At 42.1% G+C, this 57,671-nt stretch carries 44 protein-coding genes, 4 tRNA genes and 1 pseudogene (2 of these 49 only partly in view); 13 read left to right on the top strand and 36 right to left on the bottom strand.

Translation table 11 applies throughout. The annotated features are described in order from the left end of the window. The 4 genes from FCN25_RS07595 to FCN25_RS07580 all read right to left on the bottom strand — a co-directional run. On the bottom strand, positions 1 to 1,371 hold the beginning of the coding sequence (locus FCN25_RS07595) for an EAL domain-containing protein (protein ID WP_254693736.1). The gene continues 3,117 nt to the left of window position 1, outside the view; 1,371 of the gene's 4,488 nt are visible here — the first part of the coding sequence; its start codon is at positions 1,369 to 1,371; its stop codon lies off the left edge, out of view. 242 nt (positions 1,372 to 1,613) lie between these two features. After that, complete coding sequence (locus FCN25_RS07590) at positions 1,614 to 2,525, bottom strand: acyltransferase (RefSeq protein ID WP_137223462.1); 912 nt, start codon at positions 2,523 to 2,525, stop codon at positions 1,614 to 1,616. A 6-nt stretch (positions 2,526 to 2,531) separates the two neighbouring features. Further along, complete coding sequence (locus FCN25_RS07585; protein ID WP_137223460.1) at positions 2,532 to 3,428, bottom strand: acyltransferase; 897 nt, start codon at positions 3,426 to 3,428, stop codon at positions 2,532 to 2,534. Between the two features lie 78 nt (positions 3,429 to 3,506). Next, complete coding sequence (locus tag FCN25_RS07580; RefSeq protein WP_137223458.1) at positions 3,507 to 5,030, bottom strand: YifB family Mg chelatase-like AAA ATPase; 1,524 nt, start codon at positions 5,028 to 5,030, stop codon at positions 3,507 to 3,509. A gap of 367 nt (positions 5,031 to 5,397) precedes the next feature. On the opposite strand from FCN25_RS07580, the gene FCN25_RS07575 reads away from it, so the two are divergent. Further along, positions 5,398 to 6,705 carry a hemolysin family protein gene (locus FCN25_RS07575; protein ID WP_137223456.1) on the top strand — a complete coding sequence of 436 codons (1,308 nt, stop codon included), beginning with the start codon at positions 5,398 to 5,400 and terminating at the stop codon, positions 6,703 to 6,705. Positions 6,706 to 6,737: 32 nt separating this feature from the next. Here the strand turns inward: FCN25_RS07575 and ilvY are convergent, their stop codons facing one another. After that, complete coding sequence (gene ilvY / locus FCN25_RS07570) at positions 6,738 to 7,610, bottom strand: HTH-type transcriptional activator IlvY (protein ID WP_137223454.1); 873 nt, start codon at positions 7,608 to 7,610, stop codon at positions 6,738 to 6,740. A 197-nt stretch (positions 7,611 to 7,807) separates the two neighbouring features. Between ilvY and ilvC the strand changes: the two genes are divergently transcribed. The 6 genes from ilvC (at position 7,808) to FCN25_RS07535 (ending at position 16,742) form a co-directional block, all read left to right on the top strand. After that, positions 7,808 to 9,289 (top strand): ketol-acid reductoisomerase, encoded by a 1,482-nt coding sequence (gene ilvC / locus FCN25_RS07565; protein ID WP_137223452.1) that lies wholly within the window; start codon positions 7,808 to 7,810, stop codon positions 9,287 to 9,289. Between the two features lie 596 nt (positions 9,290 to 9,885). Continuing rightward, positions 9,886 to 11,571: an acetolactate synthase 2 catalytic subunit gene (gene ilvG / locus FCN25_RS07555; protein WP_137223450.1), complete on the top strand. Its 1,686-nt coding sequence runs from the start codon at positions 9,886 to 9,888 to the stop codon at positions 11,569 to 11,571. Further along, on the top strand, positions 11,568 to 11,825 hold the full coding sequence (gene ilvM / locus FCN25_RS07550; protein ID WP_137223448.1) for an acetolactate synthase 2 small subunit: 258 nt from the start codon (positions 11,568 to 11,570) through the stop codon (positions 11,823 to 11,825). The genes ilvG and ilvM overlap by 4 nt, the downstream gene beginning before the upstream one ends. 127 nt (positions 11,826 to 11,952) lie before the next feature. Continuing rightward, positions 11,953 to 13,812, top strand: a complete 1,860-nt coding sequence (gene ilvD, locus FCN25_RS07545; protein WP_137223446.1) for a dihydroxy-acid dehydratase — start codon at positions 11,953 to 11,955, stop codon at positions 13,810 to 13,812. A 1-nt stretch (position 13,813) separates the two neighbouring features. Next, positions 13,814 to 15,385, top strand: coding sequence for a threonine ammonia-lyase, biosynthetic (gene ilvA, locus FCN25_RS07540; protein ID WP_137223444.1), 1,572 nt, complete (start codon positions 13,814 to 13,816; stop codon positions 15,383 to 15,385). A gap of 214 nt (positions 15,386 to 15,599) precedes the next feature. Next, positions 15,600 to 16,742 (top strand): alanine--glyoxylate aminotransferase family protein, encoded by a 1,143-nt coding sequence (locus tag FCN25_RS07535; protein WP_137223442.1) that lies wholly within the window; start codon positions 15,600 to 15,602, stop codon positions 16,740 to 16,742. A gap of 122 nt (positions 16,743 to 16,864) precedes the next feature. Here FCN25_RS07535 and FCN25_RS07530 read toward each other — a convergent pair whose 3' ends face one another. After that, a complete protein-coding gene (locus FCN25_RS07530; protein ID WP_137223440.1) occupies positions 16,865 to 17,113 on the bottom strand; it encodes an accessory factor UbiK family protein in 249 nt (82 codons plus the stop codon). A 143-nt stretch (positions 17,114 to 17,256) separates the two neighbouring features. On the opposite strand from FCN25_RS07530, the pseudogene rep reads away from it, so the two are divergent. Next, a pseudogene (gene rep, locus FCN25_RS07525) lies at positions 17,257 to 19,268 on the top strand (DNA helicase Rep). Positions 19,269 to 19,270: 2 nt separating this feature from the next. On the opposite strand, the gene FCN25_RS07520 reads toward rep, so the two are convergent. Then, on the bottom strand, positions 19,271 to 21,916 hold the full coding sequence (locus FCN25_RS07520; RefSeq protein ID WP_137223438.1) for a diguanylate cyclase: 2,646 nt from the start codon (positions 21,914 to 21,916) through the stop codon (positions 19,271 to 19,273). 242 nt (positions 21,917 to 22,158) lie between these two features. On the opposite strand from FCN25_RS07520, the gene FCN25_RS07515 reads away from it, so the two are divergent. The 4 genes from FCN25_RS07515 (at position 22,159) to FCN25_RS07500 (ending at position 22,606) form a co-directional block, all read left to right on the top strand. Continuing rightward, positions 22,159 to 22,235 (top strand) — tRNA-Arg (locus tag FCN25_RS07515). A 51-nt stretch (positions 22,236 to 22,286) separates the two neighbouring features. Then, positions 22,287 to 22,362, top strand: a tRNA-His gene (locus tag FCN25_RS07510). A 31-nt stretch (positions 22,363 to 22,393) separates the two neighbouring features. Beyond that, positions 22,394 to 22,470 (top strand) — tRNA-Pro (locus tag FCN25_RS07505). 59 nt (positions 22,471 to 22,529) lie between these two features. Then, positions 22,530 to 22,606, top strand: a tRNA-Pro gene (locus FCN25_RS07500). Positions 22,607 to 23,179: 573 nt separating this feature from the next. Here FCN25_RS07500 and FCN25_RS07495 read toward each other — a convergent pair. The 28 genes from FCN25_RS07495 to hemC all read right to left on the bottom strand — a co-directional run bounded on the left by FCN25_RS07495 (position 23,180) and on the right by hemC (position 54,771). Then, on the bottom strand, positions 23,180 to 25,102 hold the full coding sequence (locus FCN25_RS07495) for an EAL domain-containing protein (RefSeq protein WP_137223436.1): 1,923 nt from the start codon (positions 25,100 to 25,102) through the stop codon (positions 23,180 to 23,182). A 7-nt stretch (positions 25,103 to 25,109) separates the two neighbouring features. Further along, positions 25,110 to 25,760 carry a transglutaminase-like cysteine peptidase gene (locus FCN25_RS07490; protein ID WP_137227355.1) on the bottom strand — a complete coding sequence of 217 codons (651 nt, stop codon included), beginning with the start codon at positions 25,758 to 25,760 and terminating at the stop codon, positions 25,110 to 25,112. A gap of 87 nt (positions 25,761 to 25,847) precedes the next feature. Further along, complete coding sequence (locus tag FCN25_RS07485; protein WP_137223434.1) at positions 25,848 to 26,453, bottom strand: OmpA family protein; 606 nt, start codon at positions 26,451 to 26,453, stop codon at positions 25,848 to 25,850. After that, positions 26,453 to 27,862, bottom strand: a complete 1,410-nt coding sequence (locus FCN25_RS07480; RefSeq protein WP_137223432.1) for a TolC family outer membrane protein — start codon at positions 27,860 to 27,862, stop codon at positions 26,453 to 26,455. The genes FCN25_RS07485 and FCN25_RS07480 overlap by 1 nt, the downstream gene beginning before the upstream one ends. 22 nt (positions 27,863 to 27,884) lie before the next feature. Next, positions 27,885 to 29,267 (bottom strand): HlyD family type I secretion periplasmic adaptor subunit, encoded by a 1,383-nt coding sequence (locus FCN25_RS07475; RefSeq protein WP_137223430.1) that lies wholly within the window; start codon positions 29,265 to 29,267, stop codon positions 27,885 to 27,887. Beyond that, complete coding sequence (locus tag FCN25_RS07470) at positions 29,264 to 31,441, bottom strand: type I secretion system permease/ATPase (protein WP_137223428.1); 2,178 nt, start codon at positions 31,439 to 31,441, stop codon at positions 29,264 to 29,266. The genes FCN25_RS07475 and FCN25_RS07470 overlap by 4 nt, the downstream gene beginning before the upstream one ends. An 89-nt stretch (positions 31,442 to 31,530) precedes the next feature. After that, on the bottom strand, positions 31,531 to 37,941 hold the full coding sequence (locus tag FCN25_RS07465; RefSeq protein WP_137223426.1) for a VCBS domain-containing protein: 6,411 nt from the start codon (positions 37,939 to 37,941) through the stop codon (positions 31,531 to 31,533). A 41-nt stretch (positions 37,942 to 37,982) separates the two neighbouring features. Next, entirely contained in the window at positions 37,983 to 38,810 is an 828-nt protein-coding gene (locus FCN25_RS07460; protein ID WP_137223424.1) for a hypothetical protein, read from the bottom strand. Positions 38,811 to 38,851: 41 nt separating this feature from the next. Then, positions 38,852 to 39,382, bottom strand: coding sequence for a hypothetical protein (locus FCN25_RS07455; protein ID WP_137223422.1), 531 nt, complete (start codon positions 39,380 to 39,382; stop codon positions 38,852 to 38,854). After that, a complete protein-coding gene (locus FCN25_RS07450; protein WP_137223420.1) occupies positions 39,379 to 39,666 on the bottom strand; it encodes a hypothetical protein in 288 nt (95 codons plus the stop codon). Before FCN25_RS07450 ends, FCN25_RS07455 begins: the two co-directional genes overlap by 4 nt. After that, positions 39,663 to 39,896 carry a hypothetical protein gene (locus FCN25_RS07445; RefSeq protein ID WP_175405840.1) on the bottom strand — a complete coding sequence of 78 codons (234 nt, stop codon included), beginning with the start codon at positions 39,894 to 39,896 and terminating at the stop codon, positions 39,663 to 39,665. Before FCN25_RS07445 ends, FCN25_RS07450 begins: the two co-directional genes overlap by 4 nt. A 51-nt stretch (positions 39,897 to 39,947) precedes the next feature. Then, positions 39,948 to 40,079: a hypothetical protein gene (locus tag FCN25_RS21245; protein WP_302629494.1), complete on the bottom strand. Its 132-nt coding sequence runs from the start codon at positions 40,077 to 40,079 to the stop codon at positions 39,948 to 39,950. Between the two features lie 46 nt (positions 40,080 to 40,125). Then, entirely contained in the window at positions 40,126 to 40,458 is a 333-nt protein-coding gene (locus tag FCN25_RS07440) for a hypothetical protein (RefSeq protein WP_137223416.1), read from the bottom strand. Further along, positions 40,439 to 40,657, bottom strand: coding sequence for a hypothetical protein (locus FCN25_RS07435; RefSeq protein WP_137223414.1), 219 nt, complete (start codon positions 40,655 to 40,657; stop codon positions 40,439 to 40,441). The genes FCN25_RS07440 and FCN25_RS07435 overlap by 20 nt, the downstream gene beginning before the upstream one ends. Before the next feature lie 53 nt (positions 40,658 to 40,710). Continuing rightward, positions 40,711 to 40,944, bottom strand: coding sequence for a hypothetical protein (locus FCN25_RS07430; RefSeq protein WP_137223412.1), 234 nt, complete (start codon positions 40,942 to 40,944; stop codon positions 40,711 to 40,713). A 53-nt stretch (positions 40,945 to 40,997) separates the two neighbouring features. Beyond that, entirely contained in the window at positions 40,998 to 41,234 is a 237-nt protein-coding gene (locus tag FCN25_RS07425) for a hypothetical protein (RefSeq protein ID WP_137223410.1), read from the bottom strand. Positions 41,235 to 41,442: 208 nt separating this feature from the next. After that, a complete protein-coding gene (locus FCN25_RS07420; RefSeq protein WP_137223408.1) occupies positions 41,443 to 41,691 on the bottom strand; it encodes a hypothetical protein in 249 nt (82 codons plus the stop codon). 330 nt (positions 41,692 to 42,021) lie between these two features. Beyond that, complete coding sequence (locus FCN25_RS07415) at positions 42,022 to 42,483, bottom strand: hypothetical protein (RefSeq protein WP_137223406.1); 462 nt, start codon at positions 42,481 to 42,483, stop codon at positions 42,022 to 42,024. Next, positions 42,440 to 42,772: a hypothetical protein gene (locus FCN25_RS07410; RefSeq protein WP_137223404.1), complete on the bottom strand. Its 333-nt coding sequence runs from the start codon at positions 42,770 to 42,772 to the stop codon at positions 42,440 to 42,442. Before FCN25_RS07410 ends, FCN25_RS07415 begins: the two co-directional genes overlap by 44 nt. Beyond that, the gene (locus tag FCN25_RS07405) at positions 42,747 to 42,971 is read right to left on the bottom strand and encodes a hypothetical protein (RefSeq protein ID WP_137223402.1); all 225 of its coding nucleotides are present in this window, start codon (positions 42,969 to 42,971) and stop codon (positions 42,747 to 42,749) included. The genes FCN25_RS07410 and FCN25_RS07405 overlap by 26 nt, the downstream gene beginning before the upstream one ends. Before the next feature lie 53 nt (positions 42,972 to 43,024). Continuing rightward, positions 43,025 to 43,261: a hypothetical protein gene (locus tag FCN25_RS07400; RefSeq protein WP_137223400.1), complete on the bottom strand. Its 237-nt coding sequence runs from the start codon at positions 43,259 to 43,261 to the stop codon at positions 43,025 to 43,027. A gap of 53 nt (positions 43,262 to 43,314) precedes the next feature. Further along, on the bottom strand, positions 43,315 to 44,004 hold the full coding sequence (locus FCN25_RS07395; RefSeq protein ID WP_137223398.1) for a hypothetical protein: 690 nt from the start codon (positions 44,002 to 44,004) through the stop codon (positions 43,315 to 43,317). Then, a complete protein-coding gene (locus FCN25_RS07390) occupies positions 44,001 to 45,755 on the bottom strand; it encodes a hypothetical protein (protein ID WP_137223396.1) in 1,755 nt (584 codons plus the stop codon). The genes FCN25_RS07395 and FCN25_RS07390 overlap by 4 nt, the downstream gene beginning before the upstream one ends. A 41-nt stretch (positions 45,756 to 45,796) precedes the next feature. Continuing rightward, positions 45,797 to 50,233 carry an S-layer family protein gene (locus tag FCN25_RS07385; protein WP_137223394.1) on the bottom strand — a complete coding sequence of 1,479 codons (4,437 nt, stop codon included), beginning with the start codon at positions 50,231 to 50,233 and terminating at the stop codon, positions 45,797 to 45,799. A gap of 367 nt (positions 50,234 to 50,600) precedes the next feature. Next, the gene (locus FCN25_RS07380) at positions 50,601 to 51,770 is read right to left on the bottom strand and encodes a heme biosynthesis HemY N-terminal domain-containing protein (RefSeq protein ID WP_137223392.1); all 1,170 of its coding nucleotides are present in this window, start codon (positions 51,768 to 51,770) and stop codon (positions 50,601 to 50,603) included. Further along, positions 51,767 to 53,011, bottom strand: a complete 1,245-nt coding sequence (locus FCN25_RS07375) for a uroporphyrinogen-III C-methyltransferase (RefSeq protein WP_137223389.1) — start codon at positions 53,009 to 53,011, stop codon at positions 51,767 to 51,769. Before FCN25_RS07375 ends, FCN25_RS07380 begins: the two co-directional genes overlap by 4 nt. An 85-nt stretch (positions 53,012 to 53,096) precedes the next feature. Next, entirely contained in the window at positions 53,097 to 53,816 is a 720-nt protein-coding gene (locus tag FCN25_RS07370; RefSeq protein WP_137223387.1) for a uroporphyrinogen-III synthase, read from the bottom strand. A 25-nt stretch (positions 53,817 to 53,841) separates the two neighbouring features. Continuing rightward, complete coding sequence (gene hemC / locus FCN25_RS07365) at positions 53,842 to 54,771, bottom strand: hydroxymethylbilane synthase (RefSeq protein ID WP_137223385.1); 930 nt, start codon at positions 54,769 to 54,771, stop codon at positions 53,842 to 53,844. Positions 54,772 to 55,056: 285 nt separating this feature from the next. Here hemC and FCN25_RS07360 point away from each other — a divergent pair, with 285 nt between their 5' ends. Further along, complete coding sequence (locus FCN25_RS07360; protein ID WP_137223383.1) at positions 55,057 to 57,516, top strand: class I adenylate cyclase; 2,460 nt, start codon at positions 55,057 to 55,059, stop codon at positions 57,514 to 57,516. Positions 57,517 to 57,595: 79 nt separating this feature from the next. Here FCN25_RS07360 and cyaY read toward each other — a convergent pair whose 3' ends face one another. Then, on the bottom strand, positions 57,596 to 57,671 hold the final stretch of the coding sequence (gene cyaY, locus FCN25_RS07355) for an iron donor protein CyaY (protein WP_137223381.1). It continues 260 nt past the right edge of the window; the window shows 76 of its 336 coding nt (coding positions 261–336); its start codon lies off the right edge, out of view; the stop codon is at positions 57,596 to 57,598.

Genomic DNA, 57,671 nt, shown 5'->3' with positions numbered 1-57,671 from the left:
TTTATCATCAAAGGCTAAACTGCGAAACATGCTATCCGTATGGAGTTGTTCATTGACTGGTTTTATTTGTTGTAGAGTGTTGTTGCTATCCAAGGTAAATATGCCGACATTGGTCGCGAACCATAGTGAATCACGTGTGTCTTGCACAATGTCTTGTACAGTGAGAGAAAGCTGCTCTTCTGGGATAGCTAATAGCTGGCTAAATAAATTGTTGATGTAATGGTATTTATTATCGCCTGGAATGAGATATTTAGCGCCAATGCCTTGAGTGCCAATCCATAGGCGCTGTTGTTTGTCCCTGAAAATGGCTCGGACCATATTTGCCATTCGAGGTGTATTAGTTTGGTTATCATAAAAGTGACTAAAATATTGATGATTAATATTGAGCTTATCGATACCGGAAAAAAATGTCCCTACCCATAAAATACCATTAGGATCGAGCATTAATGTTTGTATATTGTTTGCGCTAATACTATTTAGTGCATGTGAATTATGTTTATAAACGGTGCTGTACCACTTTGTACCATCATAATCGAGTTGAGTTAACCCTGAGTTATCACCTATGACCCATAATTGATTGGCATTGTTAACCACAAATTGATCAATTTTTTTATTATCGCCATGATAATTTTCCCGCGACCAAATGAGTTCTTTTTGATGGCTCTCTAAATTGTAGCGCCAAATTTGGTTATCAATCGCAAGCCATACGGAATAAATAGAGCTAAATTTTATGTCGTTAACCGTCTTGTCTACAGGAATGTCGAGGCGAATAATAGTATTACTATCAATGGCAAATGTTCCATGGGACTCGGTACCCACCACAATATATTTATCATCAATATTGGCTATACTGGTCACATTAGGAGTGATGTTATTACCCAAACTAACGGGAATAATTTTTTCTGTTTTTAGTGACAGAATGAAAAGACCAGATCGAGTACCTACCCAGAGAGTATCGCCAATAACGGCAAGTTGGGTTACTTGTAATTCGCTTAAGCCTTGAGCGTGTTTAAATTGAGTAAACTTTCCGTCAGTGAGATTGAGTCTATTGAGGCCATTATTATAGGTGCCGACCCATAAATCCCCATCGGGCGACTGCAATATGTCGGTAATAAAGTTTCCCGAAATCGAATTGCTGCTTTGTTGCTGTTTTAAATATAAATTAAATTCAACCCCATTGTAGCTGTGGAGTCCATCTTGAGTTCCTATCCATAACATTCCCGAACTGTCCATAAACAAGCGGGTAATTGAGTTTTGATTGAGGCCATTACTTGTATCAAAGTGTTCAAATTTTACTTCGGTTAGACCATCATTAGGACGGTCTTTTTGTGCTGCGACAGACACCGAAAAACTCAATGTTATGACTAACATGAGATAGTGTACTAAAAGCGTAAATGTACGAAAATTCAAATTTCACCTATAAAAGTTACATTGGAAAGGCTGCTACTCATAGTCTAGTTATAGTAACAATAAAATTTTATCTTAAGTACTACAAACTCAGATGTTAAATTTTTTATTAATTGAGTGACAGACTAACTCTTTTTTAGTGTAAAACTGACCATTTTACGCGCACAAAGCAATATAAAACCATAATTGGTCGTTTTTGGAGCAATCTATGCGTTTTGATCTTGATGTATTTTTATAATGTCATCGATTTGCTGATCTTTTTCGAACCAAAGTTGGTTTAACCATCGCTGAAACTCGACACGAGTTTCTGGGCTTTTAAAGTAGACTTCTGGGTCGACTCGCGGCACGGGAAGTACCTCAATGCGGATCACCACTTTTTTAGTGCGTCCATGCATGACATTAGCCAACACTTTTTCTGAAGTTTCTGGATAAACTATGGTGATATTTAGCAGACTTGTAAACTGTTCGCCCATTGCTGATAGTGTAAAAGCAATCCCGCTGGCTTTAGGGCGTAATAAATGACGATAAGGTGAATTCTGACGTAATCGTTTTTCTTCAGTAAAACGGCTACCTTCAACATAATTAATAATGGATGTTGGTGAATGCTTAAAGCGTTCACATGCCTTGCGAGTCGTTTCGAGATCTTTACCTTTTAATTTAGGGTTCTTTTTTAACTTAGCTGCGCTAGTCCGGTCCATAAATGGCATATCTAGCGCCCAGCAACCTAGCCCCATGATAGGTACATAGAGGAGTTCTTTTTTTAAAAAGAATTTCAACATTGGGATATTGTTACGCAATAAGTAAGTTTGGGCGGCAATATCAAAGCCACTGACATGATTACTTATCAATAAATACCAGCCGTCAGGGTCGAGTTTTTCTAATCCTTTTACATCCCATTCAATATTAGAAATAAGATATAAAATACCGCCATTGCATGTTGCCCATGACCACATAAGACGGTTCATTATTCGTGTCAATAGTCGACGTATCGGTAAAAAAGGCAATAATAATTTAATCACACCGCCAATCGTTAGCAATGTACTCCATAAAATAGTATTGATAATCAATAATGATAGGCTGATAAAATACAGTACCGGACCAGGTAAAAAAGACAGCATATTGTGTTATACCTCGTGCTTTGCTTGTGAGGCTAATGCCTGTAACTGCGAATCTTTTTCGAGCCAGATTTGATTAAGTTGCTCTTGGAACTTAATTTTAAATTCGCGATCCTTCATATAATCACCACGCATATCCTGAGGTATATCAGTAATTTTTATATCCACTCTAACCTCGGATAATCCGCCACAAATATATTGCCAATACGTTGGTACTATATCTGGATAATATATGGTGACATTAACCAATTTATTAATGTGTTCACCCATGGCGGAGAGTGCAAACGCCATCCCACCCGCTTTCGGTTTTAAAAGGTGCTTAAATGGTGAACCCTGTTTATCATGTTTAGCCGCTGTAAAACGTGTGCCTTCAACAAAATTCATAATACTGACAGGTTTTGTCTTAAATTTTTCACATGCTTTGCGGGTTATTTCAATATCTTTACCTTTTAATTTAGGATTTTTTCGTAATTGTGATGTGCTGTAACGGCGCATAAATGGAAAGTCTAATGCCCACCAAGCTAGGCCGAGAACGGGTACGAAAATAAGTTCTTGTTTTAGGAAAAATTTTAAAAAAGGAATTTTACGGTTAAAAACCCGTTGTAAAATAAGGATGTCGACCCATGACTGATGGTTGGCTATTACCATGTACCATTCTTTTTCAGAAAAGGATTGGTCGCCTGTGATATGAATACGCATAGGATGAAAAATAGCTTCTACCACGGTATTGACACTGATCCATGCTGTCGCGCAATTATCGAGAATATAACTACAGATTTTTTGGATAATGCCAATGGGGATTAACTTTACAAAACTGAAAGCTAAAATGGGAATGGTCCAAAAAATGGTATTAAATAAGTAGCATAAGAATGCAATTGAACCTTTGATTTTCGACAGCAGCGACATTGTTCTCTCCTATAAACGGAGGGCTATGTTACTAGTAGTCGCGGTTTTGCTCAATCAATACGATCGGTTAAATTAGGTTTATTGCTGATTCAGTTTTGCCAGTAATCGATCCATTGCCCGATAACCAAGGGCTTGAGCAATGTGACCTCGTTCGATGGTAGGCGATTGCTGCAAGTCGGCAATGGTGCGTGATACCCGTTGAATACGGTGAAAACTGCGTACAGACAAGCCTAAACTCACAACGCTTTGCTCTAAAAATTCAAGATCGGGTAGAGTAATAGCACCATCTTGTTTGAGTTGTTTTGGGGATAATTCACTATTTAACACCCCAGATCGGCTGAGTTGTTGATCGCGTGCTTGTTTGACCCGCTTGGCTATTTCAATACTGGTCTCACCGGGTTGATGCTGTTGGGTTAAGGTGCCAGCAGGAAGTTTGGGTACATCCACGGTTAAATCAAAGCGGTCTAAAAATGGCCCTGATAAACGGGATAAATAACGTTGAATTTGATCAGGAGTTGAACGCGCGCGCTCTGTATCGCCACAAGGGCTTGGGTTCATTGCGGCAATAAGTTGAAATCGACTCAAAAAAGTCAATTTTGCTGCAGCACGTGAAATCTCAACTTGGCCGGTTTCTAAAGGTTCACGCAGACAATCCAATACTTTACGCGGAAACTCGGCTATTTCATCAAGAAATAATATCCCACGGTGCGCTAATGATATCTCACCTGGCTTTGGATGACTTCCACCACCAATCAGTGCAATAGATGATGATGTATGATGTGGCGAGCGAAAAGGGCGATTAAGAAAATTTTGCGGTTTTACATGTAATCCAGCGACAGAATGAATAGCTGCTACTTCAATGGCTTCATCGTAAGTGAGTTTTGGTAATAGTGGAATGATTCTATTGGCTAGCATGCTTTTCCCCGTTCCTGGAGGTCCTACGAACAACATGTTGTGTCCTCCTGCCGCCGCAATTTCAAGTCCTTGCTTGGCTTGATACTGGCCGATGACATCGCTCATACAAAGCGATGAATGGCTTTGGGGCTCTTCTTCTATCCATTCAGGTAAGGTATCAAGCAGAGGTAATTGTGCTTGGCCGTGTAGAAAAGCCGCTAAGTTCTGCAAGTGGGCGACAAAATAACTGTGATGATAGCCAACCAGCTCAGCTTCATGGCGGTTTTCGATGGGCATAAAAAAATGGTGTTGATCATTACGTGCCGCAATAATGGCTGGTAATAATCCACTGCAAGGGCGTATTTGGCCGGAGAGTGCCAGTTCACCGACAAACTCACATTGATGTAATGCTTTAGCTGGAACTTGATTTGATGCTGCGAGAATACCTACTGCGATAGGTAAATCATATCGTCCGCCTTGCTTGGGCAAATCTGCTGGGGCTAAATTGACGGTAATGCGTTTTTGTGGGAATTCAAAGCCAGCATTAATTAACGCACTTCTAACGCGTTCTTTAGCTTCTTTGACAGAGGTTTCTGGCAATCCCACTAGATTAAATGCGGGTAAACCGTTGCTTAAATGCACTTCAACAGTAACTCTTGGCGCTTCTACACCGCAGCTTGCTCGAGTAAATACACAGGCTATCGCCATTAACAATTCCTTTTGTTTGAATAATATACAAGTGAAGATATGTTTATAGTCTAGCAGCGATGTATATTTTTGCGTGATATAGGCTAAATAAGTCAGATAAAGTTATGTTTATAAGCTAGTTTAAATCAGTGATGTTGAGTAGAATGCCGTCGCTTTATAGTACACAAGGAAGGATCATAAATAGGTCTGTTGTCGTGAAACACTATAATGATATTTCAACACTCGTTATTTCTATGTGTATTGAATCATTAGTCTTGTTAATTTTGAATATTAATAAATGGCTAAGGTCTTGCATTTGCCCATTTTGCAACAATGATATGTACATACAATCCTGATGTTTTGGCTAGTATTCAGGTAAAGGTAAACTATGAGCCTCTCTGATAATTTATTGATCATCTTGTGCCTGATAGGCATCAGTTGTTTTTTCTCTATGTCCGAAATTGCCCTTGCGGCATCACGAAAAATGCGTTTGCAATTAATGGCTGATGAGGGTGACTTGCGTGCCGCAAAAGTGTTGAAGCTACAAGCTCTTCCAGGTAGTTTTTTTACCGTGGTACAAATCGGACTGAATGCGGTTGCGATCATGGGCGGTATCGTGGGTGAGTCGGCATTTAGACCTCATTTTGAAGCATTACTGTTGCCTTTATTAGGCAATGAATGGGGTTTGCAACTGAGTTTTGTCTGTTCATTTGTGACTGTCACCTCGTTGTTTATTCTATTTGCTGATTTGATGCCTAAACGTATTGCGATGGTGATCCCAGAGCAAGTCGCGGTTACTTTTGTGATGCCAATAATTTTGTGCATTAAAATATTAAAGCCATTTGTGTGGATTTTTAATGGCTTGGCCAATGCAATTTTTAAATTGTTACAAGTACCTACTGCGCGTAATGACCAAGTGACCCATGATGATATTTACGCCATGATGACCGCAGGTACAGAAGCGGGGGTGATGGATAAAGGCGAACAGCAAATGATGGAAAACGTGTTTGAAATGCAGTCGGTTTCGGTGACCTCTGCAATGACTGCGCGTGAAAGTTTAGTGTATTTTTTACTGCAAGACAGCGAAGAAGACATTAAACAGAAAATTGCTAAAAATCCGCATAACAAGTTTTTAGTTTGTGATGGTCAACTGGATATGATCAAAGGTTTTGTTGATGCAAAAGAATTGCTAATTAGAGTAATTAACGGCGAGAACATAACTTTAAAAGGCAGTACGTTAGTACATAACTGTTTGATTATCCCTGATACGTTAACCTTGTCTGAATCGATGGAATATTTTAAGAATAATCGTTCCGACTTTGCTGTGGTGATGAACGAGTATGCGTTGGTTGTCGGCATTGTCACTACCAATGATTTACAAAGTGCTGTTATGGGCGCGTGGTCATTACATGAAAGCGAAGAGCAAATTGTTGCCCGTGATGGTAATTCTTGGTTAGTGGATGGGGTGACGCCTATTACTGATGTAATGCGTGCGTTTAATATTGAAGTGTTTCCGCATAATCAAAATTACGAAACTATTGCTGGTTTTATGATGTATATGTTGCGCAAAATTCCTAAACGAACCGATTTTGTCAATTACGCTGGGTATAAATTTGAAGTGGTCGATATTGATTCATACAAAGTTGACCAACTGCTGGTGACTCGTATAGACATTGAAATACCACCACTGCCTTAAGTCAATTTCCCTAGATAAGCTAAACAGCGTCATTAAATGATCGCTAAGAATGCACTAATGATAGGATCATTGGTGCGTTTTTCTTTACAGCAACAGCCTAATTCAAATGGCGGGATCGCGACTGGTGACGATAAAGTTTGAATGCGATCACGTACTGGGCTATTGAGGAGCACGGCTTCTGGACTGATACCAACACCACAGCCGAGCGCGACCATAGAGACTATCGCCTCCTGACCTGATACCTGGGCATAAATATTGGGTTTTATGCCCATTTGCTTAAACCACAAATCAATCCTTTTTCTGCCGGGACCATGATCCGGTACGATATAGGGCAACTTAGCCCAGTCAATTTGGGATTGGTTTACCCATTGCTGTACTTGGCATTGTATTGTTGGGGCAATGACGGAAATGGGTACTTTATCAATCGGCGTAAAATGCAAACTGCTAGGAAAGACTTCCGGCAAAGCAATAATGGCAATATCGGCACGATTTTTTTGGATTTGGTTTACTGCATTAGCTGGGTCTCCGGTATGGAGATTAATATCGACATGAGGATGCTCACGTCTAAATCGATCTAACAATGCTGGTAAATGGCTATAAGTCGCAGTCACCGAGCAATACAAATTAAGATTGCCGCGTAAAATTTGCTGACTTGGGTCAATACGACTGCGTAATTGAGTCCATTCCGATAATGTGTGCTCGGCAAAACGTTTAAATTCAATACCTGCATGGGTCATCGTGACACTGCGATTGTCACGTTCAAATAATTTACTACCCACTTCCTCTTCTAAACGTTGTAAGGCACGGCTTAATGTCGATGGACTGACATGCGATTGCTCTGCTGTTTTGGCAAAATGCAGGCTATCACATAAGTGTAAATACATTTTAAGTGAACGAATATCCATCACAGCACCTTAGAGCTCAAATGTAAGTTAATATTAGGTTAAGCATTTAATGTTGCATTAATTGCAACGTGACATCCCGAATATATCATTTTAAGCAATCATATGCATGCGCTATAGTGACTTCAATCACAACGCTTAAGGTCGCTGACTAATAAGATGTTGAGTCCCGAATTATTAAATTTTATAGGTGGTATCAGATGGCTAACTATTTTAACTCTCTGAATTTACGTCAACAATTAGCTCAATTAGCACAATGCCGCTTTATGGACCGTACTGAATTCAGTGATGGTTGCCAATATATTAAAGATTGGAATATCGTGATTTTAGGTTGTGGCGCCCAAGGCCTTAACCAAGGTTTAAACATGCGTGACTCAGGCCTAAATATTTCTTTTGCCTTACGTCCGCAAGCCATTGCTGAAAAGCGTGCATCGTGGCAAAAAGCCACTGATAACGGCTTTAAAGTAGGTACCTTTGAAGAGCTTATTCCTGCAGCTGATTTAGTGTTAAACCTAACACCAGATAAGCAACATACTAACGTTGTTAATGCGGTTATGCCATTAATGAAGCAAGGTGCTACGTTATCTTATTCACATGGTTTCAATATCGTTGAAGAAGGCATGCAAGTTCGTCCAGATATTACTGTTGTTATGGTTGCACCAAAGTGCCCTGCGACAGAAGTCCGTGAAGAATATAAGCGTGGTTTTGGTGTACCAACATTGATTGCTGTACACCCAGAAAACGACCCTAACAGTGACGGTTTGGCCATTGCGAAGGCTTATGCTAGCGCTACAGGTGGCGACCGTGCTGGCGTATTAATGTCATCTTTTGTGGCAGAAGTTAAGTCAGACTTGATGGGCGAACAGACTATTTTATGTGGAATGTTGCAAACGGGTGCTATTTTAGGTTACGAAAAAATGGTTGCCGACGGTGTTGACCCAGCTTATGCCGGCAAGTTAATTCAACAAGGTTGGGAAACCGTTACCGAAGCGCTTAAGCACGGCGGTATTACCAATATGATGGATCGCTTGTCTAACCCAGCTAAAATCAAAGCATTTGATATGGCTGAAGAGTTAAAAGAAATCCTTAAGCCACTATTTGAAAAGCACATGGACGATATTATCAGTGGTGAGTTTTCTCGCACTATGATGGAAGACTGGGCTAATGATGATGCTAACTTATTGCGTTGGAGAGCTGAAACCAACGAAACTGCATTTGAAAATGCGCCTGTTTCATCTGATCATATTGATGAGCAAACGTATTTCGATAAAGGCATTTTCTTAGTTGCTATGATCAAGGCAGGTGTAGAACTTGCGTTTGATACCATGGTTGCCGCAGGCATTGTTGAAGAGTCGGCTTACTATGAGTCGCTACATGAAACACCTTTGATTGCTAACACCATTGCGCGTAAGCGTTTATATGAAATGAACATCGTTATTTCAGATACAGCTGAATACGGTTGTTACTTGTTTAACCATGCGGCAGTGCCAATGCTACGTGAATACGTAAACTCAATGTCATCTGAGTATTTAGGTGGCGGTCTTAAGGATCAATCCACTGGTGTTGATAACCTGCGCTTAATCGATGTAAATGATCAAATTCGTAATACAGAAGTTGAGTTTATCGGCGCTGAATTACGTGGTTACATGACTGATATGAAAAGTATTGTGGAAGCTAGCTAAGCACAAATTATTAGTGGTTAATACTAAACGTTAAATTGAACTGATGTTGTACCTGTTCAGAGTTTTGGCTGAAATTAAGCCCCGTTGTCGGACAGGCATCAATCGAAACGTCCTCATCTTATTGATTGGGACGCTGAAAAAACAAATGGTTAAATTGAATTCACAATAAATATTTGTTGAATTCATGGGTTAAGTTTTTGTTGTTGTTTGCATTGTCTCGGCAGGGAAGCTGAATTTTTTTTTACAAAGTAGATTTTTTAGTTGTATTGGGTAATTCTTTTATGGTACTTCTTTAAGTACACCATGAAGGTTGTGGTTAGATACCACGATATGAATAAGCGAAGATACTTAGGATACAGTCGATAATATGTTTAACCACTCAGCCATACTCATTCTCGAAATTATTACCGTAGTGATTATTAAATCACAGCGGGGGTGGCGTTTTGGCAACTAGACTGACTTAAGTCAAACAGATTGCAAAAACCCCCGCTCCGAAAGGACCGGGGGTTTTTTAGTTTTAAGTTCAAGTAAATAACAATACCCAGATAGCATATCAGTAGAGCAAGCAGATACATTGACGAAGTAGAGACGAGAATATGGAAGCAGGACAAAAAATGCGTGGCGCAGATGCCGTAATCAAAGTACTAGCAGCACATGGTGTGACGACCGTGTTTGGTTATCCTGGCGGGGCCATTATGCCAATCTACGACGCCCTCTATGGTGGACCTGTTGAGCACTTACTTAGCCGCCATGAACAAGGTGCCGCATTTGCTGCCGTAGGGTATGCCCGTGCTAGTGGTAAAACCGGGGTGTGCTTTGCAACATCAGGACCTGGTGCCACTAACTTAATTACCTCACTTGCCGATGCTTTACTTGATTCTGTACCATTAGTTGCCATAACCGGCCAAGTGTCTACCAGTGTTATTGGTACTGACGCATTCCAAGAAATTGATGTATTAGGTATGTCGTTGTCATGCACAAAACATAGTTTTATGGTCACCGACATCAATGAGCTTATTCCCACCTTATATCGTGCTTTCGAAGTTGCTGCAGAAGGGCGTCCTGGTCCAGTTTTAGTTGATATTCCAAAAGACATTCAACTTGCAGCATTAGAATACAAAACACCCCTTCAAAGCGTTACTGATGAATTACTTCCACAAGTCGATGACTTAGATGTCGCTATAGCGCTAATTAAACATGCTAAAAAGCCTATGTTGTATGTCGGTGGTGGTGTTGGAATGGCTGGTGCCGTTGCACATTTACGTCAGTTCATCGACACCACAGGCATTCCATCGGTAGCCACCTTAAAAGGTTTAGGCAGCATTGCGCATGGCACCAAAGGTTATTTAGGCATGTTGGGTATGCATGGTGGTAAAGGTGCTAATTTGGCCGTGCAAGAATGCGATTTGCTAATGGTTGTCGGAGCTCGTTTTGATGACCGAGTTACTGGTCGTCTTGCCAGTTTTGCCAGCAACGCCAAAGTATTACATTTAGACATAGACGCCGCAGAAATTGGAAAGTTACGCCAAGCTGACGTAGCGATAGCTGCAGAGCTTAGCATAGTGTTACCGGCACTAACCGCTGCGGTAGCTGGACAGCTTGATATTAGTCCGTGGCAAGCAAATGTTGAAGAGCTATCTCGTACACACCAATGGGATTATCATCATCCTGGTGATTTAATTTATGCCCCTGCGATGTTACGTCGTTTAGCCAATAAACTTCCCGAGGACAGTGTTGTTGCCTGTGATGTAGGTCAGCATCAGATGTGGGTCGCACAACATATGTGGTTCCGTCGTCCAGAAGATCATTTATCAAGTGCAGGTTTAGGTACTATGGGTTTTGGTTTGCCTGCTGCGATTGGCGCTCAAGTTGCGCGACCTGATGCTACCGTGGTCACAGTCTCTGGTGATGGCTCGTTTATGATGAATGTTCAAGAGTTAACCACCATTAAACGTCGTAAATTACCAGTAAAAATCTTACTGATTGATAATCAAAAATTGGGTATGGTTAAACAGTGGCAGCAGTTATTTTTTGAAGAGCGTTACAGTGAAACAGATTTATCTGATAATCCTAACTTTGTCCTTATGGCATCAGCATTTGATATCCCTGGTCGAACGATAACGCGTGCCGATCAAGTCGAACAAGCATTAGACGAAATGTTAAACAGTGACGGTCCTTATATGTTGCATGTGTCGATTGATGATGCTTTTAACGTATGGCCTCTAGTACCACCTGGCGCGAGTAATAGTGAGATGATGGATCAAATGGAGAAGCAAACATGATGCATGCATTAGAAATAACCGTTCAACAACGTCCAGAAGTACTCGAACGCGTACTGCGTGTTACTCGCCATCGTGGATTTAAAGTCACTCAAATGCAGGTACACATCAATGATGATGCCAGCATGGCTATTGCCTTATGGGTTGAGGCTGAACGTGCAATTGAATTACTCAGTAACCAGTTAGATAAATTAATCGATGTGACGCATTGTAAAGTACTGCCCGCGATAGCGCTAAATCAAGTCGCCAACGGCTAGCACTAACGATTGAGTAAGTTACAATTCAGTTAAATACGATTCAATTAGGTACTATTCAATTAGATATTATTTAGTTGTTATTGGGGAAAACCGATAACACGCACCACATTAAACAAGGATATTAGCAATGCCAAAATTACGTTCAGCAACCAGTACCGAAGGCCGCAACATGGCAGGCGCCCGTGCACTATGGCGTGCCACTGGCGTGAAAGAAAATGATTTTGGCAAGCCCATTATCGCAATCGCTAATTCGTTCACTCAGTTTGTACCCGGCCATGTACATTTAAAGAATATGGGATCATTGGTTGCAGGTGCCATTGAAGAAGCTGGCGGAATTGCCAAAGAATTTAATACCATTGCCGTAGATGACGGTATTGCCATGGGTCATGGTGGCATGTTGTATAGTTTACCGTCGCGCGAGTTAATTGCAGACAGTGTTGAGTATATGGTCAATGCTCATTGTGCCGATGCATTGGTGTGTATTTCTAACTGCGACAAGATTACTCCTGGCATGTTAATGGCGGCGCTACGGTTAAATATCCCAGTAGTATTTGTATCTGGTGGGCCAATGGAAGCAGGTAAAACTAAGTTATCTGATCAAATTATTAAACTTGATTTGGTTGATGCGATGGTTGCTGGTGCTGATACCAATGTCAGTGATGAAGATAGTAAGCAAATTGAACGGAGTGCTTGTCCTACTTGTGGGTCGTGCTCGGGTATGTTTACTGCTAACTCAATGAACTGTTTAACTGAAGCCCTAGGATTGTCGTTACCGGGTAACGGTTCTATGTTGGCAACCCATGAAGATCGCCGTGAATTATTTTTAGAAGCCGGTCGCCGCGTAATGAAGTTGGCTGAGCGTTATTATAAGTATGATGATGAAACAGCGTTGCCACGCAATATTGCTTCATTTAAATCGTTTGAAAATGCCATGGTATTAGACGTTGCCATGGGAGGCTCATCAAATACGGTATTGCATTTAATAGCCGCTGCCCAAGAGGCTGAAATTGACTTTACCATGGCGGATATTGATCGCATATCGCGCTTAGTGCCTCATTTATGTAAGGTTGCGCCATCAACACCGAAATATCATATGGAAGACGTTCATCGTGCCGGTGGTGTAATGGGTCTTTTAGGTGAGTTAGATCGGGCGGGTTTATTACATAACGATGTGCCACATGTGGCAGCTGACAATGGTGGCGATTTAAAATCAGTATTAGCCAAATACGACATTAAACAAACTAACGATCCGGATGTAATCCGCTTTTTTAGTGCCGGCCCTGCTGGTATTCCAACCACTAAAGCATTTAGTCAAAATTGTCGTTGGGACAGTGTTGATGACGACCGTGAAAATGGCTGTATTCGTTCGCGTGAGTTTGCCTTTAGTCAAGAAGGTGGTTTAGCGGTATTGTCAGGTAACGTTGCCGTTGATGGCTGTATTGTGAAAACGGCAGGGGTTGATGAGTCTAATTTAACTTTTGTTGGTAGTGCCCGTGTGTATGAAAGCCAAGATGATGCGGTAGCCGGTATTTTAGGCGGCGAAGTGGTTGAAGGTGATGTAGTGGTTATTCGCTACGAAGGCCCAAAAGGCGGCCCTGGAATGCAAGAAATGCTGTATCCAACAACCTATTTGAAATCCCGTGGTTTAGGCGCTAAATGTGCGTTAATTACCGATGGTCGTTTTTCCGGTGGAACGTCTGGTTTATCGATTGGCCATGTATCACCAGAGGCTGCTTCTGGTGGCACTATTGCGTTAATTGAAAATGGCGACCAAATTGCCATTGATATCCCTCAGCGTAGCATTCAACTTAATGTCAGTGATGAAGAGCTTGCTCGTCGTCGCAATGCGATGGATGCCAAAGGCCCATTAGGTTGGAAGCCTGTTTCCCGTGAGCGTTATGTGTCATTAGCACTGAAAGCTTATGCATTACTTGCTACCAGTGCTGATAAAGGTGCTGTACGCGATCGTTCTAAGCTGGAGGGGTAATATGTTGGCTTTGGCGTCTAAAGCTCAATTAGATCTCGCTCATTATTATTTACAGAAAATTTTGCTGTCGTCGGTTTACGATGTGGCTAAAGTGACGCCATTGTCGAGCATGAATAAATTGTCTGCTCGATTTGGTTGTCAGGTGTATTTAAAGCGTGAAGATATGCAACCCGTGCATTCATTTAAGTTACGTGGTGCCTACAACCGTATCGCTGCGTTAACTCAAGATGAATGTGATAGAGGTGTGGTGTGTGCATCGGCGGGTAACCATGCTCAAGGTGTGGCAATGTCAGCCGCCAGCCGCGGTATTGATGCGGTTATTGTGATGCCGAGTACGACACCTGATATTAAAATTGATGCAGTAAAGCGCTTGGGTGGCACAGTAGTGCTACACGGACAAGCGTTTGATCAAGCGAATGATTATGCTAAAAACCTTTCAGCAACAGAAGGGCGTGTTTATATCGCCCCGTTTGATGACGAAGCGGTGATTGCCGGTCAAGGCACCATTGCCCAAGAAATGGTGCAGCAACAACGTGATATTGAAATCGTGTTTGTACCGGTTGGCGGTGGTGGACTAATAGCAGGCATTGCAGCTTATTACAAAGCGGTGATGCCACAAGTTAAAATCATTGGGGTCGAGCCAGAAGACGCAGCCTGCTTAAAAGCCGCGTTAGAAGCCGATGAACCAGTCACTCTGGCTCAAGTTGGTTTGTTTGCTGATGGGGTTGCCGTTAAACGTATTGGTGATGAGCCATTTCGATTAGCGCGTGAATACGTTGATGGAGTGGTTACTGTCACTTCTGATGAAATTTGTGCGGCAGTCAAAGATATTTTTGAAGATACCCGAGCGATTGCCGAACCCGCAGGGGCTTTATCGATTGCTGGGCTTAAAAAGTACATGGCTCAACAGGGTGACGCCATCGATGCACCTAAAAAAGTGGCTGCTATTTTAAGTGGTGCTAACGTTAATTTTCATAGCTTACGTTATGTGTCTGAGCGTTGTGAATTAGGTGAACAAAAAGAAGCGGTGTTAGCGGTCAAAATACCTGAAAAACCAGGCAGTTTTTTACGCTTTTGTCAGTTACTGAATAACCGTGTTATGACCGAGTTTAACTATCGCTTTAGCAGTCGTGATATTGCGGTGGTATTTGCCGGAATTCGACTAACGGGTGGACAAACCGAGTTAGCGGATATTATCGCGTTACTTGAGTCGGAAGGCTTTGAGGTTCAAGATTTATCTCAAGATGAAACCGCAAAATTACATGTGCGTTATATGGTGGGTGGTCATCCACTAGAACCACTAGAAGAGCGCTTATTTAGTTTTGAGTTTCCTGAACATCCTGGGGCGTTGTTGAAGTTTTTAACTACTTTACAGAGTAAATGGAATATCAGTTTATTTCATTATCGCAACCATGGTGCAGCCTTTGGCAGAGTATTAACAGGCTTTGAAGTACCTGCGAATGATGATGTCGCATTTGCCCAGTTTTTAACAGACTTAGGTTTTGTGTATCAAGAAGAGACTCATAGTCCGGCTTATCAGTTATTTTTGAATAGCACTAAAGCTAAGGCATGATTGATATTAAAAATACCATACTGAGGTAATTTAATGCCTCAATGTGGTATTGTCAGTGCGCCTAAAACGAAAATATATTCGTGGGTGAGTACCAACACTGCCAATGCTCGATGCGGTTATTGCATTATGCGATTGGGGTTGCTTTATATGTAGGGTGAATTTTTCCATATGCTGGTAATACGAGCATATAAGACCTCATTTTAAGGAGACATTGATGTTACCCGTACCAACAATTCAAGCTTTTATGCCACCACGCCGAATCCTAATGGGCCCAGGCCCATCTGATGTGTATCCTGAAGTACTTGCTGCGCAAGCTCGACCGACTATTGGTCATCTTGATCCACTTTTTGTAGGTATGATGGATGAACTAAAAAGCCTCATTCAATACGCCTTTCAAACCAAAAATGAAATGACTTTAGCCGTATCAGCACCAGGCAGTGCCGGTATGGAAACCTGTTTTGTTAATTTAGTCGAGCCAGGCGAGAAAGTCATTGTGTGCCGTAATGGTGTATTTGGTGAGCGAATGCGCCAAAACGTTGAACGTGTTGGCGGTGTTGCGGTAGTGGTCGACAATGAATGGGGCGAACCAGTATGCCCTGATAAAGTTGAAGCTGCGCTTGTTGCGCATCCTGATGCAAAATTCTTAGCCTTTGTGCATGCTGAAACCTCAACAGGTGCGCTGTCTGATGCCAAAACCTTGTGTACCTTAGCGCAATTACACGACTGTATCAGCATTGTTGATGCGGTAACATCATTAGGTGGCGTGGAGTTGCTGGTGGACGAATGGGGAATTGATGCCATTTATTCGGGTAGTCAAAAATGTTTGTCTTGTGTGCCTGGCTTATCTCCTGTGTCATTTTCGCCTAAGGCAGTTGCTAAGTTAAAAGCCCGTACTACTCAAGTACAAAGTTGGTTCTTAGATCAAACCTTAGTGATGGGTTATTGGGGGAATGGTGCAGGCGCTAAACGCAGTTATCATCATACCGCCCCTGTTAATGCTTTGTACGCACTGCACGAGTCTTTGCGTTTGTTAGCCAACGAAGGGCTCGAAAATGCCTGGGCAAGACATCGTAAAATGCACCTATTTTTGCGTGATGGATTAACCAAACTTGGGTTTGAATTTGTGGTTGAAGAAGCATCACGTTTACCACAACTTAATACTGTGTATATTCCCGATGGTGTTGATGACTCTGCCGTGCGTAAGTATTTATTGGAAGAATATAATTTAGAAATTGGTGCTGGCTTAGGTGCTTTAGCGGGTAAGGCATGGCGTATTGGTTTAATGGGCTTTAGTGCTCGTCGTGAAAACGTCGCCATTTGTGTATATGCATTAGAAGAGTCTCTTAACCAGAACTGAGGTTTACTCAGCTAATGTAAGTAAAAAAATGACGCTAAATAGCGTCATTTTTTATATCTGAAAAGTTAATCGAAACGATTTCAGAGCCAGTAACATCAAGTATTATCTCTAATTCTGGTGAGCTACTCAGTAAGCTTTTTTTCTAACTCATTCACTTGTGCTTGAAGTGTTTCAAGCTTCTCGCGGGTTTTAAGCAATACGTGTTGTTGCACTTCAAATTCTTCGCGCGATACTACATCCAGCTTCATCAGTTGGTTTTGCAGTACTTGTTTACTGCGCTCTTCAAATTCCCCGGCAAACTGCTTTACACCGTTAGGCAGATTGTCGCTAAGTTGTTTAGCGAGCTCTTCAATTTTCTTTGGATTAATCATAATGATTCCCTACTGAGATATTGAGTTAATTGTAACCGAGGTAAGCGTTTTTCCAAACCTTAACTGTGATTTTTCGTTAACCGTCACCAGTTGATTCTGCTATGATCCGTCCTCGTTTAAGGTTAAGTAAGGTGTAATGATTAATGAAACTCAATCCAGGGCAAAATGAAGCGGTACACTATGTATCGGGTCCATGCTTAGTACTCGCAGGCGCTGGAAGTGGTAAAACACGAGTAATCATTAATAAAATTGCTTACTTAGTCGAAAAATGTGGCTATAAAGCCCGCAATATTGCCGCTGTCACCTTTACCAATAAAGCCGCGCGTGAAATGAAAGAACGTGTGGCACAGTCTATGGGGCGCAAAGAAGCTCGTGGATTATGGATTTCTACCTTTCATACTTTAGGACTCGAAATTATTAAACGCGAGCATAAAGTGCTTGGGCTTAAAGCGGGTTTTTCTTTATTCGATGATCAAGACACTTTCGCATTATTAAAAGAGTTGACTGAAGATGAACTCGATGAAGATAAAGATCTGATCAAATCCTTGGCATCTGCAATTTCAAATTGGAAGGGGGGTTAATCATTCCTCAACAAGCAATCAGTATGGCAAAAGATGAACAAAGCCAATTGTTTGCTATGTTGTATCAACGCTATGCTCAACATATGAAGTCCTATAATGCTCTCGATTTTGATGACCTCATATTACTTCCCACCTTATTGTTACGCATGAATGAAGATGTTCGAACTCGTTGGCAAACCAAAATTCAATATTTGTTGGTGGATGAATACCAAGACACCAACACCAGCCAATATGAATTAGTTAAACTTTTGGTGGGTGAACGTTCACGCTTTACCGTGGTTGGAGATGATGATCAATCTATTTATTCTTGGCGTGGTGCGAAACCGCAAAATTTAGTGTTACTTGGGACTGACTTCCCCCGACTTAAATTGATTAAATTAGAGCAAAACTATCGTTCGAGCCAACGTATTCTTCGTGCGGCCAATATTTTGATTGCTAATAACCCTCACGTGTACGATAAAGCGTTATTTAGTGAGCTAGCTTATGGTGAGCCGCTTAGGGTATTAATTGCCGCAAATGAAGAACAGGAAGCTGAACGAGTAGTCGCCGAAATCATTCGTCACAAGTTTGTTGGGCGAACTAAGTTTGGTGATTACGCCATTTTGTATCGTGGTAATCATCAGTCTCGCTTGCTAGAACGATCTCTGATGACTAACCGGATCCCTTATAAACTGAGTGGTGGCACCTCATTTTTCTCTCGAGCAGAAATTAAAGATATTATGGGGTATTTGCGTTTAGTGGTGAATCCTGATGATGACAATGCCTTTTTGCGAGTGGTTAACTTACCTAAGCGTGGTATTGGGCCTGCGACACTGGAGCGCTTGGGTAATTTTGCTAATCAAAAGCATATCTCGTTATTTGAAGCGATTTTTGATGTTGAGCTCAACCATCATTTAGCGCCTGCTGCAGTTAACTCCTTGTATCAGTTTGGCAAATTTATTGTTGATACCGGTGAGGTCGCCACCCGTGGAGAGCCTGTTGACGCGATTAAGCAACTTATTCGCAAAATAAATTACGAAGATTACCTATACGAAACCAGTACCAGCGCCAAAGCGGCAGAAATGCGGATGAAGAATATTTCAGAATTATACCGCTGGGTTACCGAAATGCTTGAAGGTGATGAATTAGATGAACCGATGACCTTGCCTGAAGTGGTTACTCGATTAACCCTGCGCGACATGATGGAACGTAATAGCGAGGATGAAGGTGGCGACCAAGTGCAATTAATGACTTTACATGCTTCCAAAGGATTGGAATATCCTTTTGTGTTTATGGTGGGTGTTGAAGAACGGATATTACCGCATCAGTCGAGTATTGATGAAGACAATGTAGATGAAGAACGACGTCTGGCTTATGTGGGTATTACTCGGGCACAGCGCGAGTTGTGGTTTGTGATATGCCGCGAGCGACGTCAGTTTGGCGAAACGATGCGTTGTGAGCCAAGCCGTTTTTTACTTGAGTTACCGCAAGATGATTTAATTTGGGAAAACCGTAAACCAGTACAAACGGAAGAGCAACGCGTGGAAACCAGTAAAAGTCATATCGCCAATATACGTGATATGTTTAAAAAATAAGCCTAACCATTCAGATTTAATTGATTAAGTTCAGGGTTTATGTTGATTTTATTTTCGGTAAATAATTTGCTAATTGCTCGTCCTTGACCTCGAGCATAACCGAGCTCTAAAAACTGCCTGACTTGTTGCTGGGTGTCGACGGTTGTGGCGTACATATCAAAATTAAGTGTATTAGCCGTCAATTGATAAGCTTTCACTAATTGTAATTGTTTCTCATTCAGTAAGTGCTTACTGATATCATTATCTAATTTTAATGCCTTAATGGGTAAGAAACTGAGACAACTTAATGAGCTATAACCTGTTCCATAACCATCAATACCGATGTTGACTCCTAATTGTGAGATAAGCTCGAAACCATTGATGTGGTTTTCGATATCTTGCACTAGGGCTTTTTCGTTGAAGAATAGCATTAGTTTGTTGACGTTGATGCTGCTACTTTTTATGGTATTTTTTAAATTGCGTAATACATATTTATTTTTTATATGCTGACTGCTAATCGACAGATGCAAGCTTACATCCTTATTATATTGTTGTTTTAGTGATTGATATTGGTTCTGCAAATAACTAAAAATATAGCCATCTAAATCGAGCGTGAGCTGGTATCGTGCAGCAAGATGCTTCATTTTGGTATGTTCAATTTTGCCTTGTTCTGGGTGGTGCCATTCTATTTGTGGCTCAATAGCAATAATTTCACCGCTACTAAAATCCACGATTTCAACGAGATAAATATCAAATTCTTGTCGGTCTAAAGCTTTTTTGAAGTCAATCTCTAAGTCATATTGTTGTTTTGTTTGTAGACTGAGTTTGTCATCAAAAATGACATAACAACCTTTGCCATTGGCTTTAGCTTGATACATCGCGGCATCAGCATCTCGTAAGATGGATTCACTGGTGATCATTCTATTATGGCTGCTAAAGGCGATACCAATACTGGCTCCTGAAATAAAATCTTGTTTGGCTAATTGATATGGCATTGATAAGGAATGTAAAATTCGTTCGCTGACGTCTTTTGCATCTTCTGTCGCATTAATTGAATCAAGTAATATTACAAACTCATCTCCCCCCATCCGTGCGAGGGTATCATTATCGCGAATACACGACTTTAATCGTTTTGCGGTTTCAATGAGGAAGCGATCACCTTCTAAATGACCAAAAGTATCATTTATTACTTTAAATCTATCTAAATCAATGAATAATAGCGAAAACTGATCTAATCCATGGCGTCGGAAATGTTTTAATGCTTGTGACAATCGGTCCATCAAAAAACATCTGTTGGGTAAACCTGTTAATCCATCGTGTTGTGCATCATGAACCAGTTGAGCCTCTATCTTTCGACGTTGGTTTATTTCTTGTTGGAGATTACTATTTAATTCGGCCAGCGCTTGGGTACGGGCTATTACTTTATCTTCTAGCAGTTCATAACTATTTTTGAGTGATTCAACTGCTTGCTTTCGTTCAATTGCATTGGCGATGTGTTGTGACACGAAAGTCAGTAATTCTAAGTCTTTTAATTGATATATATGTTCATCATCCAGACTGTAAATTGTCAATGCACCGCCAATGTCGCCATTAATCATTAACGGAATGCCAATCCATTGGTGCATCTCTTGAGTTTTATTCAAACTTGGGGATTTTGCATACACTTCACCCACAGTGACCATTTGAGCAATCTCTTTTGCTGACCATAACTGTGGTAACTTATGTTGCAAAATATATTCAGTTAAGCCATCTTGCATTGGGCGTGAGGCTGGATACTCAGTAGTCCTTTGTGACACATAAAAAGGAAATGACAGCATATTATCGTCGTCAATCAGAGAAATGAAACAGTTGTTGGCAGGAATTAATTGACTGATAATCGTATGGAGCCGTAAATAAAAATCTTGTTGAAATACCTTAGATGCAGACAGATCTGCAATTTCAAAAAGCGCTTTTTGTAATTTTTCTGCTTTTACGCGTTCTTTTACTTCAATTTTGACTTTGTCATATGCTTCACTGAGCTCTTTTGTGCGCTCAATAATGGCTTGTTCAAGTTGTTCATGGTGCTCTAATCGTTCCATTACCCCAGAAATATGGTGGCAAATAAAGCCCATCAGTTCCAATTCTAATTCACCGTAGGTATTAGCTGGATTATAACTTTGTACTACCAGTACACCACTAACAACATCTTGATTTTTAATTGGGACACCGAGCCATTGATGGCTAGGAGAGCCAAGACTTTTAATATCACCACTGGCTATCAATTCCTCAAATTTATTATCGTCACATAATAAAGGTGCGCCATTACGAAGCACATAACCGGTTAAACCACTATTGAGTAATGCTGATATTTCTTGATCTGGGTAGAGTTCCGTTGGGTGTGAATCTTGTTGGTCGGCAAAAAAAGGTAAACTTGTCAGTCCGGTTTTTGGGTTTTGAGATGCAATAAAAAAGTTTTCTGCAGGAATGAGTTGCTGTAAATGTAAATGAACCCGTTGATAAAAGTCATCCAGAGATGTGACCTGAGTTGCAATATTGGAAATGCCGAGTAATGCATTCTGAATAATCTCAGAACGTTTATACTTTTTGGCTAGACCTTTCAAGCGCGCAACCCTTTTTTGTAGGTGCTCGACTCGTTGAGATGCTTTTAAGAGGCTTAAATCCGTTTCCATATTACCTGTTCTTCTTATCTTATTAATTATGTGAAGAATTATTGTTGAACAACCATTATATTTACCATAAATACTAATGTGATCCAAGCTAAATCAATGTAAGTATAAAGTTAATAATTATAATGAATTCGTAAATAGTTATTGTAAATGAGTCAAAAGTTAACCAGTCAGTTAAAAAAAGCAAATCAGGGCTAGACGTGAGGTAGGTTTATCCTTATTATATGCGTCGCTAACCAAGGCGAGCGCCCATAGCTCAGCTGGATAGAGCGTACCCCTCCGGAGGGTAAGGCCGAAGGTTCGAATCCTTCTGGGCGCACCATTCGGCATGTACTGTTTCTGTCGTATTGGTTAGTAGAATTGAAAGTCAGTGGTGATTGTAGCTCAGTTGGTAGAGTCCCGGATTGTGATTCCGGTTGTCGTGGGTTCGAGCCCCATCAGTCACCCCATTCAATTTGTCGTTTTATATAGTTTTATTTTCGGTGATTAGCGCAGCCCGGTAGCGCATCTCGTTTGGGACGAGAGGGTCAGAGGTTCGAATCCTCTATCACCGACCACATTTATGTATTCTGATTAGTTATTTTAATGAGCTTACAGTTAGAAATAAAGAAAATTTCGGTGATTAGCGCAGCCCGGTAGCGCATCTCGTTTGGGACGAGAGGGTCAGAGGTTCGAATCCTCTATCACCGACCAATTTACAAAAAAGCCACTCATTAGAGTGGCTTTTTTGTTTTTGTCATTTCAATTAATCATTTCGATGGTCCATTTTGTTGCTAATATTCCAGCGTTAACAATGGATAATATCAATTACATTGTTTATATCCACTTTAACGGCGCTTGTACTGTCTATGTGCTAGGTTTAATGCTTTTTATTAATCTGTATGCTGTTATAACGAAGCGCCTCTGTAACATCGATACGTTTGTTGTGGTTAACTAATTTCAATCTGGATCAAATGAGATAAAAAACAAACAGATGAAATATGTCACCTCATGACATTTCAAATTAATAGTATCCACAATTTATTACCCGACTCTATCCCGTAAATGTATCGCTCAATCATATGAACAAACTTGGTAGTTGTTTAATAAGTATTATCCTGACATTTCAATCGAGCTAGGTGTTGAAGCATGAATCACTTGGTTAACATTTTGATAGAAATCAACACAGCTATTGGGCTTGTCATCATGTTCGGTGAGTCAATAACGATGGCATAAAAAAACCACTCCGAAGAGTGGTTTTTTTATTAAGTGTTCAGTCAATATTATTTATAACGTCACATTAATAGGCGGAACTATAAATCCCTGATATGCATCAACCCTCAATTCAGTAAAGCGAGTAAGTTGTTCCTTCTCTTGAATACCCGTCGCAATTACTTGAATATCTAAGCCTTTGGCTACGTTGACTAACGCTCTGCATAACTCACTGTTATGTTGGTTGTGTTCAATATAAGCAAATGATTGATCTAATTTAACATAGTGTGGGCGCAAGCTTTGTAAATAGGCCATTGAACCAAATTGACGGCCAAAATGGTCAATCCCAAAGAGAGCTCCTGAATCTCGGATGATTTTACAGAGATTTTCACAAGATTCTAAATCGCTATAAACACTCGCTTCAGGAATTTCAAAACAAATGCGATTAGTATATTTATTGGTTCTAAGAAATTGCTTTAACCAAATATGGAAATCAGCATCACTAATACTTTGATAGGTGAGGTTAATAGCGACTCGTTCATAATTACGTTCCAATAAACGGTGCTCACTTACCGTTTCTATTAAACAGCGATCGAGCATTGTGCCTAATGAGAGTAATTCCACATAGGGCATAAACTGACCAGCATGCAGAATTGTATCGTCTATTTGCAGTTGGCAATATAGTTCTCGTTGACAAATTTCATCTTTGGCACAAAGTTGAATCGGTTGCCAACGGAATTGGAACTTTTTATGTTTTATTGCATGATTCAAATTACTGCGCCACTCTTCTCGAGTGAATAATTGCTTTTGAGTGTTCTCAAACCAATGAAATACTTTGCCTTCTTTAATAGATTGTTGGAGAGCATTATCTGCCTGGGCCAACATATCTGATACGGTCATTTGTCCCAGACGCTCTGCCACACCAATATAAAACTGTTCGTTTGGTTTACAGCCGGATTTAGATATTTCTTTATTAACCGTCCGTATTAAACTTTGTAAATACTTAGTTAATTGATCATGTTCACAGTCTTCAACAAGGAAGGCAAATTCATAAGCTGCAATGCGTGCGATAACAGAGGGAGATATTTGATCTTGATGATGTTGTAGTTTCTCCGCCAGAATGCGGATGGTTTCATCCCTAACTTGGAAGCCGTATTTGCTATGAACTTCTTCTAACCAATCCATTTTGACTAAATAAAATGCGCCAGTGCTAGGCTCACTCAACCAACCATTAACGCGACTGACCATATACTGTCTATTAGGTAATCCGGATACTTGATCAACAAGATTTTTCTTTCTTAACGCGGAGACTTCTTCGTCAAGTGAGTTAAACACTTGCTTTAATTGAGCAGACATACTGTTAAATGCATTGACCAGTTCTTTTAACTCTTTTGTTTTTGGCGTTGGCATATCGGGGCCAAATTGACGGTCGGCAATTTTTTTTGCGTGTATCGAAAGTGTATTTAAGGGTTTTAAAATCCAACTCAATCCCACTCTTGCAAATAGGATAGCGATGAGAAATAAAATCGAAAATAGAATGATAATATCTGAAATGGTTCGCCATAATTCATGGTAGCCAAAACCAGGGTGAGCAGTAATTTCTAATGTTGCTAATTGTAACCAACCAGAGGTAATAGTGGTTTCTTTTCTTATGGTTTTAAATAGATTTAAGTCGATAAACCATTGCGGTACATCTTCGACTCGAATCGCATTATTCCATACTTGTTGTTTACCATCTACTAACCAAGTTAACTTAACTTGTTGGTAATAACCGCCCTCAAAAATAACATTGACCAAGGTTTCTGCACCGGCATCATCGCCAGCTTCTAACACGGGTGTCAGCATTAATCCTAATGAATTACTGGTATTATTGAGATCAGATTCCATTTGTGTTGTTAAAAAACGTTGAGTTTCTGAAAATTGCACATAGGCAACACTTGCAATCGTTAACAAGAAAAGCCCGAAAAGTAACGCATAGATCTGCCTGAACAGGGTCATGTTGTGACTACTCCATGTTGAGTTTGGGTTGGCGTAAACGGTCTACACTCAATCTATATTTAAGGTCAGTCCATTTTTCAAGACGTGATGATGAACCCGCTAAAACACCACGACCTTTCTCTTTGTTTAACCATAATTGTTTACCATTAAAGCTGTAAACAGGCAGAAGATCTTTACGTTTAGTTGCTAACTTTATGGTTTTATCTAAATTATCGAGCACTAATGGAATCGAATTTGGTTTTTCATAATATGAAAGCACCATGTGATATTGATTCAATGATGTTGCTTTTACCATGGTTATCCTGAGTTTATCTTCATCAATGCCAAGTTGAAGAAGGGTGAAGTATTTTGCGATTGAAAAATCTTCGCAATCTCCGCCATTGGCACCAATAAACTCCATCGGTGATGCCCAGTAATTAGACTCACCCCACAAAGTTTGATCATCAATAAATCGAAATAAGTTAAAAAACTGATTAACTTTTTCTAACTTGTCTATATCTGCAAGTTGTTGTGAGTCATTGAGAATGTTAAACCAAGCTTTTGCTCGTAACCCTGCTCGATCGCCATAGTGTTTTGATAACACTGAAATAGTTTCTTGTTGATTTAATTCTTGAGTCGGTGCCGCATATAAACATGAAACTAAAAGAGCCGATGCCATAATGGAAAAATGACAGACCCTTTTATATTGCGATGTTTTTATTTGGCGGTCTTTACGACTCAAAAAAATAAATGCCTTGTGTGTCTGTTAGTTATTTTGTATATCTACTGTGTAGATATTCCATTTCATTACTGGCATTGTGTCGTCTGCTGTAACTTGTGCCATCACTCGACGGTTATGTTCTTCAGCCATTGTCGTACCGGTATCATCAACAGGGCGATCGAAACTATATCCAATGGCGTTTAAACGATTTGGATCAATATCAAAAGAATTTTCGAGAACTTCAATAACAGCTTTGGCTCGCTTTTGAGATAATGCTAAATTAAGTTCATAGCTACCTCGTTTGCTTGTATGGCCTTCAATCGTTACCTTAGTGCTTGGATAAGCCTTTAGTATATTTGCAATTTTTTCAATTTGGTCATAATACTGAGGATCAATAATGTCAGAGTTGTTGCCAAATAATATATTCAATTCTTGACGTTCATTGATACTTTTAACGCTCCCGCAACCATAATTATCAACTTCTGCACCTTTAATTGTATCCGTGCAACGTTCTCTAGCGGTTATGACGCCGTCGCGATCCATATCTGTTAAGTTAAAGTTTTGCTCTGTGTGTTTAGTTAACTCGACAACATCATTCATTGCACAGCCTGTGGCGGTCAACATTGTGAGTAGAATCATTAAGTATTTCATTATTGGACTCCTCCCTCATAATCACGCTCTCCACGCCATTCTCCAGGGCGCGTGACTCTAAGTGAGTCTAGTAGATCACCAGTTGCATTGAGCACTCGATAGCTCGCAGCAATTTCATCATATTCAGTCTGTAAGTAATCTTTTCGGGCTTCAAAGAGTTCATTTTCGGTATCGAGTAAATCGAGAAGACTTCGTTGACCTAGATTAAATTGTTGGACATAAGCCACTTGAGTTTGTTTTGCAGCCACAACGTGTTCACGAATGAATTGTTTTTGTGGTGCTAACATTTCGTAGGCATTCCAAGCATAAGATAAGCCTTCAACAACTTGACGATAAGCACGTTGTTGAATCTCTTTTGCTTCATTGATTTTATAAGCTGTCTCTCTGTCTCTAGCGATGTCTTTGCCACCAGAGAAAAGGTTATATTTTACCTGAACCATCCCGACTAACTCATTATTATAACCATTAACATTTTGGCTGCTAATTGCACTGTAGCCATCTTCACCATCAATATCATTGTTCCAATTACCCTTAAGCTCTAGGCTTAATTGTGGGAAATAGGTGGCTTTGGCTGAGCTTCGTTCTTTTTTAGCTGCATTAATGTCATTTGCTGCTGTTTTTAACACTGGATGTTTTGCTTTTGCTGCACTGATCCCTTGCGCTAAGCTTGCTGGCAGCATGTCGGCATCAGGCACCGGTAAGATTAAGTTATCTGGTTGTGATTCTACAATTTTTATAAAGGCTGCTCGTGCGTCTTCTAAATTATTTTTAGCCGAAATAACATTGGCATTTGCTCGGGCAAGACGACCGGTTATTTGCGATAAATCTGCTATCGATCCTAATCCAGAGTCTGTTCGCTGTTTTATTTGATCGTAAATTTCTTTATGACTTGCGAGGTTCTTTTCAGATAGCTGTAATACTTGTTCTGTACGGATGACGTCAAGGTAAACATTGGTGACATCCAATGCCATATCTTCAGCGGCAGAAAATAATGCCCACTGATCGGCGCTGGCTTCAAATGAATAACGATCGACTTCGCTACTGGTATAAAAACCATCGAAGATCATTTGCTTGATGCTAAAACCAGCTTCGCCACGCTCTAACTCAATAATACCGTCATCATTGACATCACCTTGACCAGCTTTACGGCGAGTCGATGGGCTATCTGTTTGTTCCCAGCCATAGCCCGCAGTTATGTCGACAGTTGGCATATAACCAGCCACAGCCTGGTTAACTTGTTCTTCACGTGCTTTAAATTGGTTAAAAGCTATACGTAAATCTGGATTTGTGTCCAGTGTGTGCGCAACAGCCTGTTCAAGTGATTGGCTTGAAGCTATTGGTGTAATCAGCATTCCTACAGCGAGTGCAATAGCACTCAGCTTTTTTGGCCGATTCATTATTGTTGTCATTTAAAAACCCTCCCGGTTCCTTTTAGCGCTCTCTAAGTGCTGTCTCTTTTGCTCTTAAAATTGGATTTAAAATGTACTCAAGTATCGATTTTTTCCCTGTTATGACATCTACAGATGTAAGCATTCCAGGGATTATAGGCATCTCCGTGCCATCGTCTTTCATTAAACTAGATTCTTGTGTTCGTACTTTTATGATGTAAAAGCTGTTACCTTCTTCATCTTGAGATGTATCAGCACTAATATGTTCAACAGTGCCTTTGAGTCCACCATAGCGAGTAAAGTCATAGGCAGTGACTTTCACTATGGCTGGCAAACCTGGATGTATAAAGGCAATATCTTTTGGTGAAATTTTAGTTTCTATTAGTAGTCTATCTTCTGAAGGCACTATTTCCATAATATCTACACCAGGTTGTACAACACCACCTAACGTATTGAAGTTTATTTTTTTAATTGTACCGATAACAGGAGAGGTGATGACAGCTTTACTGACTTTGTCAAATGCCCCTTTTTGTGCCTGATTCATACGAGATAGTTTAGTTTGCATCTCATTGAGTTGTGCCCGTAAATCGGTAACGTAAACAAATACAGCATCACGGCGCTTTAAAATGGCTTCGTCCATAGAAGCTTTAACTTTTGGACGTAAGATCCTTACAGATTGCAATTCGCCTTGAATATCATTGACTGTTCTTTCCAATTTGAGCAATTCTACTTCTGGAACAATACCTTTACGAGCAAGTGGACGGGTTAGGTCAAGCTCGCGAGAAACGAGTTGAAAGCTTTTAGTTAGGGTGCTGATTTTAGACGCCAATTCTTCTATTTCTTGTTGGCGTTGCTGAATTTGACGTACCAAAATTTCTAATTGATTACTTAAATTATCGAGTCGAATTGAATACTCATCTTGTTGGCGTTTAACCAACTCAGGCTCTTGATCAATAATATTTTGGGAAAAAATTAATTTTTGTTTGGTTATTTTTACTTGTTGGCGCCAGTCGGCAGACATATCAGAAATAATTATGCTGTCTAATTCAGTCCGCATACGGATTATATTGGTTTGTAGGCCGTAGACTTCTTGTTCTTGTTGATCATAATCAGAACGAAAGCGTGTATCATCGATCCGGACTAATGCTTGTCCTTTGGTGACCATAGCTCCTTCTTGAACGTAAACCTCTTGTAAAATACCGCCATCTAAGCTTTGAATAACCTGTAATTGCGAAGAGGGGATAACTTTACCCATTCCGGTAGTCACTTGATCGAGTTCAGAGAAATATGCCCAAATAAAAAAACACACCATCATCGCAGCTAACGACCATATGATGAGCCGATGACCTGTTGGCGCATCGGTCATCATAGCACCGTACACATCGTCGACCATTTCCAAATCTTCAGTTGTCAGATGCTTACTCATGAATTCTGACCTCCAGTCATTGCACCAGAGTTGAGCTTGGCAAGAACTTCATCTTTAGGGCCATCGGCCATTACGTGGCCTTTATCAAGCACAATTATGCGATCAACTAAGTTAAGAAGATGCATTTTATGGGTAATTAATAATAAGGTTCTGTCTCGACTGACTAACTGCATCGAGCGAATAAATTGTTTTTCCGCTCTAGCATCAAGGCTTGCTGTAGGTTCGTCCATTAAGAGTATCGACGGATCATTTAGGGTTGCTCGTGCTAGCGCAACAGTTTGTCTTTGCCCTCGACTTAACGCTAATCCGCCTTCACCAACTTGTTGATCCAAACCTTCAGATTCTAAATTGGTAAATAAGCTTACTCCTGAAAGCTGGATTGCTCTCATTAACTGATGTTCTGTTACTTGGCGAGATCCAAATAAAATATTGTCGCGAATGGAACCATGAAATAAGGTGACATCTTGAGGTAAGTAACCAAAGTTACGTCTAAGATCACTAGGGTGAATTTGTCCTATATCGAGGCCATCATAACGGAGGCTACCTTGAGAAGGTTTATATAATCCCAGTAATAGTTTGGCTAAGGTACTTTTACCTGAGCCATTTCTGCCAATAATAGCAATACGCTCACCAGGATTGATCCGTAATGATAGAGGGTACAAACTTGGTTTTTCACAATCTGGGAAGCTGAAACTGATATTGTCAGCTTCTATTTTTCCCATAAAGACTTCTTTACTGGCTAAATGTCCTTTATCTTCAAATTCATCTTCTTGTCCCATTATGGCGTCAAGTTGACGTAATGAGCTAACCGTATGGTTACCGCGAGTTATTAAGCCTGCTAGCTGAGCCATAGGAGCAATGGCTCTGCTAGAGAGCATGACGGCTGCAATAATACCGCCCATTGATATTTCGTTATCGGCTAAACGATATACACCCAAAATAACCACTGATACTACCGTCAGCTGTACGACAAAATTTGCGATATGACCGACATAATTAGACAGTTTTTTTGTTTTGAGCTGCCAATTTGCAGTGTGGCCAATCATTTGTTGCCAGCTTTTTTGCACTAAGCCTTCGGCGCCGTTAGCTTTAATTGATTCTAGTGCCGATAAACTTTCAATTAAATGGCCATGTTTTAAACTGGCAAAACGGTTACTTTCTTCAATGGCTTGCTTTAGTTTTGGTTGTAAATAGAGAGTTGCTGCAATAATAATTAAGCTACCAATAACGGGTACAACTGCTAAATCGCCAGCGAAAATATAGATAATAATGACAAATAACAAAGCAAAGGGGAGATCGACTAATGCTGTGATAGTTGCAGACGTTAAAAACTCGCGGATATTTTCAAATTCACCTAACTGCCTCGCCATACCACCGATGCTAGGAGATCGTTTTGATAATGGGATACCAATGGCTTTGGCAAACAATTTTGACGATACAATAATATCAACTTTTTTACCTGCAACATCGATCAAATAACTTCTCATTTGACGCATAACAAAATCAAAAACATACGCAATTGCTGCTCCAATCGCTAATACCCAAAGTGACTCAAATGCAAGGTTAGGCACCACTTTGTCATACACATTCATGATAAATAATGGTGATACAAGGGCAAATAAATTAACCAATACTGAGGCAATTAGTGCATCACGGTAAATGGGGGCTGCGTCTTTAATGCTTTGCAGTAACCAATGCGTGCTGTTGTCATGAAGGTGAACATCAAAACTTTTATCACCACGATAATCTTGTTTAACGAGAAATAAATAACCGACGTACAGGGTTTCTAGTGCTTCAATGGTGAGTTTATTTTCACCGCCAGTTTCTGGTAGTTGAATAATGGCCGTATCGTTATCTAAATCAATTTTTCTTAAAATACAGGCTTTTTTATCTTTTAATAATAAAATGCACGGTAAGAGTATGTCTGAGACTTGGTTTAAGTCTTTGCGTGATAATTTGGCAGATAAACCACCTCTAGCCGCTGCTTGTGGCAGTAACTCAGGGGTTATAACTGCGCCAGACAGCGGAAGACCTGCAGCTAATGAATCTATTGAACAAGGGCTGCCAAAGTGTTCTGTTAATAACACAAGACTATCAAGTAGCGGATCGACCGTTACCTTTTGGGAGGCCGAAATCGTCCATTGATCATTTATTTTAGACGCAGTTGTAGGCACTGATTACTTATCCTTAATAATTATCATTATATTTTAAACAGTTTGCAGACGCTCGTATGTTACTACGAAGCGTCAACAAAGTGTTGTATTTAAGGAATAATACTACCATCTTGGTTATTGTTTAATGGCTCTACCGATGCGAAACTTTCTGCAGAGGTATCAGTATCGTCGATGATTAATGCACCATCGTCCAACAATCCGTTGATAATCACGCCATCATCACTACTGCCGTAGACATCAGATAAATCTACGCCGTCTAATATGATGTGCTGTTCGAATACACCGTCGTTATCAGCATCAATATCAATAGTGGTTGTGCCGTTATTCTCACTGAAATTCAGCATATTATCTAAGTTAGTTAGGTTTTCATTTACCAATAAGTCACTTAAATCAATGCTGTCTTTACTGATGTCAAAATCAGTAATGGTATCAGTACCACTTTCATTTGCATGCCAAACGAAGGTATTGTTGCCTTCACCACCATTTAATATGTCATTACCTAAACCACCACTGAGTAAGTCATCACCTAAGCCACCAATCAAGAAATCATTACCATCTCCACCAATCAGTACGTCATCACCAGCCCCACCATCAAGAACCGCATCGGCAAAATAAATGCTACCGGTTGAACCACTCGCTCCGTCTGAAATATAGACGCCTGTTTGAGTGCTACCGTCGCTTAAAGTAATAGTGAAAGTGGCACCTGCCGAGGCTAAATCACTACCAGTATCGGAACCTAAACTATCTGTATCGATTGAGAACCAGAATTGATCGCCACTAGTAAAATCTCCCTCAGAAAATACTGCCGTAAACGTGCCGCCGTCTGCCGTCATATTGGCAAAAATATCGGCATTGTCATCGTCAATACCTTGTGAATTACTGCCTTTCGTAAGAGTTGAATCACTTATATCAAAGAAGCCATCCGAATCACTACCAGCATTAAGGTTAATTTGTATCTGAGTAATTGATAAGCCAGTGGTTAATAATGCGGCTTCAAAACCGAATTGGTTTTGGGTTTTATTATAAGTATTCCCTGAAGCGACAGTGGCATTTATGGTTAACCCTACTGGAATTGTTGCAGTTGAATTGGCGATGATAATGTCGTTTTCATGAGTACCAATCAAGGTTGTAGAGTCTTGATAATCAATCGTGACATCAGCACTATCTTCAGTCCCATTACCGCTCAAAGTATAATTGAAACTATCGCCATCATTTGCAGCGGTAACTGTAACATTACCATTGTTTAGAGATGCATTACTGCCGGTGACACTCGTGATTTCAGCATCATTAGTCGTAGCATCACCATGAGTAAGGTATTCAGTTGAAATAGTGAGATTATTTCCTGCTGCTTGATTGGTAATAACATTATTTACATTGGCATCTAATGACGCGTGGTAATCAACATTAATCACCAGATCAAATGTACCAGTGTCGCCGTCGTTATCAATAATGGTCACTTCAAATGTCTCTTGTTTATTGAGTACATTTTCACCTGAATCAATAAAGTAAATATATTCACCTGTTTCGAAGTCAAGGGTGAATGTTGCGCCTAATGCTGTGGTGATAATTTGAATAGGATTATTTGTATCATAGTTATAGGTGACCCCATCTATCATTAGCTGATCTACACTACCACCATCAGCACCCACTAATACACCAGTTGAACTGGTTCCTAGAATGCCTAATCCACCAGTGACTGCATTAGATTCAAAATAATCGAGAATGGTATTCGTTAAATCATCGGCATCATTAACTTTAATAGCATATTCTTCATTACCATTCACTTCAGGATATGAGATTGGTAAAATTGCATTTAAGCTGGCGTTACCAATACCAATACCAAAGGCAATATCGTAATAAGTATCTAGGTACTCTTGCCACTGTGTTTGAAGAGTAGTGCCAACCGTATGGCCACTTGATGGCACACCATCAGAAATAAAATACACAAAGCTTTGGTCTGCAACAGGTAAGTCTATATTCGCCATGACATTCTTTAAAGCACTGTCATAGTGAGTACCACCATTTGCTTGGAGTGCATTAAGATAGTTTATCGCAGTGTCAATATCGTCAATCAGCCAAGTAGAATTTGTAACACTAGAAGAGTAGGTCACAATTTGAACATTAACATTGCCAGCTGCATCCACTTCATTAATGAGTGCAGTGAGTGATTCAATTGCAGTTTCAAGGTAGGTTTTTCCGTTACCAGCACTATTATCCATACTGCCTGATATATCTAAAATCAGGGTTAGGTTTGTGGTGATAGGGTCCGCACTAGATTGAAGGTTTTGTTCAATATTTTGAACAACAGGTACATCGTCATGAATGGATATCGTTAATGTCGCATCACTACTATACCCAGAGTCATTCTCAATGGTGTAGCTATATTCTTCTAACACATCAGCGCTAGTAGTATTAGAATTTGTGAGTTCATATTGATAATCGCCCGCTCTGAAGTCAGCTGTATCCTCGGTATATACGGTTAGAATACCGTTAGCGGTTGTAATGGTAATAATACCATCAACAGGTGATTGACCATCTAAGCTGCTTATGACTGTAGTACTGCTAATGCCAGAGTCGTTGTCTAATAGATTGCCCGTAGTAATATTAGAACCTGTACCTTCTAGGGTACCGGCAACTAAACCGGACTCTGATACTTCTGCAGTATTATCTGCAGCGATAGGTGTGGAGTCTTGAGACATACTTAGAACAGCCGTCGATTGATCACCATCAGAGTCTTCAAGCAGATAAGTGAATTCTTCAGTTATTGGTGTTCCGTTTCCTATAGATGTTGCTGTTAACGAATTAAGAGAATAATTAGTACTCAGACCAGCAGATAACACGATATATTGAAAAGGACTGCTAGAATCAATAACTAATGAATTACTGTTTGATGTTCCAGTAGATACAACATTTCCACTAGCATCATAAGTAGTCCAAAGAACTTGTTCGGAAGTACTCACGTCACTTAAATTCAAAGTAACACTATTAATTGCAGCTGGTGAGCCTAAATCGATAACAAGAGCCTCTCCAGTAGTGATTTTATTCTTATCATCCCCAGTACCAACTCCAATACGGTTTTCATTCCAACCAACATTACTATTAGATGTCCCCAAACTGTTTAAGTTGAAGGCTGTAGTGGAGCTGAATCCATATAAATCAATGTCAGTATTATTACTCTTTAAGTCAACATATGTATAACTATTGATAGTGGTATCAGTTTGTGTTGATTGATAACTATAACTACCATCTTGATTAATTATTAATTGGCCATTATCAGTATTTATAGTGAGGTTGCCACTACTATTAAAGCTGTCATAAACAACATTGTCATAGGTAACACTAATCAGCGTTGTTGCGTCGGCCCCTAAGGTGTCAACTCCAGAACCATCGGTACCCTCTGCCGTTATCACATTGCCATATGCTAAACCACCAAAGCCGATACTATCAGTGTCATCAACAGCAACTGAGGCGGTATCATTGACATCAATTGACACTAGCGTCCACTCAGAATTTCCTGTTCCATCAGTTGCTTGATAATAGAAACTATCAACTAGTGTATCGCTACTACTGTGATCAAGGTTTGCAGGAGCTTGGTAACTGTACGTTCCGTCTGCGTTGATAGTTATAGTGCCGCCCAGAGTTGTTGTGAAACTTTCTCCTGCTTGAGTGGCATCAATACTATTGTTATTTGAATTCCCTGGTGCGAATTTGAATACGGATAAGCTATTGCCTTCAGCATCACTATCGTTATTAACTAAGTCATTGGTAGTGAATACGAGCGTCTCGCCTTCAACTGTGATTAACGCATCAGGAGCTGCTCCTGGAGTAGAGTTTGTACCGACAATGGTAATAGTGACCGTATGGGTCGCAGTGCCATCGGCTGAAGTTACCGTGATATCTCGGGTAAGGGTTTCCCCTTCAGCAAGCGACTGCACATCAATGTGGTTATTATTTAAAGTGTAAGTCCAGTTACCATCGGCATCAATACTGAAGCTACCGTAGTTGGCATCAGCGACATCTGTTTGTGTTTGGAACACTGCTTGACCGGCATCAACGTCGGTCACGGTTAAGCTGCCCGTGACCATCTCAACGGTGGTGTTGTCGGTATCGGTAGCACCATTTTCAGTGACTGTACCTGCATCGGTATCGCCACTACCGACAGTGATAATAGCAGTATCGTTAGCGCCTACAATATTAATGGTTACTGTGGCAGTATCAGTTGCACCGTATTGATCGGTTACTGTGTAAGTAAAGGTATCCGTAGTAAGTTGCCCAGCTGTTAGGGAATCAAATGAGTTATTAGTGTCATATGAATAGGTACCATCACTGTAAATGGTTAATAACGCACCGCTTGGTAGTGTAATTACTTGTCCGTCGGTCACTACCATGTCATTAACTTCTGTTAGCGCAAAGGTGTTGCCTTGTGAATCTGAATCATTGTTGAGCAAACCTTCAGATGCATTTGCAATCGTTAATATGCCGTCTTCCGCAACGAGATAAGTCCCTATAATTGCAGGTCCCGCAGCAGTGATACTCGTTAAGAAGTAGTCTGACGAGTCTGCCAATGTGGTTCCATTGGTTTGCTCATTAATCGTTTGCGTAGCTTCAAATACTAATTGATCAAATACTATGTCACCAGTATCGATAGTAAAGGTACCGGTATTACTTGATGTTGTACTAAATGTTTCAGTCGCAACAAGTTCACCGTTGTAATAAGCCTTCCAAACGCCTTGTTCTCCATCATTTTCGTCTGAGAATAAATTTGAAACACTGAATGTTGCTTGATTTACTAATCCATTAAAGTCAATAACAATTGCTTCAGAGGTTCCAGTCGCTGAATCATATTCAATTTGGCCGGTAATTTGGTCAGAAGTTCTTGGCGAGCCTGTCACTCCAAGCTTATTCGTACCTGATTCATAGCTTACTGTGCCCATTGAACCATCAGCATTACGAGCTGAAATAGTCATTAGGTTCTCACCATCAGACTGTGGAATCACCCAAGATGTACTAGAGCCTGTTGTTACAGTATATGCTGAACCAGGGACATCATCATTAGCATCAACGTTGTTTATCGTTGCTGTATCTGTAGCGGTTGTTGATTCGTTACCTGCTGCATCAGTTTGTGTTATTTCAACTGTGATTTGATCACCTGCTCCTGGAACATCTTCAGTCCATGTGATCTCACCATTGTTATAATCAAAAGCAATGCTAGGCGTTGAGCCGTCAAGATTAACCAATTGACCATTTTCGAGTTTTAAATCAAATGAAACTTCATTTCCATCGACAGTGATAGATATAGAAACAAAACCACCTGCAACTAAATCAGCATTTTCAACATCTGCTTTAATTTGTATCCCACTTCCGTTGGCAGCTATTTCATTATTATTTAACCAACCATCTCCGGGTGTTCCGTCATCAACAATAATAATTGATAGAGCGGAAGGTGCCGTAAGATCAATGGGTTTAGTATCATTAGCAATAGTTGATGGGTTACCAGCTTGATCAATCACTTGCGCGGTGACATCAACATCGGTGGCTCCAGTCGTCACAGGGACTTCCACAGGGAAACCACTGTCGAGCATTGCTTGCGTGACAGGGCCATTAAACAATTCATTACCGTTACCGTCAGTGACAATCAAGGTGTCGCCAACTTGGGTGCCTATTTCCAATGTAATAATAGCGGTTACTGAATTATCAGAACCAATTTCATCCGCACTGTATATACCTTCATCACCCATACCAATAAATTCAATATTAGGCATTGGTGCTGGTGTTGTATCTAGAGTTTCAGCATCATCAGCAGTTAACGGATTATTATTGGAATCGGTTGCCGTGGCGTCAACGGTGATTTCACCATCGACCAGGGCTGAGATATCGACGTTATCGACCGAGTAGCTGCCGTCAGCGTTCACGGCCACATCGTTAATTTCAATGGTGTTGCCATCGACATCGGTGAGGACTAAATCAACCGTGCCGCCTGTCGGAATATCTTGGCTGGTTCCGGTAATGTCAGCTTGATCATTGGCGTTATCGAGGACCAAATCAACGGTTAAGTTACCGGCGGTGGCATCGAGCTCTTCAGCATCATCAGCGGTTAACGGATTGCCGTTACTGTCAGATGCACTGGCGTCAACGGTGATTTCACCATCGACCAGGGCTGAGATATCGACGTTATCGACCGAGTAGCTGCCGTCAGCGTTCACGGCCACATCGTTAATTTCAATGGTGTTGCCATCGACATCGGTAAGGACTAAATCAACCGTGCCGCCTGTCGGAATATCTTGGCTGGTTCCGGTAATGTCAGCTTGATCATTAGCGTTATCGAGGACCAAATCAACGGTTAAGTTACCGGCGGTGGCATCGAGCTCTTCAGCATCATCAGCAGTTAACGGATTATTATTGGAATCGGTTGCCGTGGCGTCAACGGTGATTTCACCATCGACCAGGGCTGAGATATCGACGTTATCGACCGAGTAGCTGCCGTCAGCGTTCACGGCCACATCATTAATTTCAATGGTGTTGCCATCGACATCGGTGAGGACTAAATCAACCGTGCCGCCTGTCGGAATATCTTGGCTGGTTCCGGTAATGTCAGCTTGATCATTGCGTTATCGAGGACCAAATCAACGGTTAAGTTACCGGCGGTGGCATCGAGCTCTTCAGCATCATCAGCAGTTAACGGATTGCCGTTACTGTCAGATGCACTGGCGTCAACGGTGATTTCACCATCGACCAGGGCTGAGATATCGACGTTATCGACCGAGTAGCTGCCGTCAGCGTTCACGGCCACATCGTTAATTTCAATGGTGTTGCCATCGACATCGGTGAGGACTAAATCAACCGTGCCGCCTGTCGGAATATCTTGGCTGGTTCCGGTAATGTCAGCTTGATCATTAGCGTTATCGAGGACCAAATCAACGGTTAAGTTACCGGCGGTGGCATCGAGCTCTTCAGCATCATCAGCAGTTAACGGATTATTATTGGAATCGGTTGCCGTGGCGTCAACGGTGATTTCACCATCGACCAGGGCTGAGATATCGACGTTATCGACCGAGTAGCTGCCGTCAGCGTTCACGGCCACATCATTAATTTCAATGGTGTTGCCATCGACATCGGTGAGGACTAAATCAACCGTGCCGCCTGTCGGAATATCTTGGCTGGTTCCGGTAATGTCAGCTTGATCATTAGCGTTATCGAGGACCAAATCAACGGTTAAGTTACCGGCGGTGGCATCGAGCTCTTCAGCATCATCAGCAGTTAACGGATTCTTACTGGTCAGATGCCTGGCGTCAACGGTGATTTCACCATCGACCAGGGCTGAGATATCGACGTTATCGACCGAGTAGCTGCCGTCAGCGTTCACGGCCACATCGTTAATTTCAATGGTGTTGCCATCGACATCGGTGAGGACTAAATCAACCGTGCCGCCGTCGGAATATCTTGGCTGGTTCCGGTAATGTCAGCTTGATCATTGGCGTTATCGAGGACCAAATCAACGGTTAAGTTACCGGCGGTGGCATCGAGCTCTTCAGCATCATCAGCAGTTAACGGATTATTATTGGATCGGTTGCCTGGCGTCAACGGTGATTTCACCATCGACCAGGGCTGAGATATCGACGTTATCGACCGAGTAGCTGCCGTCAGCGTTACAGCCACATCGTTAATTTCAATGGTGTTGCCATCGACATCGGTGAGGACTAAATCAACCGTGCCGCCTGTCGGAATATCTTGGCTGGTTCCGGTAATGTCAGCTTGATCATTGGCGTTATCGAGGACCAAATCAACGGTTAAGTTACCGGCGGTGGCATCGAGCTCTTCAGCATCATCAGCAGTTAACGGATTGCCGTTACTGTCAGATGCACTGGCGTCAACGGTGATTTCACCATCGACCAGGGCTGAGATATCGACGTTATCGACCGAGTAGCTGCCGTCAGCGTTCACGCCACATCGTTAATTTCAATGGTGTTGCCATCGACATCGGTGAGGACTAAATCAACCGTGCCGCCTGTCGGAATATCTTGGCTGGTTCCGGTAATGTCAGCTTGATCATTAGCGTTATCGAGGACCAAATCAACGGTTAAGTTACCGGCGGTGGCATCGAGCTCTTCAGCATCATCAGCAGTTAACGGATTGTTATGTCGATGCCTGGCGTCAACGGTGATTTCACCATCGACCAGGGCTGAGATATCGACGTTATCGACCGAGTAGCTGCCGTCAGCGTTCACGCCACATCATTAATTTCAATGGTGTTGCCATCGACATCGGTGAGGACTAAATCAACCGTGCCGCCTGTCGGAATATCTTGGCTGGTTCCGGTAATGTCAGCTTGATCATTAGCGTTATCGAGGACCAAATCAACGGTTAAGTTACCGGCGGTGGCATCGAGCTCTTCAGCATCATCAGCAGTTAACGGATTATTACTGTCGATGCCTGGCGTCAACGGTGATTTCACCATCGACCAGGGCTGAGATATCGACGTTATCGACCGAGTAGCTGCCGTCAGCGTTCACGGCCACATCGTTAATTTCAATGGTGTTGCCATCGACATCGGTAGGACTAAATCAACCGTGCCGCCTGTCGGAATATCTTGGCTGGTTCCGGTAATGTCAGCTTGATCATTAGCGTTATCGAGGACCAAATCAACGGTTAAGTTACCGGCGGTGGCATCGAGCTCTTCAGCATCATCAGCAGTTAACGGATTGCATTACTGATCGTTGCCTGGCGTCAACGGTGATTTCACCATCGACCAGGGCTGAGATATCGACGTTATCGACCGAGTAGCTGCCGTCAGCGTTCACGGCCACATCATTAATTTCAATGGTGTTGCCATCGACATCGGTGAGGACTAAATCAACCGTGCCGCCTGTCGGAATATCTTGGCTGGTTCCGGTAATGTCAGCTTGATCATTAGCGTTATCGAGGACCAAATCAACGGTTAAGTTACCGGCGGTGGCATCGAGCTCTTCAGCATCATCAGCAGTTAACGGATTGTTATTGTCAGATTGCACTGGCGTCAACGGTGATTTCACCATCGACCAGGGCTGAGATATCGACGTTATCGACCGAGTAGCTGCCGTCAGCGTTCACGGCCACATCGTTAATTTCAATGGTGTTGCCATCGACATCGGTAAGGACTAAATCAACCGTGCCGCCTGTCGGAATATCTTGGCTGGTTCCGGTAATGTCAGCTTGATCATTAGCGTTATCGAGGACCAAATCAACGGTTAAGTTACCGGCGGTGGCATCGAGCTCTTCAGCATCATCAGCAGTTAACGGATTATTATGGAATCGTGCCTGGCGTCAACGGTGATTTCACCATCGACCAGGGCTGAGATATCGACGTTATCGACCGAGTAGCTGCCGTCAGCGTTCACGGCCACATCATTAATTTCAATGGTGTTGCCATCGACATCGGTGAGGACTAAATCAACCGTGCCGCCTGTCGGAATATCTTGGCTGGTTCCGGTAATGTCAGCTTGATCATTAGCGTTATCGAGGACCAAATCAACGGTTAAGTTACCGGCGGTGGCATCGAGCTCTTCAGCATCATCAGCAGTTAACGGATTATTATTGGATCGGTTGCCGTGGCGTCAACGGTGATTTCACCATCGACCAGGGCTGAGATATCGACGTTATCGACCGAGTAGCTGCCGTCAGCGTTCACGGCCACATCATTAATTTCAATGGTGTTGCCATCGACATCGGTGAGGACTAAATCAACCGTGCCGCCTGTCGGAATATCTTGGCTGGTTCCGGTAATGTCAGCTTGATCATTAGCGTTATCGAGGACCAAATCAACGGTTAAGTTACCGGCGGTGGCATCGAGCTCTTCAGCATCATCAGCAGTTAACGGATTATTATTGGATCGGTTGCCGTGGCGTCAACGGTGATTTCACCATCGACCAGGGCTGAGATATCGACGTTATCGACCGAGTAGCTGCCGTCAGCGTTAACAGCCACATCGTTAATTTCAATGGTGTTGCCATCGACATCGGTGAGGACTAAATCAACCGTGCCGCCTGTCGGAATATCTTGGCTGGTTCCGGTAATGTCAGCTTGATCATTGCGTTATCGAGGACCAAATCAACGGTTAAGTTACCGGCGGTGGCATCGAGCTCTTCAGCATCATCAGCAGTTAACGGATTGCCGTTACTGTCAGATGCACTGGCGTCAACGGTGATTTCACCATCGACCAGGGCTGAGATATCGACGTTATCGACCGAGTAGCTGCCGTCAGCGTTCACGGCCACATCGTTAATTTCAATGGTGTTGCCATCGACATCGGTGAGGACTAAATCAACCGTGCCGCCTGTCGGAATATCTTGGCTGGTTCCGGTAATGTCAGCTTGATCATTGCGTTATCGAGGACCAAATCAACGGTTAAGTTACCGGCGGTGGCATCGAGCTCTTCAGCATCATCAGCAGTTAACGGATTGCGTTACTGTCAGATGCACTGGCGTCAACGGTGATTTCACCATCGACCAGGGCTGAGATATCGACGTTATCGACCGAGTAGCTGCCGTCAGCGTTCACGGCCACATCGTTAATTTCAATGGTGTTGCCATCGACATCGGTAAGGACTAAATCAACCGTGCCGCCTGTCGGAATATCTTGGCTGGTTCCGGTAATGTCAGCTTGATCATTGCGTTATCGAGGACCAAATCAACGGTTAAGTTACCGGCGGTGGCATCGAGCTCTTCAGCATCATCAGCAGTTAACGGATTATTATTGGAATCGGTTGCCGTGGCGTCAACGGTGATTTCACCATCGACCAGGGCTGAGATATCGACGTTATCGACCGAGTAGCTGCCGTCAGCGTTCACGGCCACATCGTTAATTTCAATGGTGTTGCCATCGACATCGGTGAGGACTAAATCAACCGTGCCGCCTGTCGGAATATCTTGGCTGGTTCCGGTAATGTCAGCTTGATCATTAGCGTTATCGAGGACCAAATCAACGGTTAAGTTACCGGCGGTGGCATCGAGCTCTTCAGCATCATCAGCAGTTAACGGATTCGTTACTGTCAGTTGCACTGGCGTCAACGGTGATTTCACCATCGACCAGGGCTGAGATATCGACGTTATCGACCGAGTAGCTGCCGTCAGCGTTCACGGCCACATCATTAATTTCAATGGTGTTGCCATCGACATCGGTAAGGACTAAATCAACCGTGCCGCCTGTCGGAATATCTTGGCTGGTTCCGGTAATGTCAGCTTGATCATTAGCGTTATCGAGGACCAAATCAACGGTTAAGTTACCGGCGGTGGCATCGAGCTCTTCAGCATCATCAGCAGTTAACGGATTATTATTGGAATCGTGCCGTGGCGTCAACGGTGATTTCACCATCGACCAGGGCTGAGATATCGACGTTATCGACCGAGTAGCTGCCGTCAGCGTTCACGGCCACATCGTTAATTTCAATGGTGTTGCCATCGACATCGGTGAGGACTAAATCAACCGTGCCGCCTGTCGGAATATCTTGGCTGGTTCCGGTAATGTCAGCTTGATCATTGGCGTTATCGAGGACCAAATCAACGGTTAAGTTACCGGCGGTGGCATCGAGCTCTTCAGCATCATCAGCAGTTAACGGATTGCCGTTACTGTCAGTGCACTGGCGTCAACGGTGATTTCACCATCGACCAGGGCTGAGATATCGACGTTATCGACCGAGTAGCTGCCGTCAGCGTTAACAGCCACATCGTTAATTTCAATGGTGTTGCCATCGACATCGGTGAGGACTAAATCAACCGTGCCGCCTGTCGGAATATCTTGGCTGGTTCCGGTAATGTCAGCTTGATCATTAGCGTTATCGAGGACCAAATCAACGGTTAAGTTACCGGCGGTGGCATCGAGCTCTTCAGCATCATCAGCAGTTAACGGATTGCGTTACTGTCAGATGCACTGGCGTCAACGGTGATTTCACCATCGACCAGGGCTGAGATATCGACGTTATCGACCGAGTAGCTGCCGTCAGCGTTCACGGCCACATCATTAATTTCAATGGTGTTGCCATCGACATCGGTAAGGACTAAATCAACCGTGCCGCCTGTCGGAATATCTTGGCTGGTTCCGGTAATGTCAGCTTGATCATTAGCGTTATCGAGGACCAAATCAACGGTTAAGTTACCGGCGGTGGCATCGAGCTCTTCAGCATCATCAGCAGTTAACGGATTATTATTGGAATCGGTTGCCGTGGCGTCAACGGTGATTTCACCATCGACCAGGGCTGAGATATCGACGTTATCGACCGAGTAGCTGCCGTCAGCGTTCACGGCCACATCATTAATTTCAATGGTGTTGCCATCGACATCGGTGAGGACTAAATCAACCGTGCCGCCTGTCGGAATATCTTGGCTGGTTCCGGTAATGTCAGCTTGATCATTAGCGTTATCGAGGACCAAATCAACGGTTAAGTTACCGGCGGTGGCATCGAGCTCTTCAGCATCATCAGCAGTTAACGGATTGCCGTTACTGTCAGATGCACTGGCGTCAACGGTGATTTCACCATCGACCAGGGCTGAGATATCGACGTTATCGACCGAGTAGCTGCCGTCAGCGTTCACGCCACATCGTTAATTTCAATGGTGTTGCCATCGACATCGGTGAGGACTAAATCAACCGTGCCGCCTGTCGGAATATCTTGGCTGGTTCCGGTAATGTCAGCTTGATCATTAGCGTTATCGAGGACCAAATCAACGGTTAAGTTACCGGCGGTGGCATCGAGCTCTTCAGCATCATCAGCAGTTAACGGATTATTATTGGAATCGGTTGCCGTGGCGTCAACGGTGATTTCACCATCGACCAGGGCTGAGATATCGACGTTATCGACCGAGTAGCTGCCGTCAGCGTTCACGGCCACATCATTAATTTCAATGGTGTTGCCATCGACATCGGTGAGGACTAAATCAACCGTGCCGCCTGTCGGAATATCTTGGCTGGTTCCGGTAATGTCAGCTTGATCATTAGCGTTATCGAGGACCAAATCAACGGTTAAGTTACCGGCGGTGGCATCGAGCTCTTCAGCATCATCAGCAGTTAACGGATTGCCGTTACTGTCAGATGCACTGGCGTCAACGGTGATTTCACCATCGACCAGGGCTGAGATATCGACGTTATCGACCGAGTAGCTGCCGTCAGCGTTAACAGCCACATCGTTAATTTCAATGGTGTTGCCATCGACATCGGTGAGGACTAAATCAACCGTGCCGCCTGTCGGAATATCTTGGCTGGTTCCGGTAATGTCAGCTTGATCATTGGCGTTATCGAGGACCAAATCAACGGTTAAGTTACCGGCGGTGGCATCGAGCTCTTCAGCATCATCAGCAGTTAACGGATTGCCGTTACTGTCAGATGCACTGGCGTCAACGGTGATTTCACCATCGACCAGGGCTGAGATATCGACGTTATCGACCGAGTAGCTGCCGTCAGCGTTCACGGCCACATCGTTAATTTCAATGGTGTTGCCATCGACATCGGTAAGGACTAAATCAACCGTGCCGCCTGTCGGAATATCTTGGCTGGTTCCGGTAATGTCAGCTTGATCATTGGCGTTATCGAGGACCAAATCAACGGTTAAGTTACCGGCGGTGGCATCGAGCTCTTCAGCATCATCAGCAGTTAACGGATTGCCGTTACTGTCAGATGCACTGGCGTCAACGGTGATTTCACCATCGACCAGGGCTGAGATATCGACGTTATCGACCGAGTAGCTGCCGTCAGCGTTCACGGCCACATCATTAATTTCAATGGTGTTGCCATCGACATCGGTGAGGACTAAATCAACCGTGCCGCCTGTCGGAATATCTTGGCTGGTTCCGGTAATGTCAGCTTGATCATTAGCGTTATCGAGGACCAAATCAACGGTTAAGTTACCGGCGGTGGCATCGAGCTCTTCAGCATCATCAGCAGTTAACGGATTATTATTGGAATCGGTTGCCGTGGCGTCAACGGTGATTTCACCATCGACCAGGGCTGAGATATCGACGTTATCGACCGAGTAGCTGCCGTCAGCGTTCACGGCCACATCATTAATTTCAATGGTGTTGCCATCGACATCGGTGAGGACTAAATCAACCGTGCCGCCTGTCGGAATATCTTGGCTGGTTCCGGTAATGTCAGCTTGATCATTAGCGTTATCGAGGACCAAATCAACGGTTAAGTTACCGGCGGTGGCATCGAGCTCTTCAGCATCATCAGCAGTTAACGGATTATTATTGGAATCGGTTGCCGTGGCATCAACGGTGATTTCACCATCGACCAGGGCTGAGATATCGACGTTATCGACCGAGTAGCTGCCGTCAGCGTTCACGGCCACATCGTTAATTTCAATGGTGTTGCCATCGACATCGGTGAGGACTAAATCAACCGTGCCGCCGTCGGAATATCTTGGCTGGTTCCGGTAATGTCAGCTTGATCATTGGCGTTATCGAGGACCAAATCAACGGTTAAGTTACCGGCGGTGGCATCGAGCTCTTCAGCATCATCAGCGGTTAACGGATTATTATTGGAATCGGTTGCCGTGGCGTCAACGGTGATTTCACCATCGACCAGGGCTGAGATATCGACGTTATCGACCGAGTAGCTGCCGTCAGCGTTCACGGCCACATCGTTAATTTCAATGGTGTTGCCATCGACATCGGTGAGGACTAAATCAACCGTGCCGCCTGTCGGAATATCTTGGCTGGTTCCGGTAATGTCAGCTTGATCATTGGCGTTATCGAGGACCAAATCAACGGTTAAGTTACCGGCGGTGGCATCGAGCTCTTCAGCATCATCAGCAGTTAACGGATTATTATTGGAATCGGTTGCCGTGGCGTCAACGGTGATTTCACCATCGACCAGGGCTGAGATATCGACGTTATCGACCGAGTAGCTGCCGTCAGCGTTAACAGCCACATCGTTAATTTCAATGGTGTTGCCATCGACATCGGTGAGGACTAAATCAACCGTGCCGCCTGTCGGAATATCTTGGCTGGTTCCGGTAATGTCAGCTTGATCATTAGCGTTATCGAGGACCAAATCAACGGTTAAGTTACCGGCGGTGGCATCGAGCTCTTCAGCATCATCAGCAGTTAACGGATTGCCGTTACTGTCAGATGCACTGGCGTCAACGGTGATTTCACCATCGACCAGGGCTGAGATATCGACGTTATCGACCGAGTAGCTGCCGTCAGCGTTAACAGCCACATCGTTAATTTCAATGGTGTTGCCATCGACATCGGTGAGGACTAAATCAACCGTGCCGCCTGTCGGAATATCTTGGCTGGTTCCGGTAATGTCAGCTTGATCATTAGCGTTATCGAGGACCAAATCAACGGTTAAGTTACCGGCGGTGGCATCGAGCTCTTCAGCATCATCAGCAGTTAACGGATTATTATTGGAATCGGTTGCCGTGGCGTCAACGGTGATTTCACCATCGACCAGGGCTGAGATATCGACGTTATCGACCGAGTAGCTGCCGTCAGCGTTCACGGCCACATCATTAATTTCAATGGTGTTGCCATCGACATCGGTGAGGACTAAATCAACCGTGCCGCCTGTCGGAATATCTTGGCTGGTTCCGGTAATGTCAGCTTGATCATTAGCGTTATCGAGGACCAAATCAACGGTTAAGTTACCGGCGGTGGCATCGAGCTCTTCAGCATCATCAGCAGTTAACGGATTGCCGTTACTGTCAGATGCACTGGCGTCAACGGTGATTTCACCATCGACCAGGGCTGAGATATCGACGTTATCGACCGAGTAGCTGCCGTCAGCGTTAACAGCCACATCGTTAATTTCAATGGTGTTGCCATCGACATCGGTGAGGACTAAATCAACCGTGCCGCCTGTCGGAATATCTTGGCTGGTTCCGGTAATGTCAGCTTGATCATTGGCGTTATCGAGGACCAAATCAACGGTTAAGTTACCGGCGGTGGCATCGAGCTCTTCAGCATCATCAGCAGTTAACGGATTATTATTGGAATCGGTTGCCGTGGCGTCAACGGTGATTTCACCATCGACCAGGGCTGAGATATCGACGTTATCGACCGAGTAGCTGCCGTCAGCGTTCACGGCCACATCGTTAATTTCAATGGTGTTGCCATCGACATCGGTAAGGACTAAATCAACCGTGCCGCCTGTCGGAATATCTTGGCTGGTTCCGGTAATGTCAGCTTGATCATTAGCGTTATCGAGGACCAAATCCACGGTTAAGTTACCGGCGGTGGCATCTAAGTTATCGACATCAGTTCCATTCAGTGTGTTGCCGTTATTGTCGGTAGCTGTTGCTGAGACGGTGATATCGCCATCAACGAGGGTTGAAATGTCCACGCCTTCAATATTGTAGTTGCCGTCGGCATCAACGGTCACATTTGGCACTATGACTTGGTTGCCGTTCACGTCGATGAGCACTAAGGTGACTGTTGATCCAGGAGGCACATCAGTAGTGGTACCGCTGATAACGGCAGTTTCGCTGCTATTATTTAAAACAAGATCTACTGTGATGTTACCGGCGGTCGCATCCACAACACCGTTATCTGTATCTGTTGCTGTGTTACCTGCAGGATCTGTGACTTCAGCTATGACGGTATAGTCACCCTCAGATAATGGGTCAATTACATCGACTTCGTAAGTACCATCAGGATTTACTGTTGTTGTTATTGTTTGTTCATTACCTTCACTGTCAGTAATGGTTAACGTGATTGTGCTACCGACAGGGGAGTCTGTAGTCCCTGTAATGGTTGGCGTACTGTCGTTTGTTAGTGCTGGAGCATCAACTGTAATAACCGGTGGTGTGGTATCTAAAATCGCAGAATCAGTTCCCTCTGGAGAAGTATTTCCATTTGAATCGACTACTACCGCTACAACTTCAATTTCCTCACCTTCATTAGGAGCTGGTAAGTCAAGGTTAACACTACCTGTATCAATATCATCTTGAGTTAGTATTATTTCAATACCATTTACAATTAGAGTATCACCAGCTTGAGCGCCCGTATCATCTAAACCAATGGTTACATTAACTTCTGTTGCACCATCTTGTTCGTCATTACTAATAAGCCCATCATCATTAATATCTGTATTGATAATAACGGTTGGAGCTCCATCAGCTAATGGCGTGACTTCAATGGTTAACGTCGCAGTAATGCCAGTGTTGGTGGTATAGGTGATCACCGGAACTTGGCCGTTCCAGTTTTCATTAGGTGTGAAGGTATATGAACCATCTGCATTGAGGATTAACACACCATTTTCTAAGGCAACTTCAGAACCTGCATCATAGGTTTGGCCATCAACGTCAAAACTGACAACGCTTAAATCTGAATCAACATCAGTGTCATTATCTAACACATTGCCCGTGGCAACGGTGTCTTCAACAATGATGTTGCTGTCATTAACGAGTACAGAAGCATCATCGAGAGGCGTAACTTCAATGGTTAGCGTCGCAGTAATGCCAGTATTGGTGGTATAGGTAATGACCGGTACCTGGCCGTTCCAGTTTTCATCAGGTGTGAAGGTGTATGAACCATCCGCATTAAGGATTAACACACCATTTTCTAAGGCAACTTCAGAACCTGCATCATAGGTTTGGCCGTCAACGTCAAAGCTGACAACGCTTAAATCTGAATCAACATCAGTGTCATTATCTAACACATTGCCCGTGGCAACGGTGTCTTCAACAATGATGTTGCTGTCATTAACGAGTACAGAAGCATCATCGAGAGGTGTAACTTCAATGGTTAGCGTCGCAGTAATGCCAGTATTGGTGGTATAGGTAATGACCGGTACTTGGCCGTTCCAGTTTTCATCAGGTGTGAAGGTGTATGAACCATCCGCATTAAGGATTAACACACCATTTTCTAATGCAACTTCAGAACCCGCATCATAGGTTTGGCCGTCAACATCGAAGCTGACAACGCTTAAATCTGAATCAACATCAGTGTCGTTATCTAACACATTGCCCGTGGCAACGGTGTCTTCAACAATGATGTTGCTGTCATTAACGAGTACAGAAGCATCATCAAGAGGCGTAACTTCAATGGTTAGCGTCGCAGTAATGCCAGTATTGGTGGTATAGGTAATGACCGGTACTTGGCCGTTCCAGTTTTCATCGGGCGTGAAGGTGTATGAACCATCCGCATTAAGGATTAACACACCATTTTCTAAGGCAACTTCAGAACCCGCATCATAGGTTTGATCGTCAACGTCGAAGCTGACAACGCTTAAATCTGAATCAACATCACTGTCGTTATCTAACACATTGCCCGTGGCAACGGTGTCTTCAGCAATGATATTACTGTCGTTAACTAATACTGAAGGGGTATCATTTTCGCCAATACTTTCTTCTTGAATGACTGCTGTTTGGGTAGCAGTTTGTCCTGTTGTGTCATAGCCTGCATCAGCAAGAGTTTCGTCAGCATCTCTTGTAACTGCAACATAACCAGAATCACCTTGGCTAGCAGTTGGGGTACCAGCGGCGGTTTCAGGTAAGTCTTTTGTTGGGTCTTCTCCCGATGCGATGAGATCTTGCAAAGCTGTAATTTCATCTAATGCTTCTTGGTCTACGACTTGATCAATAGTCGCAATATCAGCTGTATTTATAACATCAGTAAGTGATTCGTCATCCGGCAAAACGTCACTATTAAAAATAGTACCGTCATCAAACGTAATAACGAAACCAAGATCACTGCTGACTATTGCACCTGCTAGTACAACCTCACCAATTTGAAGTTCTTGAATTTCATTGTTAACCGTTATTGAAACAGATCCTTCTGAAGCAGAAAGTATCCCATTTTTTGACGTTGTTATCGATCCCATTTGAAGCTCCCAACAGCTTTAATACACTTAAAAAAATAATACATTAATTTATATAATACTCATTTAACCAAACATTAGTATTAAGATTAAAATAAATTTCGAGACAGCCCAAAATCATAACATTTTTCAATAAAGTAGTCAATTTTTTGACGACACCCAGAAATAAGCTAACTCTATGAAAATATGATTTTTAATGAGGTAGTATTACAAGATTACATATGTGGTATACGTAGTTTTATTATAAATAGTTCATAATGTAACGTAATTGTTGTATCGGCATAGATTGTAAAAGATGAACAGCTAAAAGAAGAAAAAGCCTGCAAGATTGCAGGCTTTGAGCATATGCAGAAATAATACTATTTATTGTTTACATTATATTAGCTGCCTTACGGTAGCTTTGAGATGCTGCAGTGTTTTCACCTAATTGTTCCTGAACTTGTGCTAAAGCTAGCCATGATTGATTCGTTGGGGCTATGCGACATACATTTTGCCAATGAACTTTGGCTTTCTTGGCATCACGTTGTTGCATAGCCAGTTTGGCTAGACACATTTGATAGTCGGCATCATTTTCATGTGTGGTTTCTAATTTGGTTAGCAATTTACGCACTTCATGATCTTGTGCGTTAATTACATCCGGTATTGCCGAAAATAAAGCCGCCGATGGCGAAGCGATAAGTTGTTTACTAATGAGTTTTATTGCTTGTTCTTTATGATTATATAAAACCAGCCCATGAGCATAAGCCAATATCAATTCATCTTGTTTACGTTCCGATTTGCTTAACCAATGCCAACACTTATTTAACTCTGCTTCTGAAATTTTAGCTGCATTCAACATTAAAATGCTGTTTGTTTTAGTGCTTAATTGGTCGTACTGAGCTTCAGCTAATAATTGGCGCTTTTTCAACGTAGGTAACAGTAATTTCAATGCCTGCCAATCTTGTTGTTGCAGGTATAACTCTTGCGCCAGCTTTAGTACTGGGGCACTGCTTTTACTTGTTGGATTTAGTTTATTTAGTACTTCACGGGCCTTAGCCAGTTCACCTTGCTTTAATAAATAACGAGTACGCGAAGTATAAACTGCAGTTTTTGCTATAGGATTTTTCTCAGCTTGAGCTAAATAATGATCTCTAGCAGCAATGTTATCTTGATAATGCGCAGCTCTTGCCGCAGCAAATAGGTTTAACAATGGGATTTCACCTTTTTCAGCACCTTTTGCCATGGCTTTTTCTGCTGCAGGCCAATCTTCTTCAGCTAATGCTAAAGCGCCAATTAAGGTATGTTTTTTAGCTGCTTTTCTGCGCCACTGTTCAGGGAGGTATCGGCTACTGAGTACGATGTTTAACAACAACATGATTAGCCATTCGAGTAACTGCAGGGCAAAATAAAACACAATTAACCCGACAACTCCGGTCACCAAACTGGTTTCTATTTGATAATCACCAATGGCAATATACACATAACCGCTTTGGCCAATAATCATCGGGCTAAGGCATAAAGCCATTAAGACCAATAATACGTACACTAAGGTTTTAATCATTGTGCAAGCTCCTCAGTCGGCATGATTTCACCATAGGTGACTAATTGCTGCAATAAAGGTGAAGCTTGAAATTTATTAAGGGTAATTTTCTCAATATTAACCTTGGCAAGCTCATCTAAAGCTTCAATCGTTTGTTTAGTCTTGGCATCTGTTAAATCAAAATACTGTTGTAACCATTTGTCTGCTAGCGCAATAGACTGTTTGTAATTGACCTGATCAAATCGGTACAGAGCTAATTCTGCTTGTAGCAATTTGTTGCGGATATTTTCAACCAAATACCATTGTTGTTCTGGCGATAATAATGGTTCTAAATCAGTCGTCCGTTTGCGGATAGTAATGAAACCATCAGTTAGATCATGCCAAGTACGTGACAAGTTTTGTTGCCAATCGTCTATTGAATCCGTTACTGGCTGAGTATTTTTGTTTTCAGCAAAATGTTCATCAACACGATTTAACGGTAACGAAACTAAGTTATCAATAACGGTATCTAATTCGAAAATGGTATTGGTGATGTCGGTGGTTTTTAATGCCTTCACTTTGGTTATATCGTTAGCTAACGCTTTACGCAATCCGGTTAATGCCGGGTTTTTCATCGCACTGATACGCTCATCTGCAGATTGTAATAAACCAATTGCGGTTTGAGGGTCGTTCTCTAACCATAGTTTCCGGCCAGCCATGCGCACTAGGTATTCAGCTTCAGATGCCATCCAATGATTGGGGCTACGTTGGGCGATAACAGCAACACGTTCTTGTAATAGTTTATTGGATTGCTGTAACTGGGCTAATTTTGCATAAGCTTTAGTATCGTTTAACTGTTGTTGCTCTAATGTAGTAATACGTTTACTGGTTGCTATGGCAGTTTGTTGTAACTCGTTTTTTAGCGCTTTATTTTGTTTTACCTGCTCGGAGATATTTTGTCCTAACTGAGTTTGGCCATTGCTTTGTTGATCAAGCTGTAAATAAAGCCAATAACAACCACCAACAGCAATGATTGCCACAATTAAACTGAATAATACCCCAAGACGGATCCACCAAGAGCTAGGTTTGGCTTTTCGTCGACGATTAGAAGCATTTTCAGAGGAATTTGACTGATCGTTATTCGTTTTGTTGCCAGCAGATTGTTGGTTGGTCGCATTGCCTTTTTTAGCCTGAGTTGGCTTTTCAACTGGGCTTGGCGTAGGAGAAATGACTTTTTCGTCCTGATGTACTGGCGAATTTGAATCTTTTTTATTGTTTTCCATGAACAGTCCTTGAAAGCAAAAATACAACCAATAAAAGCAATATTAATAAATGCGTGTCGATGCAATATAACAATACAATAACAAATTATAGCGCAAGACTCGTTAGTATCGCTTGAGTATTTGCTCCATTTGCATTGGTAATATGGCTCAACCCTATTGCTTTTGCTTGTAATTCGACGCGATTACTGGGGACTATGATATGACATGCGCGTAACCATGCAAATGATTCTTTTGGTACAAGGTCAACTAAATTGGATAATATTTCGCCGCTGGTAACGACAATGGTATCAATACCGAAGGTTTGCCATTGCTGACAAATATCGTGACTATCTAATGCTGGCGTGGTGCGTTGATATACTTGCCAATAATTAACTTGTGCGCCTCGCTCGGTTAATTGCTCTGCTAAGGTTTCCCTACCACCGACTCCACGGATAATAATAAAAGTTTGTTTATCGACGTCTTGTAATTGAGGAAGTGACAATAAGCCTTCACTGTCTTGACTGATTTCGGGCGAAGTAAAAGCGTTAATTTGATATTGAGCTAAGTTGTCGGCTGTTGCCTGACCTACAGCAAAATAACGGCAATGAGTAGGAAATCGTTGTTGCAGTATTTGCGCAGCAAAATCCACCGCATTGGTACTAATAAACAGTAAGTTGTCGGTGTTGTTTAAACTGTTTGGGTCGAGTTGTTCAGTGGTTGCAACAACGGTTAATAGCGGAGTAACAAGATAAGCAACGTCTCTAAATGAGAGTTGCTCTTCCATTGCTTGATTGCGCCCTTGTGGGCGCGTTAGCAAGACTTTCATGGCTTGTTAGCTTAATGACAAAAAATTAACTGGCATACACAGCATCTAAAATAGTTTTAGCGCCGCGACTGAGTAAATCTTCAGCAAGAGACTCACCAAGTGCAACAGCGTCGGTTTTTGAACCCGATACTGTACCACTGATAATTTGGCTGCCATCTGGGTTACCCACTAGTCCACGTAGGGTTAAGTTGTCACCGTTAATTTCAGCAAAAGCCCCAATAGGGACTTGGCATCCGCCTTCAAGGCGGGTATTCATTGCTCTTTCAGCAAGGACTCTGTAACGAGTTTCTAAATGTTCAAGTGGTGCTAATAATGCTTTAACGCGTTCATCATCTGTGCGGCATTCAATACCGACAGCACCTTGGCCATTTGCTGGTAATGATTCTTCAGCAGAGATAAAACCTGCAATACGTTCATTAAGTTTTAAGCGAATTAATCCCGCAGCAGCTAGAATAATTGCATCATAGTCACCACCATCTAGCTTGGCTAAACGAGTACCGACATTGCCGCGTAAATCTTTGATAATTAAATCTGGGCGAGCAGCTCTAATTTGGCACTGACGACGTAAACTTGATGTACCTACTACAGCGCCTTGAGGCAATTCGCTGATAGATTTATAGCTGTTTGATACAAAAGCATCACGTGGATCTTCGCGTTCACAAATAACCTGTAAACCTAATCCTTCAGGAAAATCAACTGGTACGTCTTTCATTGAATGCACCGCAATATCGGCACGATTTTCAAGAATAGCCACTTCAAGTTCTTTGACAAACAAGCCTTTACCACCAACTTTTGCCAAAGGAGTATCTAAAATCACATCACCTTTGGTGCTCATTGGTAATAGCTCAACGGTCAACCCTGGATGAATTTTTTCAAGCTCGGCTTTAACAAATTCAGCTTGCCACATTGCAAGTGGGCTTTTACGTGTTGCGATACGAATTACATTTTCAGACATAAGTAGTAGATCCAAGTCAGATAGCCTTATTAAGTTAATGCTATCACCGCTTAAGCTTTGATGTAACAAGCCGATGTTAATTGTTTGAAGTCTGTATGCCTTATTTTAGATTGATATTGTTGATTTACGGCTGGCGAAATTAAAAATTGATGATACGATGGTCACAATTTTTTATAAAGTGTGATCTAGATTGGAAAAAATGTCATTTAACGCTAATATTTAATAAATTTTTTATAATACTTATCAGCAAGTATTTGTTGTAGTTAAGAGCAAAGGAAGTGAGTCTTGACCGATAAAACGGTAAATTATCAACAGGATTTAGCTAAAAAATTAAATAGCATTCGATTAGCGAGAACGCTTGATGTGCTGCCTGATTTACAGCAACAGTTATTCCACGTTATTCCTTTTTTGATTCATTATAATCAGATAGATGTGCCTGGAATTATCGATCCTAGTACGCCTTGTGGTATCCACGGTTTTACCTTATCAAATGCGGTAATTTCAGCTTGTAATGCTTTGTCTGTACCTATTCCAGAAGCTATTCAATCAAATGCTGCTGCTTTCGAAGGCGTATATGCTATGGGAAGTACCGCCAGTTTTGGACAAAACTCTCAAAGTGATATCGATATCTGGCAGGTTTATAACAGTAACCTCACTCAAGCGCAGCTTAAGTTAATTGAATATAAAAATAAGCTTATCAGTGATTGGTTTGCAGGTTTTGAATTTGAAGTGAATATTTATCTTGTGCATCCGATGCAGTTTAGAGAGTGCAGCACATTTGATAATTGCCAACCAGTAGGATTAGAAAATAGTGGTAGTAGCCAACATTGGTTATTGTTAGAAGAGTTTTATCGTACCCATATTAGGTTGGCAGGCAAAGTGGTTGCTTGGTGGCCTAGCGCTGACAGTCAAGTTACTGAGACTAATGCCAACTTACTTTATCTTGGTGATGTTAACTCTCTGCCCGCAACTGAATATTTTGGTGCTTCATTATGGCAACTTTATAAGGGGCTAAATAAACCTCATAAAGCCTTGTTAAAAGTCTTGTTGCTAGAAGTGTATGCGTCAGAATATCCCAACACCACGCTAATAACCCAACAAATTTGGCAGCATTGTGAGCAGCAAAATTTTAGTGTTGATAACGATGCTTATTTATTGCTTTTTAAACGTATTGAAACTTACCTAATTGCTCAGGGAGATGATAATCGCTTAGAAATTATCAGACGTTGTTTTTACTTAAAGTCTGGAGTTAAGTTATCGTGTTTATCATCTCAAAATTCGACAGACTGGCGGATTGAAAAAATAAAAAGCCTGGTTAAACAATGGGAATGGAGCCATGAGCTCATTTCAATACTGGACAATAATGCTAATTGGCATGCAGGTCAGTTGAAATGGTTCAACCAACAACTCTGTGAATTGTTGCTGGTTAGCTACAAAAATTTATTAAAATTTGCCTCTAAACAAACCCTAAGTGACCGTATGCGGGTTGAAGAATTAGGTTTGTTGGCACGTAAATTACACACTTATTTTAGCGATGATGACCATTTATTACAGCCTCTTAATCGGTTATGGAGTTTATCAACCGCTGAAAAATCACTAACGATCCGCCATTGCATAAAGACATCACGATTTTATTTATATCGCCAAGCTTATAACAAGATGGAGCGGTTTGACGCTGATAGTCGTCATCAACAAAATGCGTTTGATAATCATGCTATACATGACGCTGAAAATATATGTAGCCTAGTTGCGTGGGCGGTAATGAATGGAGTCGCCACGGCAGAAACTGTTTGGTCTCAAATAGGAGCCAGTCAAAAGCGGGCAAACAAACTAGGCTACCTTGCACGTAAATTGATTCCTATCATGCACCACGTACCTACTGTGTCTAAACGTGATTTATGTGAACCATGGTGTTATCAAAAAATTGTGTTAATAGCGAACATGGATGGTGATCCTACAGCTCAATGGCATGGCGAAGAATTGATACTAGATTATGTTAATACCAATATTTTATCGCTAGGCAAAGCTAAGTTAAGTATGTTGTCATCGGTTGCAATTGTGAGTTTAAACAGTTGGGGCGAATGGCAAAGCCATCGTTTTCATGGCAGTACGGCATTATTAGAAGCGATTTCATTTATCATTCTGGGTTTAAAGCGTTCAAATGCACAAGTTGATTTATCAATTATTAGTTGCTCAGCCAAATTAAAACAGCAGATATTCAATCAGCTTAAAACCCTACTGTTACGTTGTTATGGGTTAATGAAAAAGGTCAATCAGACAAATACATTGATGCACCCCATAAGAATAGGTAATCAGCAATATAATATGTATTTTAATTCTTTAGGGATGATGTATCGTAAAAATGATTCTACGACCCTTAACAAGAGCCATGAAGCTTACATGTTACCGCAGCCTAATTTAGCCGAGGATCCTTATTCGAGTGCACCTTCGGTGATACAGCAATTTATTGCAAAAGGGGCGAAACAGTATTTTTTACAAGAACAAAATCAAAAGCTTGATGTATTTGTTGCCGATGAACATAACCAGCTGGAGCACTTACAATACTTAGACACCAACATCAATGAAGTTGTTGCCAAAGAAAGTCATTTATATGTATTTGACGCAAAAAAACAATCAACTCCCATTTTTAATATGCCGCAGTTTTTTCAACTGGTACACATAGACGGAGTGTTAACGGTAATACCTTTTGGTTTGTCTGTAGACGAGATGGGCTCAGAATTTTAAGCCCAATCTCAATCATCATCTCAATGGCTATATCAACCACTGTAATAAATCACTATCACAAACTAACTCATAACGACTTTTATGCGTTTATCTCGAGCATAATTTCGCTTTGTTTGTAGATAGCATCAATCACAAAAGGCATAAACTCTAATCCA

Origin of the sequence: Shewanella sp. MEBiC00475, from assembly GCF_005234075.1 — a bacterium.
Classification (GTDB): Bacteria; Pseudomonadota; Gammaproteobacteria; order Enterobacterales; family Shewanellaceae; genus Shewanella; species Shewanella polaris.
This window is presented reverse-complemented; position numbering and strand designations above follow the sequence as displayed.

Coding starts and splice junctions, on each gene's coding strand:
- FCN25_RS07590 (WP_137223462.1), bottom strand. CDS start 2,525: ATGCTGTCTTTTTTACCTGGTCCGGTACTGTATTTTATCAGCCTATCA.
- FCN25_RS07585 (WP_137223460.1), bottom strand. CDS start 3,428: ATGTCGCTGCTGTCGAAAATCAAAGGTTCAATTGCATTCTTATGCTAC.
- FCN25_RS07580 (WP_137223458.1), bottom strand. CDS start 5,030: ATGGCGATAGCCTGTGTATTTACTCGAGCAAGCTGCGGTGTAGAAGCG.
- FCN25_RS07575 (WP_137223456.1), top strand. CDS start 5,398: ATGAGCCTCTCTGATAATTTATTGATCATCTTGTGCCTGATAGGCATC.
- ilvY (WP_137223454.1), bottom strand. CDS start 7,610: ATGGATATTCGTTCACTTAAAATGTATTTACACTTATGTGATAGCCTG.
- ilvC (WP_137223452.1), top strand. CDS start 7,808: ATGGCTAACTATTTTAACTCTCTGAATTTACGTCAACAATTAGCTCAA.
- ilvG (WP_137223450.1), top strand. CDS start 9,886: ATGGAAGCAGGACAAAAAATGCGTGGCGCAGATGCCGTAATCAAAGTA.
- ilvM (WP_137223448.1), top strand. CDS start 11,568: ATGATGCATGCATTAGAAATAACCGTTCAACAACGTCCAGAAGTACTC.
- ilvD (WP_137223446.1), top strand. CDS start 11,953: ATGCCAAAATTACGTTCAGCAACCAGTACCGAAGGCCGCAACATGGCA.
- ilvA (WP_137223444.1), top strand. CDS start 13,814: ATGTTGGCTTTGGCGTCTAAAGCTCAATTAGATCTCGCTCATTATTAT.
- FCN25_RS07535 (WP_137223442.1), top strand. CDS start 15,600: ATGTTACCCGTACCAACAATTCAAGCTTTTATGCCACCACGCCGAATC.
- FCN25_RS07530 (WP_137223440.1), bottom strand. CDS start 17,113: ATGATTAATCCAAAGAAAATTGAAGAGCTCGCTAAACAACTTAGCGAC.
- FCN25_RS07520 (WP_137223438.1), bottom strand. CDS start 21,916: ATGGAAACGGATTTAAGCCTCTTAAAAGCATCTCAACGAGTCGAGCAC.
- FCN25_RS07495 (WP_137223436.1), bottom strand. CDS start 25,102: ATGACCCTGTTCAGGCAGATCTATGCGTTACTTTTCGGGCTTTTCTTG.
- FCN25_RS07490 (WP_137227355.1), bottom strand. CDS start 25,760: ATGGCATCGGCTCTTTTAGTTTCATGTTTATATGCGGCACCGACTCAA.
- FCN25_RS07485 (WP_137223434.1), bottom strand. CDS start 26,453: ATGAAATACTTAATGATTCTACTCACAATGTTGACCGCCACAGGCTGT.
- FCN25_RS07480 (WP_137223432.1), bottom strand. CDS start 27,862: ATGACAACAATAATGAATCGGCCAAAAAAGCTGAGTGCTATTGCACTC.
- FCN25_RS07475 (WP_137223430.1), bottom strand. CDS start 29,267: ATGAGTAAGCATCTGACAACTGAAGATTTGGAAATGGTCGACGATGTG.
- FCN25_RS07445 (WP_175405840.1), bottom strand. CDS start 39,896: ATGGTGAAATCACCGTTGACGCCAGGCATCGACAGTAATAATCCGTTA.
- FCN25_RS07385 (WP_137223394.1), bottom strand. CDS start 50,233: ATGGGATCGATAACAACGTCAAAAAATGGGATACTTTCTGCTTCAGAA.
- FCN25_RS07380 (WP_137223392.1), bottom strand. CDS start 51,770: ATGATTAAAACCTTAGTGTACGTATTATTGGTCTTAATGGCTTTATGC.
- FCN25_RS07375 (WP_137223389.1), bottom strand. CDS start 53,011: ATGGAAAACAATAAAAAAGATTCAAATTCGCCAGTACATCAGGACGAA.
- FCN25_RS07370 (WP_137223387.1), bottom strand. CDS start 53,816: ATGAAAGTCTTGCTAACGCGCCCACAAGGGCGCAATCAAGCAATGGAA.
- hemC (WP_137223385.1), bottom strand. CDS start 54,771: ATGTCTGAAAATGTAATTCGTATCGCAACACGTAAAAGCCCACTTGCA.